This is a genomic window from Pseudomonas sp. microsymbiont 2, from assembly GCF_054788395.1.
Genome location: NZ_CM139112.1, coordinates 3731312 through 3787694, shown reverse-complemented (window position 1 = coordinate 3787694; position 56383 = coordinate 3731312). Strand labels below are relative to the sequence as shown.

Annotated in this window: 48 protein-coding genes, 1 tRNA gene, 1 pseudogene and 1 riboswitch (1 of these 51 only partly in view); of the genes and pseudogenes, 10 read left to right on the top strand and 40 right to left on the bottom strand. The window is 63.6% G+C overall.

The window, feature by feature from the left end; all coding sequences use genetic code 11:
* The 9 genes from ACYUME_RS16965 to ACYUME_RS16925 all read right to left on the bottom strand — a co-directional run.
* Positions 1 to 875 carry the 5' portion of an alginate O-acetyltransferase AlgX-related protein gene (locus tag ACYUME_RS16965; RefSeq protein ID WP_460415900.1) on the bottom strand. It extends 529 nt beyond the left edge of the window, so the window shows 875 of its 1404 coding nt (coding positions 1-875); the start codon lies at positions 873 to 875; its stop codon lies beyond the left edge, outside the window.
* Between the two features lie 31 nt (positions 876 to 906).
* Positions 907 to 1536: an alginate O-acetyltransferase AlgF gene (locus ACYUME_RS16960; protein WP_279886348.1), complete on the bottom strand. Its 630-nt coding sequence runs from the start codon at positions 1534 to 1536 to the stop codon at positions 907 to 909.
* 18 nt (positions 1537 to 1554) lie between these two features.
* The gene (locus ACYUME_RS16955) at positions 1555 to 2649 is read right to left on the bottom strand and encodes an alginate O-acetyltransferase (protein WP_460415898.1); all 1095 of its coding nucleotides are present in this window, start codon (positions 2647 to 2649) and stop codon (positions 1555 to 1557) included.
* Between the two features lie 48 nt (positions 2650 to 2697).
* Positions 2698 to 4125, bottom strand: a complete 1428-nt coding sequence (locus ACYUME_RS16950; protein WP_279886343.1) for an MBOAT family O-acyltransferase — start codon at positions 4123 to 4125, stop codon at positions 2698 to 2700.
* A 12-nt stretch (positions 4126 to 4137) separates the two neighbouring features.
* Positions 4138 to 5586 carry an alginate export family protein gene (locus ACYUME_RS16945; RefSeq protein ID WP_460415896.1) on the bottom strand — a complete coding sequence of 483 codons (1449 nt, stop codon included), beginning with the start codon at positions 5584 to 5586 and terminating at the stop codon, positions 4138 to 4140.
* A complete protein-coding gene (locus tag ACYUME_RS16940) occupies positions 5583 to 7031 on the bottom strand; it encodes an SEL1-like repeat protein (protein ID WP_460415894.1) in 1449 nt (482 codons plus the stop codon). The genes ACYUME_RS16945 and ACYUME_RS16940 overlap by 4 nt, the downstream gene beginning before the upstream one ends.
* Before the next feature lie 9 nt (positions 7032 to 7040).
* Positions 7041 to 8204, bottom strand: coding sequence for a PilZ domain-containing protein (locus ACYUME_RS16935; RefSeq protein ID WP_460415892.1), 1164 nt, complete (start codon positions 8202 to 8204; stop codon positions 7041 to 7043).
* Between the two features lie 16 nt (positions 8205 to 8220).
* Positions 8221 to 9678, bottom strand: coding sequence for a glycosyltransferase (locus ACYUME_RS16930; protein WP_460419381.1), 1458 nt, complete (start codon positions 9676 to 9678; stop codon positions 8221 to 8223).
* A 130-nt stretch (positions 9679 to 9808) separates the two neighbouring features.
* Positions 9809 to 11116, bottom strand: a complete 1308-nt coding sequence (locus ACYUME_RS16925) for a nucleotide sugar dehydrogenase (RefSeq protein WP_279886329.1) — start codon at positions 11114 to 11116, stop codon at positions 9809 to 9811.
* Between the two features lie 637 nt (positions 11117 to 11753).
* Here ACYUME_RS16925 and ACYUME_RS16920 point away from each other — a divergent pair.
* From ACYUME_RS16920 to ACYUME_RS16900, 5 genes are all read left to right on the top strand, one after another.
* Positions 11754 to 12143: a helix-turn-helix domain-containing protein gene (locus tag ACYUME_RS16920; protein ID WP_279886327.1), complete on the top strand. Its 390-nt coding sequence runs from the start codon at positions 11754 to 11756 to the stop codon at positions 12141 to 12143.
* A 63-nt stretch (positions 12144 to 12206) separates the two neighbouring features.
* A complete protein-coding gene (gene gacA / locus ACYUME_RS16915) occupies positions 12207 to 12845 on the top strand; it encodes a response regulator transcription factor GacA (protein WP_023631421.1) in 639 nt (212 codons plus the stop codon).
* A gap of 9 nt (positions 12846 to 12854) precedes the next feature.
* The gene (gene uvrC / locus ACYUME_RS16910; protein ID WP_279886324.1) at positions 12855 to 14678 is read left to right on the top strand and encodes an excinuclease ABC subunit UvrC; all 1824 of its coding nucleotides are present in this window, start codon (positions 12855 to 12857) and stop codon (positions 14676 to 14678) included.
* 33 nt (positions 14679 to 14711) lie between these two features.
* Complete coding sequence (gene pgsA / locus ACYUME_RS16905; RefSeq protein ID WP_194791160.1) at positions 14712 to 15272, top strand: CDP-diacylglycerol--glycerol-3-phosphate 3-phosphatidyltransferase; 561 nt, start codon at positions 14712 to 14714, stop codon at positions 15270 to 15272.
* Between the two features lie 64 nt (positions 15273 to 15336).
* A tRNA-Gly gene (locus ACYUME_RS16900) sits at positions 15337 to 15412 on the top strand.
* 134 nt (positions 15413 to 15546) lie between these two features.
* Here ACYUME_RS16900 and ACYUME_RS16895 read toward each other — a convergent pair.
* The 21 genes and pseudogenes from ACYUME_RS16895 to tssB form a co-directional block, all read right to left on the bottom strand.
* Positions 15547 to 15804, bottom strand: coding sequence for a PAAR domain-containing protein (locus ACYUME_RS16895; RefSeq protein ID WP_279886321.1), 258 nt, complete (start codon positions 15802 to 15804; stop codon positions 15547 to 15549).
* Positions 15801 to 16694: a DUF6708 domain-containing protein gene (locus ACYUME_RS16890; protein ID WP_460415888.1), complete on the bottom strand. Its 894-nt coding sequence runs from the start codon at positions 16692 to 16694 to the stop codon at positions 15801 to 15803. Before ACYUME_RS16890 ends, ACYUME_RS16895 begins: the two co-directional genes overlap by 4 nt.
* Positions 16621 to 17007: a hypothetical protein gene (locus ACYUME_RS16885; protein WP_460415886.1), complete on the bottom strand. Its 387-nt coding sequence runs from the start codon at positions 17005 to 17007 to the stop codon at positions 16621 to 16623. Before ACYUME_RS16885 ends, ACYUME_RS16890 begins: the two co-directional genes overlap by 74 nt.
* Entirely contained in the window at positions 16992 to 17249 is a 258-nt protein-coding gene (locus ACYUME_RS16880; protein WP_460415884.1) for a PAAR domain-containing protein, read from the bottom strand. The genes ACYUME_RS16885 and ACYUME_RS16880 overlap by 16 nt, the downstream gene beginning before the upstream one ends.
* Positions 17246 to 18046, bottom strand: coding sequence for a DUF6708 domain-containing protein (locus ACYUME_RS16875; protein WP_460415882.1), 801 nt, complete (start codon positions 18044 to 18046; stop codon positions 17246 to 17248). The genes ACYUME_RS16880 and ACYUME_RS16875 overlap by 4 nt, the downstream gene beginning before the upstream one ends.
* A gap of 247 nt (positions 18047 to 18293) precedes the next feature.
* Positions 18294 to 18476, bottom strand: a pseudogene (locus ACYUME_RS16870) (hypothetical protein); the annotation flags it as partial.
* A gap of 20 nt (positions 18477 to 18496) precedes the next feature.
* Positions 18497 to 18754, bottom strand: coding sequence for a PAAR domain-containing protein (locus tag ACYUME_RS16865; RefSeq protein ID WP_279886319.1), 258 nt, complete (start codon positions 18752 to 18754; stop codon positions 18497 to 18499).
* Positions 18751 to 19374: a DUF6708 domain-containing protein gene (locus ACYUME_RS16860; protein WP_279911587.1), complete on the bottom strand. Its 624-nt coding sequence runs from the start codon at positions 19372 to 19374 to the stop codon at positions 18751 to 18753. The genes ACYUME_RS16865 and ACYUME_RS16860 overlap by 4 nt, the downstream gene beginning before the upstream one ends.
* 188 nt (positions 19375 to 19562) lie before the next feature.
* Positions 19563 to 22811, bottom strand: coding sequence for a T6SS effector BTH_I2691 family protein (locus ACYUME_RS16855; protein WP_460415879.1), 3249 nt, complete (start codon positions 22809 to 22811; stop codon positions 19563 to 19565).
* The gene (locus ACYUME_RS16850) at positions 22808 to 23725 is read right to left on the bottom strand and encodes a hypothetical protein (protein ID WP_460415878.1); all 918 of its coding nucleotides are present in this window, start codon (positions 23723 to 23725) and stop codon (positions 22808 to 22810) included. The genes ACYUME_RS16855 and ACYUME_RS16850 overlap by 4 nt, the downstream gene beginning before the upstream one ends.
* On the bottom strand, positions 23722 to 25797 hold the full coding sequence (locus tag ACYUME_RS16845) for a type VI secretion system Vgr family protein (protein ID WP_460415877.1): 2076 nt from the start codon (positions 25795 to 25797) through the stop codon (positions 23722 to 23724). Before ACYUME_RS16845 ends, ACYUME_RS16850 begins: the two co-directional genes overlap by 4 nt.
* A 75-nt stretch (positions 25798 to 25872) precedes the next feature.
* Positions 25873 to 26388 (bottom strand): Hcp family type VI secretion system effector, encoded by a 516-nt coding sequence (locus ACYUME_RS16840; protein WP_279889032.1) that lies wholly within the window; start codon positions 26386 to 26388, stop codon positions 25873 to 25875.
* Positions 26389 to 26522: 134 nt separating this feature from the next.
* Positions 26523 to 27371 carry a type IVB secretion system protein IcmH/DotU gene (gene icmH, locus ACYUME_RS16835; RefSeq protein ID WP_460415876.1) on the bottom strand — a complete coding sequence of 283 codons (849 nt, stop codon included), beginning with the start codon at positions 27369 to 27371 and terminating at the stop codon, positions 26523 to 26525.
* Positions 27368 to 28711 (bottom strand): type VI secretion system baseplate subunit TssK, encoded by a 1344-nt coding sequence (tssK, locus tag ACYUME_RS16830; protein WP_279888061.1) that lies wholly within the window; start codon positions 28709 to 28711, stop codon positions 27368 to 27370. The genes icmH and tssK overlap by 4 nt, the downstream gene beginning before the upstream one ends.
* A gap of 51 nt (positions 28712 to 28762) precedes the next feature.
* On the bottom strand, positions 28763 to 29527 hold the full coding sequence (tssJ, locus tag ACYUME_RS16825; protein WP_279888062.1) for a type VI secretion system lipoprotein TssJ: 765 nt from the start codon (positions 29525 to 29527) through the stop codon (positions 28763 to 28765).
* Positions 29524 to 30087, bottom strand: a complete 564-nt coding sequence (locus tag ACYUME_RS16820) for a type VI secretion system-associated FHA domain protein (protein WP_460415874.1) — start codon at positions 30085 to 30087, stop codon at positions 29524 to 29526. Before ACYUME_RS16820 ends, tssJ begins: the two co-directional genes overlap by 4 nt.
* Positions 30084 to 31115 carry a type VI secretion system baseplate subunit TssG gene (gene tssG / locus ACYUME_RS16815; RefSeq protein ID WP_279888064.1) on the bottom strand — a complete coding sequence of 344 codons (1032 nt, stop codon included), beginning with the start codon at positions 31113 to 31115 and terminating at the stop codon, positions 30084 to 30086. Before tssG ends, ACYUME_RS16820 begins: the two co-directional genes overlap by 4 nt.
* Positions 31079 to 32845 carry a type VI secretion system baseplate subunit TssF gene (tssF, locus tag ACYUME_RS16810; protein WP_279888065.1) on the bottom strand — a complete coding sequence of 589 codons (1767 nt, stop codon included), beginning with the start codon at positions 32843 to 32845 and terminating at the stop codon, positions 31079 to 31081. Before tssF ends, tssG begins: the two co-directional genes overlap by 37 nt.
* Positions 32846 to 32848: 3 nt before the next feature.
* Complete coding sequence (gene tssE / locus ACYUME_RS16805) at positions 32849 to 33259, bottom strand: type VI secretion system baseplate subunit TssE (RefSeq protein WP_460415872.1); 411 nt, start codon at positions 33257 to 33259, stop codon at positions 32849 to 32851.
* Positions 33256 to 34746 (bottom strand): type VI secretion system contractile sheath large subunit, encoded by a 1491-nt coding sequence (gene tssC, locus ACYUME_RS16800; protein WP_460415870.1) that lies wholly within the window; start codon positions 34744 to 34746, stop codon positions 33256 to 33258. The genes tssE and tssC overlap by 4 nt, the downstream gene beginning before the upstream one ends.
* 17 nt (positions 34747 to 34763) lie before the next feature.
* The gene (tssB, locus tag ACYUME_RS16795; RefSeq protein WP_279888070.1) at positions 34764 to 35267 is read right to left on the bottom strand and encodes a type VI secretion system contractile sheath small subunit; all 504 of its coding nucleotides are present in this window, start codon (positions 35265 to 35267) and stop codon (positions 34764 to 34766) included.
* A 358-nt stretch (positions 35268 to 35625) separates the two neighbouring features.
* Between tssB and vasI the strand changes: the two genes are divergently transcribed.
* The 3 genes from vasI to tssM are packed head-to-tail and all read left to right on the top strand — an operon-like array spanning position 35626 to position 41290.
* The gene (vasI, locus tag ACYUME_RS16790) at positions 35626 to 36246 is read left to right on the top strand and encodes a type VI secretion system-associated protein VasI (RefSeq protein WP_460415868.1); all 621 of its coding nucleotides are present in this window, start codon (positions 35626 to 35628) and stop codon (positions 36244 to 36246) included.
* Positions 36234 to 37685, top strand: a complete 1452-nt coding sequence (gene tssA / locus ACYUME_RS16785) for a type VI secretion system protein TssA (RefSeq protein ID WP_460415866.1) — start codon at positions 36234 to 36236, stop codon at positions 37683 to 37685. The genes vasI and tssA overlap by 13 nt, the downstream gene beginning before the upstream one ends.
* Positions 37686 to 37693: 8 nt before the next feature.
* A complete protein-coding gene (tssM, locus tag ACYUME_RS16780) occupies positions 37694 to 41290 on the top strand; it encodes a type VI secretion system membrane subunit TssM (RefSeq protein WP_460415865.1) in 3597 nt (1198 codons plus the stop codon).
* Positions 41291 to 41332: 42 nt separating this feature from the next.
* Here tssM and nhaA read toward each other — a convergent pair whose 3' ends face one another.
* Positions 41333 to 42532 carry a Na+/H+ antiporter NhaA gene (gene nhaA / locus ACYUME_RS16775; protein WP_460415863.1) on the bottom strand — a complete coding sequence of 400 codons (1200 nt, stop codon included), beginning with the start codon at positions 42530 to 42532 and terminating at the stop codon, positions 41333 to 41335.
* 359 nt (positions 42533 to 42891) lie between these two features.
* Positions 42892 to 42953, top strand: a riboswitch (Fluoride riboswitch).
* A 72-nt stretch (positions 42954 to 43025) separates the two neighbouring features.
* Here nhaA and crcB point away from each other — a divergent pair.
* On the top strand, positions 43026 to 43403 hold the full coding sequence (gene crcB, locus ACYUME_RS16770; protein WP_460415861.1) for a fluoride efflux transporter CrcB: 378 nt from the start codon (positions 43026 to 43028) through the stop codon (positions 43401 to 43403).
* Here crcB and ACYUME_RS16765 read toward each other — a convergent pair.
* The 4 genes from ACYUME_RS16765 to ACYUME_RS16750 form a co-directional block, all read right to left on the bottom strand.
* Complete coding sequence (locus ACYUME_RS16765) at positions 43353 to 44927, bottom strand: GH25 family lysozyme (RefSeq protein ID WP_460415859.1); 1575 nt, start codon at positions 44925 to 44927, stop codon at positions 43353 to 43355. The genes crcB and ACYUME_RS16765 overlap by 51 nt on opposite strands.
* Positions 44928 to 44997: 70 nt before the next feature.
* Positions 44998 to 45690, bottom strand: coding sequence for a putative adhesin (locus ACYUME_RS16760; protein WP_279911537.1), 693 nt, complete (start codon positions 45688 to 45690; stop codon positions 44998 to 45000).
* 92 nt (positions 45691 to 45782) lie between these two features.
* On the bottom strand, positions 45783 to 47306 hold the full coding sequence (locus tag ACYUME_RS16755; protein WP_460415857.1) for a hypothetical protein: 1524 nt from the start codon (positions 47304 to 47306) through the stop codon (positions 45783 to 45785).
* A 51-nt stretch (positions 47307 to 47357) separates the two neighbouring features.
* On the bottom strand, positions 47358 to 47882 hold the full coding sequence (locus ACYUME_RS16750; protein ID WP_460415855.1) for a hypothetical protein: 525 nt from the start codon (positions 47880 to 47882) through the stop codon (positions 47358 to 47360).
* 266 nt (positions 47883 to 48148) lie between these two features.
* Here ACYUME_RS16750 and ACYUME_RS16745 point away from each other — a divergent pair, with 266 nt between their 5' ends.
* Positions 48149 to 48916, top strand: a complete 768-nt coding sequence (locus ACYUME_RS16745; RefSeq protein ID WP_460415853.1) for a hypothetical protein — start codon at positions 48149 to 48151, stop codon at positions 48914 to 48916.
* Positions 48917 to 48952: 36 nt separating this feature from the next.
* Here the strand turns inward: ACYUME_RS16745 and ACYUME_RS16740 are convergent, their stop codons facing one another.
* The 5 genes from ACYUME_RS16740 to ACYUME_RS16720 form a co-directional block, all read right to left on the bottom strand.
* Positions 48953 to 49738 (bottom strand): ABC transporter ATP-binding protein, encoded by a 786-nt coding sequence (locus ACYUME_RS16740; RefSeq protein ID WP_460415851.1) that lies wholly within the window; start codon positions 49736 to 49738, stop codon positions 48953 to 48955.
* A gap of 11 nt (positions 49739 to 49749) precedes the next feature.
* Positions 49750 to 50496 (bottom strand): ABC transporter permease, encoded by a 747-nt coding sequence (locus ACYUME_RS16735; RefSeq protein WP_460415849.1) that lies wholly within the window; start codon positions 50494 to 50496, stop codon positions 49750 to 49752.
* Complete coding sequence (locus ACYUME_RS16730) at positions 50496 to 51257, bottom strand: ABC transporter permease (protein ID WP_460415847.1); 762 nt, start codon at positions 51255 to 51257, stop codon at positions 50496 to 50498. The genes ACYUME_RS16735 and ACYUME_RS16730 overlap by 1 nt, the downstream gene beginning before the upstream one ends.
* 161 nt (positions 51258 to 51418) lie before the next feature.
* On the bottom strand, positions 51419 to 53860 hold the full coding sequence (locus ACYUME_RS16725; RefSeq protein ID WP_460415845.1) for a TonB-dependent receptor plug domain-containing protein: 2442 nt from the start codon (positions 53858 to 53860) through the stop codon (positions 51419 to 51421).
* A gap of 133 nt (positions 53861 to 53993) precedes the next feature.
* A complete protein-coding gene (locus ACYUME_RS16720; RefSeq protein WP_460415843.1) occupies positions 53994 to 56234 on the bottom strand; it encodes a TonB-dependent receptor in 2241 nt (746 codons plus the stop codon).
* Positions 56235 to 56383 lie beyond the last annotated feature (149 nt).

Genomic DNA, 56383 nt, shown 5'->3' with positions numbered 1-56383 from the left:
TAGTTGAGGATGTCCACGTCCAGGTACTGCTTCAGGTAGCCGTCGAAGTTGAACTGCTTGCTTTCGTCCTCGCGGGCCGCGGCGTTGCTGTCGCCAACCAGGATCACCTGCGGATCGGGCGCTTCGTCGAACAGCGCGTCGCTGCTGTCGGCCACCGGGATGGTCTGGTAGCCGCGCACGTACTGGAAACCATAGTTGTTGCCGCAGATGTAGCTCAGCGCCAGGTTCAGGGTGCCATCCTTGGGCACCATCACGCCGGGCTCGGTGCGGTACTGCTTCTTGGTCAGCTCGCCATAGAAGGGCTGGCGGCGGATCTCCTCGGCCAGCAGCTTGGCCGTCGCCTCGGCGCCGGCCGGGGTCCAGTGGTGGTCGCGGCGGAAGAAGTATTCGCCCTTGGGAGGCTGGCGCACCAGTTGCATCATCGGCGCCACCACCGCGCCGCCCTGGCGCAGCTGCCCCAGGTAGGCCTCGAGGTTGCGGCTGGCGCGCGCGTAGTCGAAACCGTGCAACTGGTCGGGGTAGAGCTTGTCGCGATGCATCAGGCCACGGGTCGGCTGGATCGCCATGGCCACCTGGATGCCCTGCCGGTGAAAGGCGTCCATCAGCCGGGCGAACTCCGGGCGCATGGGCGCGGGGATGCCGAAATCGTTGGTCAGGTCGACCATCGAACGGAACAGCCAGCGCTCCTTGCCGGGAACGATCTGGCGCATCAGCTTCATGCGCCCTTCGGCATAGTGCTGCGGTTCGGCCAGGGCCGGGCAGACCATGCACTGCAGGCTGTCGCAGCCGGGCTGGGTGCCGGCCTGCGCCGCCTGGCCGGGCAGGCTCAGCAGGGCCAGGGTGGCCGCCAGGCCGAAGGGGAGGAGGGTGTTCATCGGGCCGGTCATCCTTGCTGGTGGCGCTGCGTCACTCGGTGGGGTCGATGCTGTTGGCCAGGCTCAGGCTGCGGTTGCCTGGCAGCAGCACGTAGCTGTAGGAGCGGCCCTTCTTGAGGAACAGCTCGTCGAAGCTGGCCACTTCACGATCCCCGACATAGGCGGCGAAATCGATCTTGATTTCGTTGACCATGCGCGTGCCGGTCTGGCCGTTGGCCAGAGGCTTGACCACTTCGTGCTTGCCGTCGGCGGTGCGCAGCATCGCTTGGGCGGGGGTGAGGTTGTAGAAGGCCACCTGCGCCTTCTTGGGCTCGTTGACGTACTGGTCGGCGATCAGCTTCAGCTGTTGGCCGTCGTACACCACGGTGCTGGCGGCGTTGGCCACCAGGCTCGGCTCGATGGCCTTGGCGCCGATGCCGATCTTGTGCTTGCCGGCCGGTACGAAGCGATAGCCGCTGAGCTGGCCGGGAGCGACCTTCTGCGGGTTGACCTTGCCGCTGAGGGTCACGTCGATGTTGCTACCTGACAGGTTGAGCACGCGCACGAACGCGGAGTCCGCCGGCGCCACGGCGTCGTACAGGTCGGCGTTGCCCTCGGCGGCGAGCGCGGCATGGCTGGCGGCGGCCAGGGCGAGGGCGGTGAACAGGGACGAAAGCTTCATCGGGATCTCCTTGAAACGTCAGAAATGAGCAGGCTGGGTGCTGCGCGCCAGCGCGCCGGGACGGTGGGCAAGCAGGGTGCGCAGGGGGAACTCCCAGACCACCGTGGTGATCTGCGGGTTGTGCAGCTGGTCGCTGGCGAGGAACTGGCCCATCGCCTCGAACGGCCCGCGGGCCTCCACGGCGATGGACAGCAGGTCGCGGTTGAGCGCCTCCTTGAGAAAGCCGACGAAATTCCAGTCGTCGATCTTGCTGTAGCTGGTGCCGACCAGCAGCAGGCTCTGCGCCTGCTCGGCGAACAGGTCGTCGCTGCTCTGTTCGGCGCGCAGGGTCTCGTACAGTGCGATCGGGCTGGGGCCGAACTGCGGCGCGAGGCGCGTATGGTCGAACTGCAGGTAGTTCATCAGGTCGCCCTTGACCTCTTTGTCGCCGGTCTTGCGCGAGACGTACACCTGATCACCCAGCAGTCGCGGACGCTGGCGCGCCAGCTCGTAGGCCGACAGGCGCGCGCCGTCGGGGCTCCAGTGGGTGTCGGACTTGAGGAACAGCCGCGGCCCGGCCAGGTTGCGCAGGTAGGCTTCGCGCAGCGGCACCACGTCCAGCTGGCGTGCTTGCAGGTCGGCGACGAAGCGGTCGTAGAGGCTGATCACGCGCGGGTCGAAGGTATGCTCGGCATGCTCGGCATAGATATCCAGCTTCATCGGCAGCGGCAGTAGCACCAGCTGCTTGCCGTGCTCGGCCAACTGCCGCTCGACCTTGGCGATCTGCTCCAGTTGGCTCGCCAGGTTGGCCTCCAGGTCATTGGGCACGCGGTATTCCTGGTTGGTGTAGAGCCAGCCGTCCTTGCCCAGCACCACGCCCTTGGTGCCCTCGCCGAACAGCTGGAACTGGGCGTCAGCCCACAGCTCGACCGAAGGGTCGCGCAGGAAGAAGCGCTTGTCGTAAGCCTGCTCGAACTTGCGCAGCAACTTGCCGTCGACGAACAGGTTCCAGCTGTCGGTCTGGGTGCGGGCAAAGCTCAGCACCGGTGGCAGCGAATAGACGAACATCGCCGCCAGCACCAGGGCGAAGATCACACCGTTGGCCTTGCTGGCCGAATTCATCACTGGGTACATGGCATTTCCACGGAACGGTAAGTTGGAGGGGGCATCTCAAGCCTTGCCCTAGAACTGGAAATACAGGAACGGCGAGAACGAGTTGGCCGCCAGGCTGCTCAGCGCCAGCAGGAAGCCCCCCCACAGCAACACGCTGTGCAGCACGCCGACGTGGCGCATGAAGTAGCCTTCCTTGTTGCCGGCGTAGAAACGCACGTTGTTGATCCCGGCCAGGAGCAGCCAGGCGAACGCCACCAGGGCGAAGGCCATGGCCATCTTCGAGGCGCCGAGCACGTACAGCTCCAGCGAACCGAAACCGTTGAAACCCAGCAGCGCCTGGTAGATCTGCAGGCTGTGGCGCAGGTCCATGGTGAAGAACAGCGGCATGCTCAGCACGATCAGCAGGCCGGTGCGCAGGTTGCGGCCCAGGTGGTAGGGCGTGGTGACCTTGGTCGCGAGGTTGAACTTGCGCTCCAGCACCATGCCGATGCCGAAGAACAGCCCCCAGCAGATGAAGGCGAAGCTCGCCCCATGCCACAGGCCCGACAGCAGCATGGTCCACACCAGCGCCGGCAGCGCGCCGGCCACGCGCTTGCGCACCAACGGCATGTACACGTAGTCGCGCAGGAAGTGCGCCAGGGTCATGTGCCAGCGCGACCAGAACTCGGTGATGCTTTGCGACACATAAGGCTGGTTGAAGTTTTCCGGGAAGCGGAACCCCATCATCAGCGCCAGGCCCAGGGCCATGTGGCTGTAACCGGCGAAGTCGAAGTACAGCTGCAGTGTCGACACCACCAGGCCGAACCAGGCATCGCTGAACTGCAGGGTGCCCTCGCCGATGAACAGCACGTTGATCGGCGCCAGGCGGTCGGCGATCAGCACCTTCATGATGAAACCGAGCATGAAGCGGCACACGCCCAGCGAGAACAGCTCCAGCGAGTGGCTGCGCTGGCGCAGCTGTGGCGCCAGCTGGCTGTAGCGCAGGATCGGCCCCGCCACCAGGTGCGGGAACAGCGCGACGAAGGCGGCGAAGTCGATGAAGCTGCGGGTGGGCGTGGCGTCCTTGCGATAGATGTCGACGATGTAGCTCAGGGCGTGGAACACGTAGAACGAGATGCCCAGCGGCAGGAAGATGTTCTCCAGCGTCCAGGTATTGATGCCCAGCGGTGCCAGCAACAGGGCCAGGACCTCGGCGCCGAAGTTGGCGTACTTGAAGTAGCCCAGCGTGGCCAGGTTGCCGGCCACGCCGATCCACAGCAGGCGCAGGGCCCAGCGCTTGTCCCCGGCATCCAGGCGCGCCTTGATGCGCAGGCCGAACGCGTAGTTCCACCAGGTGATGGCGACGAACAGCAACAGGAAGTCCGGGCGCCACCAGGCGTAGAAGATGTAGCTGGCGGCGACGATCACCAGCGAGCGCCACTGTGGCCTGGCCAGGTAGTAGACGGCCAGGAACAGCGGCAGGTAGAGGAACAGGAACACGTTGGAGGCGAAGATCATGCGGGTCCGTCCTTAGTAGCTGATCACCACGCCGACACTCAGCTGGTAGTCGTCACCGGTGTCCAGCGCGCTGCCGGCGGCGAGGTAGCTGGCGCTGACCAGGGTGTTGATGTCCAGGTGCTTGCCGTCGAGGGCTACCGGGAACATCTTCCAGTAGTAGTTGAGGTCGATCATCTGGCCGACGTTGTCGCCCTTGCCGTTGCGGCCCGCGTTGATCTCGCTCTGGCGTCGCGAGCGAGCATCGGCGGCCATGCGGATCGGCAGCGCGCCGTCCTCGTCGCGCAGGTTGAGCTGGGTCACGCGCAGGTCCAGGGCGCTGCGCGCGGTGGGGCGGGTCTCCACGGCCAGGCCGTAGTAGCTCAGGTTGCGCAGGTCGAGGGCGACGAACGAGCTGGTCAGGCGCGTGCTGTAGGAGCCCTGGCGGGTGATGCGGTCGGACTGGATCGGGTTCAGGCGAAAGCCGTCGTTGTCGTCGTCTGGCTTGTCGGTCAGACCGCCGCGCAGGGCCAGGCGCGGGGTCCAGGGCAGGTTGTCGAAACGCTTGCCGACCTCGCCCAGTGCCGCCCAGCCCCGGCTGGCATGGCCAGTGCTGGTGACACCGTTGGCGGCGGTGTTGTCCATCTTGCCGTCCAGCGCCGCCAGCTCCAGGTGGTAGTCACTGTCGAGTGGCAGGTTGTCGCCCTTGAAGAACACGCCGTAGCGCAGGCCTTTGAAGTCGTAGCGGTCGTCGATGTCGTGGTCGCTGCGGTCGTTCTCGTGCATCAGGCGCACGCCGACCTGGTTGTTCGGGTTCCAGCGGTAGGCGTACTGGCCCATCAGATACAGCGTGCGCTCCTCGCTGGCGGCCAGTGAGTTGACGTCGGTGTTGTAGTTGTGGAACTTCTGCCCGACCGCGACGAAGGCGTCGGAGAAGGTGTCCTGGTAGTTGAAGCGCACCGACTCCAGGCTGTCGTCCCACCAGATGCCGTAGTCGTCGTAGAAGCGCTGGCGGCCGAACGACAGCGAGAAGCGCGGGTCGTCGCCGATCAGGTTGCGCTTGACGTACAGCTCGCGCAGCTCGGCGTACCAGCCTTCGGGCTGCTCGCGCTCATTGTTGTTGGTCGATTCGTTGGCCAGGTTGCTCGACTGGCTGGAGTCGTAGTTCAGCCAAAGGCGGCCATAGACCATCCACTTGGCCCAGCGCTTTTCCGGCGAATACCAGGCGAACGAAGGCTCGTAGCGCAGGCTGTAGAAGGCTTCGCGGTCTCGGCCGACCTGGGAGTCTTCCGGCCCGTAGCCGGTCTGCACGGTGAGCTTGTTGAAGAGCTCCGAGGTGATCACCGGCTCGCTGCCATCGAGGCTGGCCACGCGCACCGGGGCGCTGTTGTCCGCTTCCGGGCCGGTGACTTCCTCCGCCGCCAAGGCCGCTGACAGTGGTGCCAGGGCGAGCAGGGCGCCGAACAGGGATTGATGCGCTTTCACAGGGTGGCCTCCTTCAACAGATCGCCGCGCGCGGCCAGGGCGCGCTCGATGTCATCCTTGGGCAGGGTCTTGTCCAGCCGTTTGAGCAGGCCGCGGGCCCGGGTGTCGCCCAGGTCCAGGGCGATGCGCGCATAGGTGTAGGCCTTGACCGGGTCATGGCAGATGGCGCGGCCGCGCAGGTAAACCGTGGCCATGCGGTACCAGGCGGCGATCGAGCCCTGCTCGGCCTGCGCTTGCCATACGGCGAGGGCGCGCTCCTGGTCGGGTTGGTCGAGGCCACCCTTGCTGTACAGGTCACCGAGCAGCAGCTGGGCGTCCGGGTAGCGGGCGGCAATCAGCTCGTCGATCAGCGCCTGGGACTTTTCCGGATCCAGGGTCAGCCAGTTGTTGACCATGTAGAACGCGGCATCCAGGGCCTTGGCCCGAGTCGGATCCTTGGTTCGTACCTGCTCGATCAGTACCTGGGCCTGCTCGGCGTTGTGCTCGGTGGGGTTGGAGATCATGAAGTTGGCCTTGGACACCAGCGCCGGCAGGTAGCCGCGGGCGACGGCGTGGTCCAGCCAGCGCTGGTATTCGGCGATGCCGTCGGCGCGCAGCTTGGCGTTGGCCTGGTCGCGGGCCTGCTGTTCGGGCGTGGGCTCGACCTTGGGCCCCATGGCGATGCCCTGGCTCTGCTCGCGCTCGGCGTCCAGCTCGGCGCGGGTGATGCCATGGATGCTGTCGATCAGCGCGCCGATGCGCTGCACCACCTCCACCGGCAGGCTGGCCATCTCCGGCTCCAGGCTGCGGGCGAAGGCGAGGAACGCCGGGTCCTGGCGCTCGCCGAGGAAGCGGTAGTAGCGTTCGATGCCGCGCGGGTCGATGCGCGCGGCCTGCCGGTACCAGTGCTCGGCCTCGTCACGCCGGCCCTGGCGCTCGGCCACCACGGCGCGATACAGCTCGGGGCGGCAGTTGAGCAGGCAGCTTTGTTCGTACAGGGCCAGCAGTTCGGCGGCGCGCTGACCGGGAAACAATTGCGGGTAGACCAGGAACACTTCCAGGCTGGTGCTGGTGCTGCGCGGATCGCGGTCGTTGGGGTAGCGGGTCAGTGCCTCGCGTACCCAGCCCTCCTGGCTGCGTTGCAGGCGCGGGGTGCGGTCGAGCAGGCGCGCCAGCGAAGCCAGCGCGGGGATCTGGCCCTTGCCGTCGGCGAAGGCGTCCCGGTACAGGCGGATGATCTCCTGGCGGCTGGCCCCTTCCTGGGTGGCCAGCACATCACCGAGCAGCTGCTTGGAGGCCAGGTCGCCGCGCGCGGCGAGCTCACGCAGGTCAGCGGTGACGTTGGCGCTCGGATCCTTGTACAGCGCATAGCGGATCTGCTCCAGGCTCTGCCCGGCGCAGGTTGCTCCCGCCCAGGCCAGGCCCAGGCCGGCCAGCACCAGCCGAGGGGCGTTCTTGGCGTTCATGGCCCGTCCTCAGTTGGCGTTGCCGAACGGCAGGCCCAGGTACAGGTCGACCGCCACCGCCTTCTGGTAGGCGGTCGCCGGCAGCGGGCTGTCGGGCTGGATGGTCAGGGCCAGGTTGCGGTTCGCCTCGTCGGAGCGGGCATCGACCACCTTGCCGCTGAAGTGCTCGTCGAGGCCGAACACCTGCATGTCCACCGCACGCACGCGGCTGACATCGGCGAGCTTGTCGAACGGCACGTTGGCGCGCACGAACAGGCCTTCGTTCTTCGGCAGCAAGTGCATCATCGGCGCGGCCTTGTAGCCGTAGCCATCCAGCGGCGGCGCGGGGTAGTACACCTGGCAGTCGCATGGGCTGTTGATCACCGTCTCGATGGTGGCGCGGCCGAGCAGCGCCTGCAGATCGCCCGGTGCCAGGTCGGCCAGGGCCTTCATGTCGGCCGGGCTGGTGAAACTGGTGGCCAGCTGGGTCGAGATGCTCGCCAGAGGCTGGCCGGCCTGGACCTCGGTGGCCCCCGCCGGCAGCAGGTATTTCACGTAGCCGTTGTCCGGCATGCTGATCACCTGGGCATTGGTCGCCACCGTGGCCTGCACGGCTGGGACGCGGAAGAACAGCAGGTAGCCCTTGTAGCCGACGAAGGCCAGCGCCGCCAGGCCGGCGGCGCTGTACAGCGCGGTGCCGGCCACGGCCCGCAGGCGCTCGCCCGGGCTGCGGGCGACGGCCTGCTTGTGCTTGCGCTCCTTGATGTAGTTCTCGCGCTGCATCACGTTGAACAGGCCATTGATGTCGGCGATCTCGCCCGACAGGTAGGCGCTGATCAGGTAGCGCAGGATGTCGCGCTTCTGCGTGTCGAGGTCGACGAACTGGGCGCCGACTTCCTTGCCGCGCTGGGAGACGATGCGCACCTTGCCGTCGATCGACAGGTCGACCTGGTTCAGGCGCAGCTGGATCGAGGCGTCATACAGCGCGCCGACGGTCAGCGGCGTCTCATGCAGCAGGCCGATGCCCCCCAGCGAGATATCCGCAAGGTCCGCCTCGAAGGGCTCGCGGCCGGCGCCGGCCATGCGCACCCGCGCATTCATCCGGGTGCGCACGTACTGCCGCTCGTCGATAGCTTCGTGGACGATGTTGGCCGCCGTCTTGCCCGGGGCGGCGGGGGTATTCGAAGTACTCATGTGCAGGCGCCTTTCCTTAACGTTGCGTGAGTTCCAGAAGAACGGTGATGACCCCGAAGAAAATGGCGATCGAGGAGCACAGCATCGCCTTCGAGGACCAGCGGTTGAGGCTGGCGTCGAAGTCGACGCTGCCGTTGGCCAGGGTGGTCTGCTGCCGTGTCCAGCGTTGCTGGTCCATGTGGAACAGGGCGTAGACCTTCATCAGCGAACCGACGATCTGGTTGTAATAGAGAACGAACGGGTACATCGGGCTGACCGGGTGCCCGGCGAAGACGAACAGCACCGTCACCAGGCTGCGTGAAATCAGCACCCAGAACAGGTACACCAGCAGGTACTGGATGCCGAACACCAGGCCGGCCACCACCGAGGCGCTCAGGCCCATCAGGCAGGTCCACATCGACACGCGCTGGTCGAGCAGCACGTAGAGGGTGAACAACCCCAGGCGGGCGCGGCCGAGCAGGGCGGTGGCGCGGAAGTTCTGCCGCAGCGAGTTGCCGTACCAGCGGAACATCAGCTGGCGGGTGGCGACCCAGAAACTGTCGCTGGGCGGGTGTTCCACGGTCAGGGTGTGGCTGTCGGGCACGTAGAAGGTGTCCCAGCCGGCGCGCATCAGGCTCAGCCAGCTCGACTTGTCGTCACCGGTGAGGAACTGGAAACGGCCCAGGCGCCAGTGCTGGAGGAAGTCGGCTTCGACGTCGCGGATGAAGTCCGGGTCGGTCATCACCCCGGCGCGGAAGAACGACAGCCGTCCGGTGAGGGTCAGCACCCGGTGCGACAGGGCCATCGAGCACATGTTGATGTGCCGCTGGACGAAGCGCATCGAGTGCCACTGACGCATCCAGCGGCTGCCTTCGACCTCGCAGAATTCATTGGTGGTCAGGCCGCCCACGTTCGGCAGCAGGGCGAACAGTTTGACCGCGCGCTCGACGCAACCCGGCAGCATCATGGTGTCGCCATCGACCACGCCGACCACCGCGTCGTCCAGTGGCATCTGCCGCGACAGGGCACGGAAGGCGTGGGCCAGGCCATCGCGCTTGCCGGTGCCGCGGGCGCGAACGATCACCAGGCCGATGTCGTCACGCTCCTGGACCTCGTTGCGCATGATGTCCTTGATGAACTGCTCGTCGCCTTTCTCGACGATCGAGGCGATCACCGTGCATGGCACCTTGAGCCGTTGCACCTCCTGGAATACCGACTGGTACACCTTGAAGGTGGTGTGGGTGGGGATGCGAAAGCTGGTCACCACCATGAACATGTGCGATGGCAGCGCCGCGTCGCCCAGCCGCTCGACCTGGCGGCGCAGGCGCGGGAAGCGCCAGTGCAGGAAGTACATGCCGCGCAGGTAATGGACGATGGCGTTGCCGTAGCGCCACATGCCCAGGGTGCCGATGATGAAGATGAACAGGTGGTGGTTCGGGTCCAGGTATTGCGGTGCGACCATCTGCGCGGCCAGCGCGATCAGCCCTGCGAGCATCGCCCAGGCGCAGAAGCTGGCGGCCGCGCGCAGGTAGCCCGGGGCCACGCAAGGGCGCTGTTGTCGTCGTTCCATGTCACTGTAGCTCCTGTGTTCGGGGGGGCCGCCGCTGCCACGTGGGTGGCGTGGATTACCAGCAGATACCCTGGCGATGGGTGTCGCTGGCGCCGGCCATGAACCCGACCAGATCGATCACCTGCTTGTCGGCGCCGACCTTCAGGGCCTGGACGAAGCGTTCGTCGTTGTTGCCCAGCACGATCACTTCGGCCTCGTCGATCACTTGTTGCAGATCACTGCGCAGCAGGGCGCTGACGTGCGGAATCTGCTGCTCGATGTAGTGGCGGTTGGCGCCGAACTGGCGGGCGTGGTCGACGTTGGCGTCGTAGATGCGCAGGTCGTAGCCCTTGCCGGTCAACTGCTCGGCCAGGGTCACCAGCGGGCTTTCGCGCAAATCGTCACTGCCGGCCTTGAACGCCAGGCCGAGCAGGGCAATCTTGCGCTTGCCGGACTGGGTGACCAGGTCGAGGGCGTTCTGCACCTGGTTGCGGTTGCTGGCCATGATCGACGCCAGCAGCGGATGCGCGACGTCCAGCTGGCCGGCGCGGTAGGTGAGGGCGCGCACGTCCTTGGGCAGGCAGGAGCCACCGAAGGCGAAGCCTGGGCGCAGGTAGTAGCGCGAGAGGTTGAGCTTGTGATCCTGGCAGACCACATCCATCACCTCGCGACCATCGACGCCCGAGGCCTTGGCGATGTTGCCGATCTCGTTGGCGAAGCTGACCTTGGTGGCATGCCAGACGTTGCAGGTGTACTTGATCAGCTCGGCCACTTCGACCGACTTGCGGATCACCGGTGCGTCGAGGTCCTGATACAGCGACTCGAGCAGGTCGCCCGACCGTTGGTCGAGTTCGCCGATCACGGTCATGGCCGGGAAGTCGTAATCCTGGATCGCCGTGCTTTCGCGCAGGAACTCAGGATTGACCGCCACGCCGAAGTCGACACCGGCCTTCTTGCCCGAGGCTTTTTCCAGAATGGGAATGACCACGTTGTTCAGCGTGCCGGGCAGTACCGTGCTGCGCACCACCACGGTGTGGCGGCTGGCCTTGTCATGCAGGGCCGCGCCGATCTCGCGGCACACCGCCTCCATGTAGACCAGGTCCAGGTCGCCGTTCTTCTTGCTCGGCGTGCCCACGCACAGCAGTGACAGGTCGCTGGCCAGAATCGCGGCCTGGACGTCGGTGGTGCCGCGCAGACGGCCCTGGCGCACGCCGTCGAGCAGCAGTTGCTCAAGGCCCGGCTCGACGATCGGCGAGCGGCCCTGGTTGATCATGTCGACCTTCGCCTGGTCGACGTCCACCCCCACCACCAGATGCCCACGCGCCGACAGGCACCCGGCGCACACCGCGCCCACATAGCCAAGTCCAAAGATACTGATGTTCATAGATCCCTCTCCCCAGGCTGAGCGCAAGGCCCGCCGAGATACACCGTTCAATAAGTTGTTTACGTGACAGACGCGCAGAATAAGGCCGCGCTTGGAAGGTGGCGCCGCTGGCTGTTTCTTGGTGGTCTTTTTACATCCTAAGGAGTTTTTTATTTGTTCGGCAACCCTTGTTGTTTGGTGTTTGTGAAAATATTTTAAATTCGATACTGCAAGTTAAAAAATCTTTGAAAATCAAATGGATAAAGTTTGTTGTAAGTTAGGCGTCAAAAAAATGATTTACCTTTACCTGTCGACAAAATGACGTCAAAACGGCGTTTTCGAGCGCGATTTTCCGTTTGCTGGCCTTTCGGCATCTCTTTTTTGCTATTTGCCTTGGTGTTAAGTTTTATTTGGCTGGGCGGCGGGCAGAGTTCAGCGGACGTTATTGATGGTCGTACTCTTGAGTGCTGTTTATGCGGGGTGCGATGTCCCTGTCGACTTCGCAATATTGACCATCGGTCCGGTGCGCTGGCGCGGCCATGGCGCAATGATGGCTTGCAAGGATTGGATCCAATTGGCATAGTGCCGTGCGAATGCGCACGCATTCACTCGGGTGCCGGACGCACCCGTTTCCACTCATGCAAAGGAGGCAAGGCAGATGCACGGATTCGGCCCGCGACTCAGAGAGGAGCGCGAGCGCCTGGGGCTCACCCAGCGCATTTTTGGTGACATCGGGGGGGTGGAACCCAACGCCCAGGGCAAATATGAAAGCGGCGAACGTACGCCGCGCATGGACTACCTCGCCGCCGTGGCGGCTCGAGGGGTCGATGCGCTGTATGTGTTGAGCGGGGTGCATACGCCCGCGCCGCTGGACAGCCTGAGTGCCGACGAGGACCGCCTGCTGGGCGCATTCCGGCGTCTGCCCACCGCCGACCAGGCCGCCGTCTGGCACCTGCTCAACCGCTTGGCGGGCGAGGTGGGAGACGCGCCAACCCTGCGCATGCGTCGCCCTGACCGGCAGGCATATTTCCATGACGCTTTGCGCTAGGTTGCTTGTGAAAAATTTTGTTAAGGTGGCGGGATCCAATCGCCCCACTGACGAGGTGTCTGCTTGATTAGGGTCCTGGTGGTCGATGATCACGATCTGGTGCGTACGGGTATCACGCGCATGCTGGCCGATATCGATGGCCTGCAAGTGGTGGGGGAGGCGGATTCGGGAGAATCCGCCCTCAAGCTTGCCCGTGAGCTCAAGCCCGACGTGGTCCTGATGGACGTGAAGATGCCAGGGATCGGTGGTCTGGAAGCGACACGCAAATTGCTGCGCAGCCACCCGGACACGAAAGTGGTCGCGGTGACTGTGTGCGAAGAGGATCCGTTCCCGACCCGGCTGCTGCAGGCCGGGGCCGCCGGCTACCTGACCAAGGGCGCCGGGCTCGACGAAATGGTCCAGGCGATTCGCCTGGCGTTTGCCGGGCAGCGCTACATCAGCCCACAGATCGCCCAGCAACTGGCGCTCAAGTCGTTCCAGCCGCAAGGCTCGCCGTTCGATGCGCTGTCGGAGCGGGAAATCCAGATCGCGCTGATGATCGTCGGCTGTCAGAAGGTGCAGATCATCTCCGACAAGTTGTGTCTGTCCCCCAAGACCGTCAATACTTACCGTTATCGAATCTTCGAAAAACTCTCGGTCACCAGCGACGTCGAACTGACCTTGCTGGCCGTCCGCCACGGTATGGTCGACGCAAGTCTGTAAACACACCTCATGTCACAAACCTTTGATGCAAGTGCGTTCCTGGCGACCTGCAGCGGTCGCCCGGGCGTATACCGGATGTTCGACGCCGAGGCTCGCCTGCTCTATGTGGGCAAGGCCAAGAACCTCAAGAAACGCCTGGCCAGCTATTTTCGCAAGACCGGCCTGGCGCCGAAGACGGCTGCCCTGGTAGGGCGCATCGCCCAGGTCGAAACCACCATCACCGCCAACGAGACCGAAGCGCTGCTGCTGGAGCAGACGCTGATCAAGGAGTGGCGGCCGCCCTACAACATCCTGCTGCGCGACGATAAGTCCTACCCTTACGTATTTTTGTCTGACGGGGATTTTCCGCGTCTGGGCATTCACCGTGGCGCCAAGAAAGCCAAGGGCCGCTACTTTGGCCCGTACCCCAGCGCCGGTGCCATTCGCGAGAGTCTGAGCCTGTTGCAGAAGGCGTTCTCGGTGCGCCAGTGCGAAGACAGTTACTACGCCAATCGCACCCGTCCTTGCCTGCAGTACCAGATCAAGCGCTGCAAGGGGCCCTGTGTCGGGCTGGTGGCAGCCGAGGAATACGCCGAGGACGTGCGCCACTCGGTGATGTTCCTCGAAGGCCGCAGCCAGCAGTTGGGCAATGAGCTCAACGTCGAGATGGAAAAGGCCGCCATGGCCCTGAACTTCGAGAAGGCCGCCGAGTTGCGTGACCAGATCGCCTTGCTGCGTCGGGTGCAGGACCAGCAATACATGGAGGGCGGCTCCGGCGACGTCGACGTGGTGGCGGCCTTCGTCAACCCCGGTGGCGCCTGTGTGCACCTGATCAGCGTGCGCGGCGGACGGGTCCTGGGCAGCAAGCATTTCTTCCCCCAGGTCGGGATCGAGGAGGAGGTGGCCGAGGTGATGGCCGCGTTCCTTTCCCAGTACTACCTGGGTAACGCCGAACGCGAGCTGCCGGGCGAGCTGATCGTCAACGTGGTGCACGAGGACTTCGACGCGATCACCCAGGCGGTGCAGGTCCTGCGCGGCCGTGAGCTGACCATCAGCCATCGGGTGCGCGGCACCCGGGCGCGCTGGCAGCAGCTGGCGGTGACCAACGCCGAGCAGGCCCTCAACGCCCGCCTGGCCAACCGCCAGCATATGGCCGCGCGTTTCGAGGCGCTGGCCCAGGTGCTGGGCCTGGACGAGGTGCCGCAGCGCCTGGAGTGCTACGACATCAGCCACTCCAGTGGCGAGGCCACCGTGGCCAGCTGCGTGGTGTTCGGCCCCGAGGGCCCGCTCAAGTCCGACTACCGCCGCTTCAATATCGAAGGCGTCACCGCCGGCGACGACTATGCCGCCATGCACCAGGCGCTGATGCGTCGCTATGGGCGGATCAAGGACGGCGAAGGCAAGCTGCCCGATGTGCTGCTGGTGGATGGCGGCAAGGGCCAGCTGAACATGGCCCGCGAGGTGATGCAGGAGCTCGGCCTGAGCGACCTGACCCTGCTCGGCGTGGCCAAGGGCGTGACCCGCAAGGCCGGCTTCGAGACCCTGTACCTGAACGATGTGGCCCACGAGTTCACCCTCAAGGGCGACTCGCCGGCGCTGCACCTGATCCAGCAGATCCGCGACGAAGCCCACCGCTTCGCCATCACCGGCCACCGCGCCCGACGCGGCAAGGCCCGCCGCACCTCGAGCCTGGAGGATGTGGCCGGTGTCGGACCCAAGCGCCGGCGCGACCTGCTGAAACATTTCGGCGGCCTGCAGGAGCTCAACCGCGCCAGTGTCGACGAGATCGCCAAAGCCCCCGGCATCAGTAAAAAGCTTGCCGAGTCGATTTATGCCAGCCTGCATAGCGAGTAGAATGCCGGGTTCAACTCGCAGCCAGTCGTACCGATGAATATTCCAAACCTGCTCACCGTTCTACGCGTCCTGCTCATCCCGATCTTCATCCTGCTGTTCTATGTGCCCTATCACTGGAGCTACATGGCCGCCAGCACGGTGTTCGCCATCGCCGCCGCCACCGACTGGCTGGACGGCTACCTGGCGCGTCGCTTGCAGCAGAGCACGCCGTTCGGCGCTTTCCTCGACCCGGTGGCCGACAAGCTGATGGTGGCCGTGGCCTTGGTGTTGCTGGTGCAGGTGCATGCCAACTTCTGGCTGACGCTGCCGGCGGCGGTGATCATCGGACGCGAGATCGTTGTCTCGGCCCTGCGTGAGTGGATGGCCGAGCTGGGGGCGAGGGCGCACGTGGCGGTATCGAACCTCGGCAAGTGGAAGACCGCCGCGCAGATGCTGGCGCTGGTGATCCTGCTGGCCAATCCGCCGCTACTGACCTTCTGGGTGGTGCTCGGCTATGGCTTGCTGCTGGTGGCGGCGGGCCTGACCCTGGTGTCGATGGTGCATTACCTGCTGGCCGCCTGGCCGCACCTGCGCGAAGGTTCGGAGCAGAAGTAAAAGTTTTTTTGAATCAAGGGGTTGACGCCGTTCTGTAACAGGTTAGAATGGCGCCCATCACGACGCGGGAATAGCTCAGTTGGTAGAGCACGACCTTGCCAAGGTCGGGGTCGCGAGTTCGAGTCTCGTTTCCCGCTCCAAATTCGATCCACAGTGCGTCGCTGGGATCACGAAGAAGAGGCCGAAAGGCCTCTTTTTTTATGCCTGGGATTTGAGCTTTTCGTCCTCGAGCGCCTGGGCGGGGCGACCTGTGTCCCAAACGCCCCCGCCTGTTTCACGCTATCAGCCAGCCAGGGTCGCCTTCGGCCAGGGTGCCGCCATGGCTGGTCGTATCTCCCTCTCTCGCCGCCGGTTGACCTTCGATGATCGTACAGTGCGCACCGGTCTCGATGACCGCGCCGCAACTGATCTGGTCACCCACGCGCGCGACTGCCTTGCCGTCGACGAAGGTGGCGCTGGCGCCGGTTTCCACCGTGCCTTCGCCGTGGAGCGGGCAGCTGTGGCGATGGCCGACCAGGACGATGGGTTTCATTTGCGCTTTCTCCTGACGGGCTTGGCAGGTGCCTCTTCGAAGGCTTCGGCTGGCGCAGGGGCGGCGCGGACGTTGAACAGGCGGCAGATGACGTACCAGCAAACGGCGAGGGTGAAGTTGTAGGGGAACAGCACGGCCCAGAACGGTAGTTGCCAGTTCTTTTTGCCTTGCATTTCGCCGGGTTCGCCAGTGCGCCAGGGGGCGTAATGGCGCCAGGCTTCTGCTGGGGCCAGGCAGATGGCGTGGAGTGGCCTGTGCCACCAGTTGGGTTCCTCTGGGGGAGGGAGTTTGTCTGGACCGTGGTCCATGAAGTGGCGCAGGTATTCCCAGACTTCGGCGACAGACTGGATATCCGACTCGGTTGGCTTGTTGCTGTCGATCCAGAGGCAGTCCATTTTATGCAGACTGCCGTCTTCCCTGCGGGGGGCGAAGGCGAGTGCGTAGCTGGTTGTGAAGGAGACACCGCCAAATTCGGTACGTGTGAAAATGCCGCCGCCGGTGTTGTTCCAGTCAAAGGAAATAAGCCTTCCAAAACGTTGGTGGTATATTTTTTTGGTGCTTCTGTTTAAGTAAATTTTGGTTATTTTTTTTATAAGTAAAATCCTGTAAGCGAGAAATGGGGTGAAGGTGAAAGGCACGAGTATCTCAAGTGCAAGCAGGTAGTAGGATATTTTAGGTGTGATATTTTCCTCTGTTGTGAATGATATCGGGTAAGCGAACATGGCGATGCATACCGTCATTGCGGTATACATTTTTCCCGTGAATACCGAGTCTGTTACCCATGGGTTGTGTAAGCTAATAAAATTTTTGGATATTTCATATGTTTGGTCGAAAATTCTTGGGGCTATATGGTTTGTATTTTTTTGGTTGAACATCCATTGTATTGACATATTGTTTTCTCAAGATGAACTGGGGAAGAGGTGGATTTATTTGTTCTGCTCGAGTCCCTGCTGTTGTGTTATTGAGGTCGCGGTGAGGTGAGGTGCCGCCTCCAGCTGTCAGTACCCCGGCGAAGTTCGGTTTCACGCGCACGGTTGTGGTCAACTCCACCGCTACCGTGCGATTTCCGGTGACGCGCAACTGTTTCATTTCCTCCATCTGCGCCATGCTGTTTTTCAGATAGCACTCCACTTCCTGGTTGAATGGATTCTCCCGCACGGCCTGTTTCTGGTCGCACCATCCCGTATTCACTCGACCAGCCAACCGGAATCACCTTCGACCAATACTCCTCCATGATCTGTCTGATCGCCTTGCCCGGCGACATGTCGGCCATCGATTCGAAAACTAGCGCTGCCGCTCACGATCAGTGCTCCGCAACTGATGCGGTCGCCAACTCTGGCAACCGCTCTACCGTTGAATTGATAGGTAGGGCTGCCACTCTCGACAGTTCCTTTGCCATGGACAGGGCAATCATGCTGGTGCCCCACTAGAACCACTGGCCTCATGGCGTTTCTCCGGCCGCGGGAGCCGTACGGGACTCCAGATCGATCGCCTCGGGCCATTTCACCTTGGGTGCCAGGCGACGGATGAAGCTGATTTCGGCGTCGTTGTTCCAATCGCGGGGAGGGTGAACGAATTTTGGGAGCGCTTCAGGCCCTTGCTGCATGAACAGTTGGGCAATTGCCCAATACTGCTTGCCCAGTTCAATGTCGTGGGTGAAGAAAAGACGATCGATGATTTCATCGGTACCTGGTTTGCGTACCGCTATCGTGACGTTTTCGATCAGGCCTCCGTTACCCATTGGGGCATAGACGCTGCAGGCTTCGGCGATCAGGTCGTCCCAGTCATAAGCAACCGGTTTGACGCCCCAGCGACTGCGGCTGAAGATTCGAATACGGTCATATCTATATTGGTAGAAGTAGACCTTGCGCCGTAGTCGGTTGAAACGAATGGGCTCGTCGCGTGGTAGTTTAAAATCTAAGCGCATGACTGGAATTATTAGCCAGAGTATTATGATTATCCCGGACAAACTTGCTGTCATGACTGTTGTGTCGTAGCGCTCCCCTAAGATGAGGGCGTCATATACGATGAATGCGAGTAGTAGAATGTTCATTGTGAATATTAGGAGTCCTCCTAACAGGCCGAACCCTCTGATCCTAAATGAAGATCTAGGAAACTCTAAAGTCTCTGTGCTGATGTGATTGGGTGAGGGGGTGTCGTGTAATGCATTCAGGGGCTGTGGCGCACTATTAGGGGAAGATAGATTGTATTTCCATCCTGGTGCGCGCTGTTCAATACTCATTCGTTTTCCAGTTCGAGATTGATGTTGGCGTAAAGGTCGAGGGCTTCAGCGTTGGGCCACAGAGTCACCGACAGGCTTGCGGCCAGTATGCTGTGCTTACCTATACTGGGGATGAGTTCGAGGCTTCCGGATAACTCTTGAATATCTATTGATCTTCCTAGGCCGTCATTGGAGGGGAAAAGGGTGGATTTATTTGTTCTGCCCTAGTTTCTGCTGTTGTGTTATTGAGGTGGCGGTGAGGTGAAACGCCGCCTCCAGCAGTCAGTACCCCGGCGAAGTTCGGTTTCACGCGCACGGTGGTGGTCAACTCCACCGCCACCGTGCGATTTCCGGTGACGCGCAACTGTTTCATTTCCTCTATCTGCGCCATGCCGTTTTTCAGATAGCACTCCACTTCCTGGCTGAATGGATTCTCCCGCACGGCCTGTTTCTGGTCGCACCATCCCGTATTCACTCGACCAGCCAACCGGAATCACCTTCGACCAATACTCCTCCATGATCTGTCTGATCGCCTTGCCCGGCGACATGTCGGCCATCGATTCGAAAACTAGCGCTGCCGCTCACGATCAGTGCTCCGCAACTGATGCGGTCGCCAACTCTGGCAACCGCCCTACCGTTGAATTGATAGGTAGGGCTGCCAGTCTCGACAGTTCCTTTGCCATGGACAGGGCAATCATGCTGGTGCCCCACTAGAACCACTGGCCTCATGGCGTTTCTCCGGCCGCGGGAGCCGTACGGGACTCCAGATCGATCGCCTCGGGCCATTTCACCTTGGGTGCCAGGCGACGGATGAAGCTGATTTCGGCGTCGTTGTTCCAATCGCGGGGAGGGTGAACGAATTTTGGGAGCGCTTCAGGCCCTTGCTGCATGAACAGTTGGGCAATTGCCCAATACTGCTTGCCCAGTTCAATGTCGTGGGTGAAGAAAAGACGATCGATGATTTCATCGGTACCTGGTTTGCGTACCGCTATCGTGACATTTTCGATCAGGCCTCCGTTACCCATTGGGGCATAGACGCTGGAGGCTTCTGCGATCAGGTTGTCCCAGTCATAGGCAACCGGTTTGACGCCCCAGCGGCTGCGGCTGAAGATTCGAATGCGGTCATATCTATATTGGTAGAAGTAGACCTTGCGCCGTAGTCGGTTGAAACGGATGGGCTCGTTGCGGGGTAATTCAAAGTCTAAGCGAATAGTTGGGATTATCAGCCAAAATATTATGATTGCACTAGCCAGGCTTATGGCGATTATTGTTGTGTCGTAAGGCTCGCTTGGGAACAATAAAAAATATATTAGTGACGCTAGGTGGAGTGCGTTTGTAATGCAGATCAAGCTCCCTCCATATATCCCGAGACCCCTGACTTTCATCGAGGATCTTGAGAACTCCAGAAAGTTTTTATCTGCATAAAATGATGGGCAAGGTCCATGAGATGGCTGTAGCGGCTGCGGTGAACTGTTCGGAGGGGGGAGGTCGTATTTCCACCCTGTGGCACGTCGGGAAAGTATTGTCGACTCGATATTCATTCGCTTTCCTGTTCGATGCTGATTCTGGCGTATGCTTCAGGGATCCCAACGTCTGGCCATAGAGTTACTGATAAGCTGGCCGCCAGAATGCTGTGCTTACCTATGCAAGGGATAAGCTCTACACTTCCAGTAAGCACTTGGAATTTTATGAGTTTTTCTGGCTTATTGTTGACTGTCTGATAGGTTGTTCTCTCGTTTAGTGAATCTTTTTTGTAATCAGGAAATCTTGGGGGTGTGGACGATTTTAGTGACGTCCACTCCGATCCGTCGGTATTCAAACGACCGCTAGCAACTATTTCTCCTTTTGTGTAATTGTAGGCACGGCCGTCGCCATTACGATGCACTGCCAGTACCCAATGGTATGCCAGGCTTTTTTCCTCGAATTGAGGAAAAGATATCCTGTATCGTAGATGTTGTCTGGTTTCGAGATTGGCTAGGCCACCAATTTTTGCGCTTGTTGCTGGGTCCGCTCTGGTTGTTTTGAAGTCGAGCGTGGCTGTTAGCTCTAAGGTGGCGGCATTGAGCTCGGCAAACGCAATGTCTGAATGTTTCGGAGTGTTCCAGTGTACTCGAGGGTTTTCATTGGCCCTTCCAAAATAGCATCGCTTCGCCCAGCGCTCCAAAGGGGTGGATTCACTATTTTTAGCTAGTTTTATAATACCGTACGCTGTCATGCTAAAAACAATGGCGACACCTAGCGGCCCAAGTAACGTAGGTGTCGATATCGCTAAGAAGGAGAAGTAGGTTCCAGCTGCAGAGGTAAATAGTGCAGTCGAGTATGCGCGATATGAATCCCTGTCCGAATTCCTAAAGGTGCGTTTTGCAGCCATACCCGCATTAGCTGTATCGAATATTCCGGCCACAGCCCCAACGACCGCACCGATCTTGATCAAAGCCCGACCTACACCTATCGAGTTCTGTACCCTCGCCGCACCTGCGCCCCCCATCGGCACATGAGCCGCGATCTGACTTGAACTGGCGCGAATGATCAGCCCCAGCGCCTCGATGCCCCCGCCCAACAGCGCCATCCGCGCCCCGTGCAAGGCCAGCAGGGCTTCCGTGGACTTCGCGCCAATCTCCGCTTCGGCGCGCTGCAGGTTTTTCTCCAGGCTGTCGTTCATCAGGTACAAGCCGCCCAGGGCCAGCAGCAGCTCCCAGCTGCCCGCCACGCCGCGCAGGCCGGTGAAGCTGGTCCGCACCAGCTGGGCGGCCTGGGCCGAGCTGACCCTGACGCCCTGCAGCAGCTTGCGGGCATTGGCATCCAGCGTGCCGACGGCGACCGAGATATCGACCAGTCCCGCCTGCGCGGCGTGGCCCAATCCATCGACACCCGCCCGTGCCTCGCTGAACAGCCGCTCCTGCAAGGCATCGGCCGTGCCTTCGACCCAGATGCTCACCGGAACCATCAGGTTGGCCACCTTGGGATCGAGCACCGCCAGGCTCAGCAACCCGTTCTGGATGATCGGCCGCACCTTGCCGATGCCGGCCTGTGTGCGGCTCTGCAGGTCTGCGATATCACGGTGCATCCGGTCGCGGGCCTGGGCGATGGCGGCATTGGCCTTGTGCTGCAGCTCACGCAGATGAGCACTCTGCAGGGCGTAGTACTCGCTGAGCTTCATGCGTACCTGCAGCTCGATCAGTTGCACGCCGTTGTAGAGCCATTGGCTGGAGCAGTTCAGGCGCATGACGGCGCGCGCCACGCTGGCGGGCAACAGTGGCCGCAGGCGCAGGCTGGCGGCGTTCAGCGCGCCTTGGGTGTCGGCGATCGCTTGCTTGAGGGTTTCGCGCAGGCGCAGCCCGGCATCGTCGCTGCCGATCACCTTGTTCAGGGCCGCATAGAGTTTCTCGCTGTCGTTCCAGTCGGTCGGGTCGGTTGCGGAAAAACTGGGCAGCCACGCCGCCAGCAGAGCGCGGTCGCGCAGCAATAGCGCGCGATAGGGAGGACTGTGCGGATCCTGTAGCCATTTCAGCCAGAGCGCCTCGCTGCTGCCGGGGGCGGGCACATGGGTGTCGGGATCCTTGGGTGGCGCTTCGCTCACGCCACCGGCCAGGCAGCGGGCCATGGTCTTGCTGTAGGCGATGCCCGACTCCCGGTCGTCGCCGTCGTAGTCGTGACGCTCGATGAAGATGAACCCTGGGGTGTCGCACAAGGCCGCATAGGCCTGGGCATTGAGGTCTATGTAGTGCTGGAACTCGGCTTCCTGACGCTCGTACTCGGCCTGGAACGCGGCGCGCATGGGTTCGTGATAGCGCTGTTCCAGGCGTTCGTCGCTGTTGCGTGTCCTGTGCTCCACCACCCGCTGGCGCTCGATGGCCGGGTCGACGAACACCGGTGGGCCATCGCCGGTGAGCGGCTCGAAGGAGGGGGTCTGCTGCTCGGCCCATTGCCGATGCGTGGCGCGAATGGCCAGGAGGATCTGCGAGGTCTGCAACTGGTAGGCGCGCATCGGGTCCTCGCGCCAGCGTTGCCGTGCGGCGATCCAGTTCAGGCGCTGATGGTTGTATTCCTGCACCAGGCCCAGGGTGTCGTCGAGCACCAGGGCGAGCACACCGTGCTCCAGGCGATGGCGGGCGATGGCGTTGGTGATGTAGCCACGCAGGGCGGTCTGGCGCAGGTAGCGGCTGTGGAAGCCATGGGCACTGTCGAAGGCGCCTGGCTGGAGCTGGGCGTATTCGAAGACCTGCTGGTCTACCTGCAGCGCGCCGAGGGTCATGGCCAGGCCGGTTTCGGCGGGGTTGGCGCGGGCCGCGGCGAGGTCCAGCCATTGAAAGCGCTCGGGCAGGGTTTCGGCCTGGCGGTAGGTCTCCAGCACGCTGAGTGGCCAGGCGTCACTGGAGAAGGCGATCCAGGCGGTGCTGTGCGCATCGGTATCGAGGGTCAGGAAGCTCGAAGGGATGTCATGGTTTTCGCCGAGGCATTTTTCCGCCAGTGGGGCCGGCGGCCCCGGTGGTGGCTCGAGAGGATTGAAGCGGCGTAGATGACCGTGCTCGGTGACTTCATAGGCGTGCCAGAGACGGTGATCGAGCAACACGTACAGGTAGCCCATGCGCAGGGTACGTAGCCCCATCAGGGTTTCCACCCGGTTGCCGCCGACCAGCGGGGCGACGTAGGCGGGGCGTGTGTCGGGTACCAGGGCCTTGCGCAGGGGCAGGATGGGCAGGCCTTTGCGCTCGCAGGCCTGGCACTGGCCGATCGGCAGGATGGATTCGGCCATGGCGTGGGCGATGTGCTGGCTGATGCTCATGGGTGGCCCTCGGGTCGAGAAAGGCTGGAAGTGATCTGATGCCAGTGACTGTCGGTGTAGCGGGCGAACAGTTGGGAGAGCGGTCGCTGCTCCTGAATCGCGGTGCCGATCATGTTTTTTACTGCGCCATGGGCATGCAATCGCGGGTGCAGGCACAGGTGATGGAGCACAAAACTGATCAAGTCGTCCTGTGCATGCAGGCCCAAGGTACGGGCAGCCCGCAGGTGTTCGGCTGCCTGTGCTGCGACGATGATGGAAGTCGGCAGCAGCTGTTGGGAGGGTGAAAGCCTACCGACTGCTCTCAGGGCAGCGAGCACACCTTCGATCAACACCACATCATCCTGCATGGCCCGGGCGAGTGGCGGTGTCGCGTCCGCAACGGCCCGTTCGCCGGTCAGACGAACATGGCCGCCGCCACTGGTTGCGAATATCCAGCATTGAATTGGCCACAGTGGCCACTGGTCTTCGCGCGACAGTGCGCTGACCAGCAGTTCCAGGCGGACTGGCTCGTAGACCGGACAGGATTGCTCTGTGAGTGAGGGTAACTGGCAGAGCGATGTCAGGTGCGGGCCAAGCACCGACGCGGGTACTTCGCTGAATAACCAACCGCACATCTGCCGTTTGCGTCGCTGAGCATCTGTCATGGCAGCTTGCACGGTCAGCTCCAGCAGCGTCCGACAGGGCGCTTCACCGGGGGAGGACAGACGCACCAGCAGTGGGTGGGCCTTGGGAGCCTGCGGGAGGTCGGCGCGGATCACTTGCGTCAACGCGTGTTCGCCCAATGTCTGGCGTAGGTGAGGCAGCAGAGATTGATCGCAGTTTTCCCGGATTGCCAAGGGGTCGAGCAATACATGGCAATAGCGTTCGGGACGCAATTGGTCCGTGAGGCGTTCGAGCAGGGTGTCCGTGTTCATCGGCACTGCTCCTCGCACGTATCGCCGTTGTCCGGGCTGAGTGTCAGCGTCATTGAATCGCCACTCCCGGTAGCACTGGCTTGCGTCGGCCCCATGAAGGTCAGTGCCAGGCCGTTCAACGTGATTCCCTGTTGATCCAGAATGATGCTTCCACCAGGGCTCTTGAGCTCGATGCGCTCGCTCACCTCCAGTCGAAAGTGGGTGGTCTGCTGGTCTACGCCCGCGCCAGCACTGATGCGCTGTTGTCCTTTGATCAGCAGTGCGCTATCGCCGCCTACCGTTGTGCTGTGGTTGGCTCGAGTGGACTCCGTTCGGTCATTGTCGACGTGCGCTATCAAATCGTGGCCGATCTCCAGGCGACAGGTTCGACCTATCTTGTGAGTGTGATCCCGTCCCGTTTCCTGGCGTAGATCATTGCCAACACTGAGTTGCTCATCATTGGCGACCTGTTCGATGCGGTTGTGCCCGATAAGGGTCGTCTCATCGTTGCCTACCACATTGTTCTGGTCCCGCTGGGCATGAATGAACACTTCCTCCTTGCCCAGCTCATCCTCGAACCTCAGCTCGTTGAAGCCATCGCCCTTGTGGGTCTGGCTCTTGATGGTCATGCGGGTCTTGTGCTCGGGCAGGTCGTACGGCGGCAGTTGGTTGCCGCAGTAGGTGCGCCCGGTGATCATCGGCTGGTCGGGGTCGGCGTTGACGTACTGGATGACCACGTCCTGGCCTATCCGTGGAATGGCCATCGCGCCCCAGCTGCCGCCGGCCCAGCCTTGGGAAACGCGCACCCAGCAGGAGCTGAACTCGTTGTCGCGGCTTTCCCGGTCCCAGGGGAAGCTGACCTTGACCCGGCCCCACTGGTCGCAATAGATCTCCTCGCCGGGCGGGCCGACCACGGTGGCCATGTGCGGGCCGTCGATGCGTGGCTTGGGCAGCGGCTCGGGGCGCCACTCGGCCATGCCGGGCACCAGCTGCGCGTGCTGCACGTAGTGGCTGCCACGGCTGGCGTCGGCGGCGTCTTCCTGCAGGCTGGTGAACTGGCTGCCCTCGTGGCGGATCGTGGCCACCCGCCAATGCACATTGAGGTCGGCCCGCGGGTGGCCGACCAGGGTGAAACTCAGGCCGGGCTGCAGACGCGGGTCGTCGCCCTCGACGTCGGCGATGCGCGCGTCATGGCGCAGGGTGGCGAGGCGGGTCGCGGTGAACGGCTTGCCGACCACGTCGCGCTTGTAGCGGCCGGGGTAGTCGAAGCGCTCGTACTCGTTGGCCCCGGGCGGCACCTCGTGGCTGACGGCGGTGTGCTCCTGGCGGTAGGCGGGGTTGGTGAAGGTGTAGTCGCGCTGCACCTGGCGGGTGCTGCGCACCTGCTCGCTGTAGCGCAGGCGGCGCAGGCACGGGCGCGGTTGGTCGCCGCCGCCGTTGGCGTGGTACAGCACGCTGTGCGGGGCGAGGGCCGGCTCGCCGATGAGGCGGGCGGGGTCTTGATCGTCGTCGCCCCGCGCGATCAGGCCGAACGCCAGCAGGCGGTCGGTGATCAGCAGCTTGTGGTGCTTTTCGCTGTGCTCGAAGCGGTAGACGAAGCCTTCCTCGGCGGCGAGGCGGGCGATGAAGGCGAGGTCGGTCTCGCCGGCCTGGACGCAGAACTCGCGGACCTGGTGGTCGAAGCTGGTGCCCAGTTCGAACTGCACGATGCCCTGGCGGGCGAGCATGAGTTCGAGGATCTGCGGCACGCTCTTGTGCTGGAAGATGCGCCAGTTCGAGCGCAGGGCGGCGCGGGCCAGCTGCGGTTCGACCAGGGCGTGGTAGCGGGTGCGGTGAAAGCCGCTGTCGCCCTGGCTGAAGCGGCTGACCAGGCCGTGGACATGGCGCAGCGGGTGCTGGCCGCGCCAGAGGGTGAAGAGCACGGGCTGGTCGAGCAGTTGGCCGAAATCGATGTCGTCCTGGTGGCTGACGAGTTCCAGGTGCAACTGGAAGGGCGTGCTCAGCGCTTCTTCGAGCTTGAACGACACCACTTCGAATGCGGCGCGGCCCACCAGGGGCTGGAAGGTGTAGCGCAGGTCGGATTGGCTAGGCATGAGGGATCCTTGTCAGCCGTCTGAGGGAGCGCGAAGTCCAGGCAGGACACGCCTGCCTGGTGCATTTCGGCTAGGTCAGACGATCGGCTTGCGCCAGTCGTCCGAACCCTCGGTGCCTGCGGTGGTGTGGGTCCAGGTGATCTTGCGGTACGACATCGACACTTCGATCAGTTGGGTGAAGTCGGCGTTCTGCTTGTTCTGGGCATGGGGCAGCACGGTGTTGATGTCGACGATGGTGGCGTCCTCCAGCTTGGTGGTGAAGAAGTGCTCCTGCTTGCCCTCCACCGAGGTGCGGTACCAGTTCACTTCCACGCTCGGCAGCATCTCGCCGCTGGCCAGGGCCTGGTACATCAGGGGCGTGGCCTTGTTCAGCGAACTGGTGAAAATGAACGGCTTGTGCACCCGTTGGCCGGCCGGCTGGCCGCTCTGCGGGTCGGTGGGCACGGTGACCTGGTGCTTGATTTCCTGCACCAGGATCTCGTCTTCATGTCCTTCGACGAACACGTTGCCGACGGAGTCGGAGGTGAAGGCACCTGCGGTGATGTTGCCCTGGGTCTGGCCTTCGATCTTGATGTAAGCGGGTGTTGGCATGGCAGTTTCTCCTGCGTCCATGTGGATTAAGCACGCCGACTGTGGGCTGGCGTGGCCATCGGAGACGATGGGCTTGCTAGCAAGGCGTGGGCCTCGCCAATTCGTCGAGTTCGGTGGTGGCTGCGCTGGGGCGGTCACTGCTGCAAGATGGCGTTGAGCGACTCCAGCACCTCGGTGGTGAGCAGGTGCAGGCGGTAGCTGTACACGCCATAGATGATGGCGATGATCACCGCGCTGAGCGCCAGCGGGCTCCACCACGGCAACTGGCGGCGTACCCGGTACTTGCGCTCCAGCACATTGCTGTAGGGGTCGCACAGCTCGGTGGGTACCGGGTCGCGCTGCTCGAGGACCACGCGCTGCAGCTGCTCGATCAGGGCCTGGTGGGCTTCGTCGCCCCTGGGCGCCAAGGCGTACTTGCCTTTCAGGCCGAGGCACAGGCACAGGTACATGAACTCCAGCACGTCCTTGTAGCGCTGCGGTTCCTGCATCATGCGCGTGAGCACGGTGAAGACCTTCTCGCCGCCCCAGGTCTCGTGGTGAAAGATGCTCAGCAGCGGTTCCTGGCTCCAGCAGGAGTTGCGGCCCCAGGGCCGGGACATGACGGCCTCGTCCAGATGCAGGCACAGGGCGTAGGAGTAGGCCAGCAGTTGCGCGGACTCGTAGTCGTGCTGGCGCATTTCTTCCTGGATGGCGCTGATCTGCTCGCGCACCTTGGCGTGCACCTTGTCGATGTTGGGCAACTCGTCGAGGGTGCGCAGGCGCATCACCAGGCCGAACAGCGGCATGGCGGCATCGACCATCGGGTTGGCGTAGTTGCCGCGCAGCCGGAAGTCGGGGTCGGCGGCATAGCCGCCGGTCGCTTGTTTGGTGCGCGAGGGGCCGGTAGTGGCGGCATCGTGGGGCGCGTTCGTGCTCGGCACGGCCAGCGTCGACAGGATGCTGACACGGTCTGCGCCGGGCGCCGTCTTTTGGTTGATGGTCACTGCTGCTCACTCCTGATCGCCCAGAACTGCAACTCGAGCCCTGGAAAATCGCCCGCGATATGGAAGCCGAACCCGTTGCTGTCGGCCATGGCCGCCCAGGCCGGGCTGCGGCGATCCAGTTCGAAATAGCTGAAGCCTGCGTGGAAGGGCAGTTCTCGCGGTGCCACCGGCTGGGGCAGCAGCGGAATGCCGGGCAGCTGCAGGGGGATGAGGTCATCCAGCGCCGCCAGCGAGGTGACCTTGGCTTTTTGCAGGAACTGTTGGCGCAGGGTCTCCGGCGGCAGGCTGGCGCGCACGGCGAGGATGAACTCCGCGGTGTCGATCAAGCGTCGATCCTCCAGGGTCACGGTCATCACGCCGTACGGCTGAGGCTCCAGCGGCAGGGAGATGGCGCGCGGTTGCAGCACCGTGCTCAAGGCGCGGCGCAGGGTGTCCTCCAACGGCTTGAAGGAGTTGCGCAAGGCCGTGTGGCGATACGCGGGATACTCTTGCGGCAGCCGGCTGGCATCGGTGAAGGTCACCAGCTCGCCGCAAGCCTGGCTCATGACCAGATAGAGCTGTTCAGGGTGAACCTGCGACTGGCGCGACAGGTGCTGGAAACAGGGCCACCAGCGGTTCATGGCCTGCAGCAGGTTGAAATCGCGGATGTCGGCGATACCGGACTGGCCCGCCGAGCCGATGCGTGCCGCCAGGTTGCGCGCGCGCTCGCGCAGGGCATTGCTGATCTCGTCGAGAAAGCGCTGGAGTGCCGGCACGGCACGCACGCTGACACTGGTGGGGTAGAACCCTTCGTCCAGTTGCAGGCTGCCGTCGGGGCGTCGTTCGAGGATCCGGGCCAGGGCGAGGCGGGTATAGGCACTGCTGTCCTGCGCTTCGCGCCGCAGTTGCAGGTTGGGCACCGCCAGGTCGATCTGCACCAGGTCGCCGTCGGCGGTATGGGTGTCCTTGATCTCCTGTGGCTGGGCCAGGTAGCGAAAGTTCGCGGGACTATCCGGCCAGCTCACCTCGCGTCCGCCGTCGGTGCGCAGCGGCAGGCATAGGTAGACCTCGCTGTTGCGCGACACATCGTCGTTGATTTCCAGCGGTGGAGGCGGCGCCAGGTCCGCCGGGATGTCGAAGACCGTGCCGTCGGGCATGATGCCGCGCGCGCGGGTGATGGCGACCTTGCCCAGACTCAGGTACTCGTCGTTCAACTGCAGTTCGCTGAAACCGAAGAATGCGGCGTTCAGGCTGCCCAGGCGCTGGTGCAAGGCGGCGTCGCTGGCCCGGGCCGCCTGCTGGAAGTGCTGAGGCTTGACGAACAGGCCCTCGGGCCAAAGAACGGGATTACGTGAGCTCATGGTTGCTCCGAAACTGAAGAGAGAAGGCGTGGGGGTGGCGGGCGCAGAGCATCAGTTCTCCTCCCTGAGCAGAACCTGGCGATCCTCGACCAGCACGGAAAGCACGAGCTGACGACCACGTGGCGCGATGCGCAGCACTTGCTGCCAGATGGCGTCGTCCTGGTTGCGGTAGTCGGCGATCACCGCGATGAAGCGGGTGTCCGCGTGGATGGGCTCGAACGGCACGAACTTGAACTGACCAGGGGACAACAGGTAGTCATCGTCGCGGATGTAGGTGCTGCGCAGTGCCTTCGCCGGGTCCTGGTCCAGCAACTGATAGGCGCTGTTGCGCAGCAGCGAGTCGTCGCGCAGCTGCAGGATCTTGATGGCGACGGGCGTGGCGATCTGCTCGGCGGCTACCGGCGCCGGGGGAGGCAGCTCCAGTACCACGCTCGGGTCTTCGTAGCTGCCAGGTGTGCCGTCGTCGTCCTCGTCGATCGCTATCGCCAAGGCCGGGAATTGTGACTGCAGGTACGTCAGCAGGTGCTCGACCTTTTCGGTCAGTGCCAGCGGGTCTTCGGCGCTGAGGCTCACCGCGTAGGGGCTCGGCGCCAGGGCATCTTGCTGCCCGGCTGGCACATCGAGGCTGTTGGGGTTGCCATTGAGGGTGATGCCGGCGTTGAGGCTGAAAGCCACCTCCGTTGGTTGGTCCTTGAGGGCCCCGACGGGCACGGAGGGGTCCATGACTACCTGGCCCACCTTGCCCAGCAGCGTGCACCCGGAGCCGCCCAGGAGTGCCGACAGCAAGGGTAGGGCCAGCAATGCGCGACGCTTCATGGCCGTTCCCCCTTGATAAGAAGCCGCAGGGCGTTGTCCTGGCCGGGGGCCGCAGCAAGGTGTGTGTCCAGCGCGGCCAGCGGGTCGTGGCCGATGACTGGGGGAAACGCTTCGCAGATATCGGTGATGGCTGGCGAACGGGGTTCGTCGAGGGTGGTGGTCGAGGTATTGGCCAGCAACGCATCGAGCGCCCGCTGCCCTGGCGTGAGCAGTGATTCCAGCGAGCGTTCATCTTGCTGGCCGGCCTGGTAGCTGACCTGCAGCTGGTAGGCCCCGACCCGCAGCCGATCGCCATCGCGCAGCCTTACCGGCGCATGCGCACCCAGGCTTTGCGTACTCTGGTTGAGATAGGTCCGATGGCTGCGATCGATGACGCAGAAGCTGCCTTCCTTCCAGCGAATTTCGCAGTGAATCGGCTCGATGCGCCGCTCACGGTCGACGATCAGCCAGTCAGCGCCTTGGCGACCGATGGTGCCGCCATTGCGCCCGAACCGATGTCGAGTGGCTACGCCCTGCGCCAGGTTTTCGAGGTTGACGATGGTCAAGGTCAGGCCCTTCATGCGCGCCCCCGGATACGTACGACCGGGCTTCCCGAGCCGTGCCGGTCGTCGACGAAGCTGGTCCAGCCCAGGTGGGCACCCTGGCTTCGGTGCAGGCGGAAGGGGGAAAGGGCGTTCTGCTTGAGGCGCAGTTCCAGGTCGTAGGCCATGCCATCGCGCAGCAGAAAATCGATCAGGGCACGCAGTCGGCCGAAGTTGGCGCCGCTGGGCAACAGGGCACGCAGCTGCGCCTGGTCCAGCTCTGCGATCAGGATGGTGAACTTGCTGCTGCGGGTTCGCGTGCGGTTGCCGACCACGAAGTTGTGACCGAGGCTGCCGTTGACCTTGCCAAGGCTCAGGGTCTGTTCGATGGCCGTGGGAACCGAGCGAGTCTCGAACTCACGGATCCGTACATGCCGCAGGTCGAAGCAGTGAGCGATGATGCCGGCTACCGTGCCCGGCGCGCGGCTGCGACTGGCGATCACACCGGCAAAGCTGAGCAGGCGGCTCCAGGGCAGTGCCGTGTTGCCTCGCAGTTGCTGGTTGTTCAGGCCGATCAGGGCGAATACGTACTGCGAGAACTGATCACCCGCGCCGGCCTGGAAGCGGATGTAGTAGCGGTACTTGCGCCAGATGCGGTGCAGCAGGCTGAGCAGGTAGTGATTGAAAAAGTCCAGGAATGCCGGGCGCACGCCCAGTCCCTGGACGTGTTCATAGGCCAACTGTTCCAGGTAGTAGGTCGGCAGCGGCGAGTCAGTGCCATGCAGGCCCAGGAACGTGCAGCGGACCTGGTAGCGGGCCTGCGCGCCGGTGTCGGCCGCAGCCGTCAGGCGCGCCGCGTTCAGCACGTCTGAAGCGGGGAAGTTCAACCGTGGGTCGTTGGCCAATCGCACCCGTTGGCGCGTGGCGGCATCCGGCCAGCGAGGCTCCAGGTCATCGCCGTGCAGGGCGTGCAACCGCTCCAGCAGTTGGAAGTAGTTGTGGCGGCGCGCCTCGGCAAGCAGCCTGTCGGCTAGATCAGCGGTTGTCTGCCGGTCAGCAATGGCCATGTGTAGTGCTCGTTGTTGGTGGTGTTGATCACTTCCAGGCGATGGAAGGAGTTGATGCTGGCGTACAGGGCGAAGAAGTGCGAAAGCACGCAGCTGAACAGGTACAGATCGCCTTCGCAGAGAAAGGCCTTCTGATCGAGTTTCAGGCGGGTGCGCAGGCCGCGAATGGGCAGGCCCTTGATCAGCCAGTCCAGGGGTTCGGTGTGTGCCTCGCCGATGCCGTCAAGGCGCTTGCCCGTGGCGCGTGCTTGCTGAATGTCGTGCAAGGCGGCGAAATCGTAGGCGCCGATCACCGCCTTGAGCGGTTGCGCCGACAACAGCGACAGGTAGTTGAGCGACAGGTTGGAAATCAGCGACCACTGCAACTGGCCGTCGAGCACCGGCCGATAGGCGCGGGTAGGGCGGCGGATGTTGCGGTAGCTGGCCAGCGGCGGCGTGGCTTCGGTGTTCACGCAGATGTCGCCGATCCCCAGGGCCAGTGGCAGGTCCCGATTGCTGCAGGTCAGATCGATGGACGCAGTTTCCAGTTCGCCGATGTAGGCGCTTTCATCGCCGCGGACGAAGCCGATGCGGTGAATGACGCCGTCACCGCGCAGCGACTCTTCGATCTTGCAGCGGTAGTACAGCGCGGTGCGACCCTGGACATGCTCGATCTCGTGGGCGAACGACTCGAAGGGGCGAAAGGTCCGCAGGGTTTCCCCGGTGCCACCTTGCGCGGTGGTGCGGGTGCTGATGACCCGATCGATGCTGAAGATCTCATAGGCATTTGGCGTTCGGCCGCTTGGGGTCAAGGCCACCGGGCCGGCATGACCGGACAGGTCGATGGGCTCGGCGCTGTGCCGGAACAGGTTGACCGCAGGCGTGCAGAACAGGCTGAAGTCGCTGGTGCCCACGCGCACGGTGTCGGGCAACTGCCGGTTGAAGTGGAACTCGATGCGCACATTCTCGGTGTCGTGCCCGGGCCAGAGCTTGTCCAGCCCGGTCAGGCGGAAAAAGTGGAAGCGTTGCGGGAATACGAAGTACTCCTGCAGGATCCGGTAGCCGTCGAAGACGTTTCTTGGATAGGGCAGCAGGGCTTCGTCAGGGCTGAAACCGGGAAACGTGACACTGCTGGCCGGTAATCGGCGTACCTCGCCGTCGATGGTCACGCTGATGTGTTGCAGATACTGCGAGAGCCACAGGTAAAGCGTTCGCGCGCAACGGTCTTCGCCACTCAGATGGAACGTCAGGCTGTCGCAATCCAGTGCATTCAATGGGCGCTGGACCAGCGGGCTGAGGTCGATGCACAGAATCGAGCTGTCGAGGGTCTGGGTGGCATTCACCTCGGCGATGGCGAACGGGTGCAGCTGCACGTCGGTACAGGTGCGGTACTCGCAGGCGATGCCGTCCACCGGCAGGGAAAACAGGCGTGAGCCCTTGGGCACGGTGTGCGACTGACTGAGCGACTGCTTCAATGGTGCGAACTGAATGATCGTGGCGCTTGGCAGTGGTCGCAGGTAATTGGGCCAGAGCATCTGCAGCATGGCGTGCGTCAGCTCCGGCAGGTCATCTTCGAGCTTGAGGCGTAGCTTGGCGGTCAGGAAGGCGAAACCCTCCAGCAGCCGCTCGACATCGGGGTCGCAACTGTCCTTGCCAAGGTAATGGGCAAGCTGCGGATTGTCCTGGGCAAAGTCCCTGCCCAGCTCGCGCAGGTAGCGAAGCTCTTCGCTGAAACGGTCCTTCAACGACATGGGTCATCTCACTTGGGTGTAGCGGTTGTGGCCGTTGACCAGCAACTCGATTTCAAGCTGTTCGGTGTGGTTGTCCACCTGCACCTGGCAGTCCAGGTGAAAGTGCAGTTCCAGCGGTGCATTGCTGTCTGGCACGGCCTTCAAGGCGTACACCCGGATCCGTGGTTCGAAGCGTTCGATGGTGTGCCGGATGTCGGCGCTCACTTGCTGGAGCAGGTCGCCGTTGCTCAGGTCATGCCCGTTGAAGTCGCGCAAGCCAAGGTCGGGGCTGCTCTGCGAGCAACCCTGACGGGTGTTGAGCAGGGTTTCGAGGTGACGCTTGATCACCTCGAAGCCCTGCCCGGCCATGACCTGCCGCGAGGGCGCGCGGCGTATCGGCGTCGCCGCGATCAGGCGTTCGAACAGACCGCTCATTGCGTGTCGAGCCGGCCGACCAGGGAAATTTCGAAGTTCGCGCCCATGTATTTGAAGTGTGGGCGTACCGCGAGCGAGACCTGGTACCAGCCTGGATCACCCGGCACATCCGCGACTTCGACCCGGGCGGCGCGCAGTGGCCGACGGCTGCGCACATCGGCCGAGGGGTTCTCCTGGTCGGCGACGTATTGCTTGATCCATTTGTTGAGCTCGGACTCCAGGTCGCGGCGTTCCTTCCAGCTGCCGATCTGCTCGCGTTGCAGCACCTTGATGTAGTGGGCCAGGCGATTGACGATGAACAGGTACGGCAGCTGGGTGCCGAGCTTGTAGTTGGTCTGCGCCTGCTGGCCCTCGGGGGTCTTGGGGAAGGTCTTGGGCCTTTGCACCGAGTTGGCGGAGAAGAACGCCGCGTTGTCGCTGTCCTTGCGCATGGTCAGGGCGATGAAGCCTTCCTCGGCCAGCTCGAACTCCTTGCGGTCGGAAATCAGCACCTCGGTCGGGATCTTGGCCTGCAACTGCCCAAGGGACTCGTACAGGTGCACGGGCAGGTCCTCGACGGCCCCGCCGGATTGTGGGCCGATGATGTTCGGGCACCAGCGATAGCGGGCGAAACTGTCGTTGATGCAGCTGGCCAACAGGAACGCCGAGTTGCCCCACAGGTAGTTCTGGTGCTGCCCGTCGATGTTCTCGTCGTAGTGGAAACTCTCGACGGGCTGCTCCTGATGGTGGTAGGCCGAGCGCAGCATGAAGCGTGGCCCGACCAGCGCGGTATGGCGAGCATCCTCGCTGTCACGGAAGGAGCGCCACTTGGCGTGGCGTGGGCCGGCGAAGATGTCCTTGATCTCCTTCAGGTTCGGCAGTTCTTCGAAGCTGCTCAGATTGAAGAATTCCGGAGCGGGGGCGGTAATGAACGGCGCATGGGACATCGCTCCCACCGAGGCCATGTAGCTGAGGAGTTTGATATCGGGCGAGGCGGGGCCGAAACTGTAGTTGCCGACCATGGCCGCCACCGGTTCACCGCCGAACTGGCCATAGCCTGCGGTGTAGACATGCTTGTAGAGTCCACTGCAGGTGATGTCGGCGGCATTCTCGAAGTCATCGAGCAGATCATCCTTGCTGGCATGTAGGACTTCGAGCTTTATGTTCTCGCGAAAGTCCGTGCGGTCCACCAGAAGCTTCAGACCACGCCAGGCCGATTCCAGCTGCTGGAAATCGGGGTGGTGAAGGATCTCATCCATTTGCTTGCCGAGCACGCGATCAACTTCGGCGATCATCTGGTCGACACGATGTTTGTTGATTAGTTGATCTGGGTCATTGCTTTTCAGGATCTCGGAAATGAAAGCCGCCACGCCCTGTTTGGCGACTTGATAGCCTTCCTGGGTGGGTACCAGCATGGTCTCGGCCATTATCTGATCGAGCAGAACGGTGTTGCTCGCTATTTCGGCTGAAACTTCGGCGGTGGGGGTCGTGCGGTTGCGGGTCGGCATGGGGACGCTCCGATGTCTTAGTCATGTTCAGGCGCGTCGAGCACCTGCTCCAGTTCTTGCGCGAGTTGCTTGCGCGCCTGCCCGTCACTGAGCAGCTGTTGCAACTGCTTGCGGAAGGCGGGGACATTGCCCAGCGGCCCTTTCAGGGCCACCAGTGCCTCGCGCAGTTCCAGCAGCTTGCGGAGCTCCGGGACTTGCCGCGCCACCTGGTCCGGTCCGAAGTCGTTGATCGTGCTGAACCGCAGGTTCAGCGCCAGCTCTGCGTCCGGGGCGTTACCGAGCCTGGAGGGAACGGCAAGAGCCAGGGAGACATCGGCATCCCTCAACACGTTGTTGAAGCTGTGCTTGTCGATGCGCATGACCTGGCGATCCTCCAGGGCGCGAGTGTCATCCAGACCGAAATCCCCCATCACCAGCATCTTGTGTGGCAGCTCGATTTCTGCCTGCTCGTCACCGGTTGCAGGCACATATTTGATGTTGATGCGCTCTTTGGGCGCAACGGAACTCGTACTTTTCGACACTGGTGCGTAACTCCCTTTCGCATTGATGGATGTGACTTTAATAGCAAGTGGATTTGCGGATTAATGTTGTAGGAAGTTTCCTAGCTTGCATGTGTGTTGTTTAATCGCTTAGTTGTTTGTTGGTCGGCGTCTATTTAAAAAATGCGCAGGGAAATGTTTGTCGGTCGAGCCTGAAAGTGTAAACAAATATTTATTTGTGCGAGGTAATTTGGCTGTACTAGTCTCTCGTTCGGTTTCTTGTTTTGTTTGTCCGCTTTCCGGCCTCGCTGCGTTGTTTTATTGAAGTGCACCGTACGGTCAGGGAAACTTCGAAAAAGGTGAAGTTACAGTGATTACCCGCTGTGCATATGGCGCTGGTTTGTCGTTGCTGTTGTATTCGGGCATGGCTTTGGCCAACCCACCACGGGATTGCCCACGGATCGTGTCCAACCTCGAGCGCCTGGCGTGTTTCGACGAAGCGGCAGGCACGCCAGCTCCCGTACGAAGGCAGCAATGGTCCGCTGCCGAGCAGGACGCACCCACTCTGCGCGGCGTCATGATCAACGAAGCCCGGCGCGCTCCCGATGACCTGGCCTTTCGTATCAGCGACCAGAGTGATGGTTCCGCTGGGCGCACGCGCCTGGTGATTTCCGCCCCGGCGATCGCCGCGGCGCAGCCAGGTTCGTACCTGGCCATCAGTTGTATCGAGAACATCTCCAGACTGCAGTTGATCACCGGTCGACCGGTCGAGGCGCGGCGGGTGACCGTCCAGCTGCGTACGGAGCGCCTGGCGACGCCGGCAGTACCGTGGCAGGTAATGGAAAACGGCCAGGTGCTCGATGCCGGTCGGGGCCTGCCGGCCATCGAGAAGATCAGGGCATTGATCGGCGCTCACCGTATCCATGTGGTCAGTGACGATTCCGAGCTCGATGGGCTGAGCTTCGATGCCGAGGGGCTGGATCCGCTGATCGCTCAGGCGCGCGAAGCATGTCGCTGGTAGCGCGCGTCTCGGCGGAGGAAATCGCTCACCTGCTCGCGCCCATTGCCCCGGAGGCTCCGGCGGGGTTGTTCGATGTCGAAGACGAAACCTACCAGGCGATCGACCAGGAAATGGTCAAGCTCGGTGGCCTGCAGGAGGCGTCGATCGATTGGCTCTACATCGAGGAGGCTTCTCGTCACTATCTGAGCCAGCAGTGCAAGCAGTTGCGGATCGTCGGGCACCTGAGCGTCGCCTGGCTACGCGGTGGTAGCTGGGAGTACTGGTGCTTCACCCTGCAACTGCTGGTCGGCATGGTCGAGCGTTATTGGGAAACCGCACACCCCAAGCCCGGTCCGAAGGGTTATCTGGGCAAGCGCAAGCTCATCGACCTGGTGCTCAAACGCCTCTGTGACGCGCTACCCAGGCTCGATCGCTTCAGTGTCAGTCCTGCCATCGTCGCGAATGCGCGGCAAGCGCTCGGGTGCCTGCAGCAACAGGCCGGCGCGGCAAAACTGGAGCCGGCGTCGATGGCGGAGCTGGAGCGCTTGCTGCGCAAGCATTCGGAAGACGCCATGGGTGGCGCGCCGGCGCCCGCGGCTGGAGCCGTGGCGCCCAAGGTGACCGCGGCGCCGTTGGCCGAGGTATTTCTCAGCAGGCCTGGTGTGTCCCTTGGCAACGAGCGAGAAACGCGCCGCGCGGTCCTGGGCATGGCCGAGCTCATCAACCAGCAAGACCTTTACGATCCCACCGGTTATCAGTTGCGGCGTTTCGGCCTGTGGGCACATATCCAGACGGCACCTGTTGCCAGGCAGGACCTGCGCACGGAACTGATGGCGGTTCCGGTCGATATCGCGGCAGGGTACGAAGAAGCGGTAGCCGGTACGGTCATCGACCCGGCCTTGTTGCTGCGGGTGGAGAAGAGCGTGACGGCGTCCCCTTACTGGATTCGTGGCAGCTTCCTCGCCGCGAGCATTGCCACGCGCCTGGCGATGGCGGAGGTCGCCGAGGCGATCCGTAGCGCGAGCGCCCGCTTCGTGTTGCGTCTGCCGGCATTGCAACAGCTGTGTTTCAGCGATGGCACGGCGTTCGTCGACGAGCAATGCCTGGCCTGGCTCAAAGGGGACGAGGCGCGACCCGTTCAGCAGGCGCAAGCCCAGGAGTTTCGCAACCTGGGCGAGGAGCTGGCCAATCAACTGGAGGCAGAGGGCATCGAGCCGGTGCTGCTGACCCTGCAGCGGTTGCAGGCGGACCACCGCTCCCCCCGCGAGCACTGTCACACCACACTGCTTGCCGCCGACCTGCTCGCCAGGCGGGGTGTGTCCTGGCTGGCGCAGGACCTGTGCGCCGGTGTCGCTCGGAGCATGCGGCAAACGACGGCGGATACCTGGGAGCCCGACACATTTCAACGGCTGCGGCAGTACGGGGCCACCTCGGCACTGGCGGACCAGAACAAGGACTAGGAGCCTTCATGAGCCAATTTCTGAAATTACTGAAGCGCTGGGGCCTACCCCTGGCCCGGGGCGCCGGCGCTGCCTTGCCCTTGTTGCTTGGCCTGGTGACGTTGCTGTTGTTGGTTGCCATCTGGTGGCTGGGACCGCACTGGCACTGGCGCGATCAGCAGCCCTTGGCGGGCGTGGCTCATCGAAGCGTCGCCACGCTGCTGCTGATTCTGCTGCCGCTGTCGTGCTGGTTGCTCGTACTGCGCAAGCGCTTTCACCGGCTGCAGGCCGAGCGTCGCCAGCAGGCCGCTGTCGAGGCGGACCCTTGCTTGTCGTTTGTCCTGGCCCAGGAGAAGGCACTCGACAGCGCGTTTGCCAGCTACCTGGACAATGCCGGAGGGCGCCGTGCGCGTTATCGCTTGCCCTGGTATCTGGTGCTGGGGGAGCAGGGCGCTGGCAAGAGCAGTTTCATCGACCATTCGAACCAGTGCTTTTCCCTGACCCGCATTGCCAGCAGCCAGGCCCGGTTGCGCCAGAGTGACCTGGGCGCCTACCCCATTGGCTGGTGGGTGGGCAACGATGCCGTCATCATCGATCCGCCTGGTGCGTTCACCCAGCAGGAGGCCACGGCGGAGGTACCTCACGATGATGCCCGCGTACCGGACGGCCTGCAGTCACGGTTATGGAACCATCTGCTTGACTGGCTGGAGCGCAATCGCAGTCGTCGGGCGCTGGATGGGGTGCTGCTGGTTGTCGATCTGCCCGCGCTGATCAACGCCACCCCTGAGCAGCGTATGGTACTTGCCCATGGCCTGCGGACCCGCGTGCACGAAGTAAGCAGCCAGCTGGGTTGTCGCTTGCCGCTGTACGTCGTGCTGAGCAAGTTCGACCTGCTGCAGGGATTCGATCAATGTTTTGCGCGCCTGAGCCATGAGCAGCGCGAACGGATGCTGGGGTTTACCTTCAAGCAGGAGGCCGTCGACACATTCGATGCCTGGCTGGACGAGTTCGCTGAGCACCATGATCGACTGACGCATGCCCTGTACGAGCAAACACTGGCGAGCCTGGGCTCTCCGAGCCAGGCGCGCCAGCGTGAGCGCCTGATCGCCTTGCATGGGCAACTGGTTGGGTTGCGCCCGGTACTGACGGGCTTTCTGCGTGAAACCCTGGCGAGCGATCGTTACACGACACCTGCTTTGGTACGCGGGGTGTACTGGTGCTCGGTTCTCCAGCAGGGGGAAATCGACAATGCCTTCGTTCGCGAGGCGGCACAGCCCTATGTCGAGGAATTCCCGGTGAGGGAGGGCAGGGCGCCAGGCAAGCATTCGGTCTACTTCGCCCAGCAGGTTTTCCAGCGGGTTCTCTATCGAGAAGCCGGACTGGCCGGTGACAACGCCAGGGTGGCGCGGCAGAAGCGCCAGATGGCATGGGCGGGCGCAGGGCTGGGTGTGCTGACGATCGCGGTCTGCGCCGCTACTTGGCAGCGCTACTTCGATATCAACCAAGCCAAGGCGGTGAATGTGTTGGCCAAGAGTCGGGAGTTCAGGCATCAGGAGGTGGACTCGAGGCTGGACCCTACCGCGCGCAACCTGTTGCAGCCGCTGGACCAGATTCGTGACGCCGTTTCCGTGTTTGGCGACTACCGTAACGTCTGGCCGTTGGTGGCGGATCTCGGCCTCTATCAGGGGCGGGTCATCGGGCCGATGGTCGATGAGGCGTATTTGCGCTTGCTGTCCCGGCGTTTCCTGCCGGCACTGGCCAGCGGCGTCGTCGACGCGATGCGCACCGCTCCGGTAGGCAGCGAGCAACAGATGGCCGCGCTCAGGGTGTATCGCATGATCGAGGACCGCAAGAGCCGCCGCCCGGCATGGGTCGAGGACTGGATGGCTCGGCAATGGCAAATGGCCTATCCCGGGCAGGGCCAACTGCAGCGCGACCTCATGCGGCACCTGGAGTATGCGCTGGCCTATGCCGATGCCGACCTTTCGCCGTACCGTCGGCAAGCCAGCGAGGTCCAGCAGGCGCTGCGGGCGATGCCGATGCCGCAGCGGGTTTATGCCAGCCTCAAGCAGCAGGCTCATGAGCAACTGCACGCCGGTCTGGACATCCGCAGCCAAGTGGGTCCTGCGTTCGACATGGTCTACCAGCCCGTCGCCGGAGCGACCCAGGACGACGACGCGACTTGGCTGGCGCCCTTGCTCACGGCCAGGGGCTTCAAGGAGTTTTTCGAGCCCCGCAGCCAGCACCTCGCCGAAATGGCGATGATCGACCAGTGGGCGTTGGGCGAGCGTGCCCAGCTGGATTACTCGGACGCCGACCGCCAAGTGCTGACGGAGCGAGTCCGTACACTGTACGGCGCAGACTATATCGCCAGTTGGCGGCGTGCCCTGAATGCATTCACGGTCGCCGATTTCCAGGACCTGAACCATGCAGTCTCGATCCTGGAGCAACTGACCGGACCTGCTGCGCCCCTGCACAGGCTGCTGGAGACCGTTCGGGAAAACACCGCGATCCATCCCGCGCCGAGCGCCGATCTGGCGCTCGACGTCAGCGCCCAGGCGCAGTCGGCTGTTGGCACGCCGGAGCAGCAGCAGGCGGCAGGCATCCACCGGGCCTTTGCCGGGTTGAATGGAATGCTCGATGCCAAGGGCGACAAGCCGAGCTACTACGATGAAACGCTGGGCGCCATCAGCGCCGTTCACGATTACGCCAAGGGCGTACAGGACAGCCCTGAGCGCGGCAAAGCCGCATTGCACACGGTGCTGCAGCGTTTCGCGATGACTGGCGCCGATCCGATAGGTACCTTGCAGCGTGTCGCCGGCGGGCTGCCCGAACCCGTTCGACAGCAGGTCAGGAAGGTCGCCGACCAGACCGCGCAGGTGCTCAATGTCGAGGCCTTGCGCGAGCTGGAACGGCGTTGGGACACAGAGGTCTACAGCTTCTTCCAGCAGCGCCTGGCCGGGCGCTATCCCTTCGTCGCGCGGGGGGCGGATGCGTCTTTGGATGATTTCGAGGCGTTCTTCGGACCCAAGGGACGGCTGCAGCAGTTCCAGGACCAGTACCTGAAAATCTTCCTCAAGGACAACCTGGATGCTTTGCGCTCCGAGCAACACGGTGGCTCGCTGATTCGGCCCGAGGTGATCGAGCAATTGGCAGCGGCAGAACGTATCCGCGAGACCTTCTTCGACCAACGCGGCAACCTGAGCGTGCAATTGAGCATCGAGCCGCTTGGCCTGAGCGCGAATCAGCGCACCAGCCTGCTGGACCTGGATGGCCAGTTGATTTCATATACCCATGGCCCACGTCAGATCATCGGCATTGTCTGGCCCAATACCCTGGGGCAGCAGGTACGCAGCAACCTGACCTTGCTCAAGCTCAATGGCAACAGCAGTAGCCTGGAGTACCGCGGGCCCTGGTCGATGTTCCGTCTGCTCAGCCGCGGTGCGCTCAATGGCCGGACGGCGACCAGCGTCGACCTGAGCTTCAGGACCGGGGAAGGGGTGATGCGTTACCGGTTGAACTCGGAAAAGGCCTTCAATCCCATCACCCAGCAGCCCTTCAAGGGCTTCAGCCTGCCGCGTGGGTTGTTGCGCCCGCTCGTTGCGAGCGGCGAGCAGGCCATCTAGATAAAAGAAAGGGGCCGCATGGCGGCCCCTCTATCATTCGTTTCAGTCCGCCGGTTTTGGCGCGAAGCGCAGAATCACGCAAGCGATCACCGCCGACAACAGCGAGCCCAGCAAGATGCCGATCTTCGCCGCTTCGATCTTCTCGGGCTGGTCCGGGAAGGCCAGCCCGCCGATGAACAGGCTCATGGTGAAGCCGATGCCGCACAGCATCGCCACGCCATAGATCTGCAGCCAGCTGGCACCTTGCGGCTTGCTGGCCAGGCCGGTCTTGACCGCCAGCAGCACGCCGCCGAACACGCCGATCTGCTTGCCCAGCAACAGGCCCAGGCCGATGGCCAGCGGCAGAGGCGCGAAGACATCGCTCCAGCCCAGGTTGCCGAACGACACACCGGCGTTGGCGAAGCCGAAGGCCGGGACGATGAGGAAACCGACCCAAGGCGCCAGGCCGTGCTCCAGGCGTAGCAGCGGGCTGGCTTCGCGCTCCTGGCTGTTGCCGGTGCTGTAGGGGATCAGCAGCGCGGCGACCACGCCTGCAATGGTCGCGTGCACCCCGGACAGCAGGGTGAAGTACCACAAGGCCGCGGCACCGAGCAGGTAGGGCCACAGCGCGACCACGCGCAGGCGGTTGAAGGCGAACATGAGTGCGGCGATGCCGGCGGCGCCGGCCAGGGCGAGCAGGTTGATCGACGAGGTGTAGAACACCGCGATGATCGCCACCGCGCCCATGTCGTCGATGATCGCCACCGACACCAGCATCACTTTCAGCGACAGCGGCGCATGCCGCCCCAGCAGCGCCAGGGCGCCGACGGCGAAGGCGATGTCGGTGGCGGCCGGGATCGCCCAGCCAGCGGCCAGCCCGGGCTCGCCGCGGGACACTGCCAGGTAGATCAGCGCCGGAACGGCCATGCCCATCAGCGCCGGCAGGGCCGGCAGGCGCCGTTGCTCCCAGCTGGCCAGGCGACCGTCGACCAGCTCGCGCTTGATCTCAAGGCCCACCAGCAGGAAGAAGATCGCCATCAGGCCGTCGTTGATCCACATGTGCACGGTCATCGGGCCGAGCTTGTCGGTCAGCGTCGGGCCGACGGGCAGGTGCAGCAGGTGCTGGTAGGCGCTGGCCGCGGGGCTGTTGGCGATGACGATGGCCAGGGCGGCGGTGAGCATCAGCAGCACGCCACCAGCCGCTTCGGTGGCCAGTAGCTGGCGCAGCATCGAGGGCTGCTTGTGGGTAAGGGGTGCATTCATGGAGCGGTCCTCGTTCATGACGTCGCCCTCGTGGTGGCAGTGACGCGGCGTACGGCGGGCACGGCGAGACGGTGGCGGCGAAGACGACGGGCCACTGCGACGAAAGGCGAGAAGAAGGATAGGTAAAGCGGCGCGGCAAGCCAAACCGTGAGCACACGGGATGGAAAGCGCCAGGAAGAATGGAGGCATGCGTGCAACATGGACGGATCTCACGGAAAACAAATGAATGTTCTCCGTATTCGGGAAGGCTCCCGGGCGCACGCAGCACACGCCAGTCGCGCATTCTAGCGGCCTGATCGCAGGTCGGCTTCCTATATTTGCTTCGAAATGTTGCGGGGCTGTGGTCGGCGCCGTAACATCCGCCAACAGGAGATGGCATTCCTCCTCGAATCGCCTCAGTGCTGATGATGCCTACGCAACCCCCGTTGGAGGGTGCGTAGGCGTGTGCCTGCCTCTCCATGGGGGTCTTTCGGACCTTCAATGGAGCTTGTCGATGTACCTGTCCTTTATTTGCGTCGTTGTCGGTGGCAGTGCGGGTTGCGTGCTGCGCTGGCTAGTGGGCCTGCGCCTGAATTCGCTGTTCCCCGGCATGCCGCTCGGCACCTTGCTGGTGAATCTGCTGGGGGGCTTCGTCATCGGCGGCTCGATGGCGTTTTTCCTGCGTTTCCCCAACCTCGACCCCACCTGGCGCCTGCTGATCACCACAGGTTTCTGCGGTGGGCTGACGACGTTCTCGACATTTTCGGCCGAGGTCCTGTCGATGCTCATGCACGGCCGCGCCGGCTGGGCGATGGCCACGGTGCTCGCCCATGTGCTCGGCTCACTGCTGATGACCTTCGCGGGTTTCGCCCTGGTGCGCGGGCTCGCTTGACGTTGGCGCATGCGCATTGCGTTCCTGCCTGGCCAGACCATCGAGCGCGGTGAGGCTGCCATTGAACAGATCGAAGTCCGCAGGCTGTGGGCTCCCGCGGAACTGGCTGGCCCGTTGCCAGAAGGTGAATTGCGACCAGCCGGGCGGCAGACGGGGCGTCTGCGCGCCTGTCCAGTCGGCGATCCACAATGGGTAGCGGGTGAAACGCGGGTCATTCAGATAGCGGTTGCCCATGTTCCAATTGGTGTAGAGCAACGGCGTGCATCGCATCTGTTCTTCGACCCGGACCAGGGCCCTGGAAAGTATCTGCTGCACCTGTACCGGATCGGGAGATGGCGCGCGTGAAGGCAGACTCTGTTCTTCGAAGTCCAGGGTCAGGCAAAGGTCGCGGGGCCGTGCTTCGCCGATCGCCCGCACTGCGGCATCGACCTGTGCCACTGGGTCCTGGTCGATGCGCAGGAACAGGTACGCGCCGCGGTACAGGCCATGCTGGCCCATGAGCCGCCAATTGATGGCGAACTCAGGGTCTTGGCGGATGCCGAACGCCACGCGGGCAAATGCGAAGTCGATATTCGGAGCGATCTCAAGTACGGCCTCGGCGCCACTCCTGCCTGCACCGGACCATTGCGATACATCCAGGCCGCGGGGCAGGTCACGTAGCGGGGATGCGAGTGTTGCGCCCACGGGTGCTGGCGACGTGTCGACGGCAGGTGGCGTCGTGCTGCCCGATGTTGCCGCCTGGCGTAGGCGGTCGTTGGCGTAGATGCCCAGCGCCGCGGCGAGGCAGGCGATCAACAGGCCGCTGGTGGCGAGTATCAGGGTACGTTCGCGTGCCCAGTGTGGCTGCCGCGAGTCGATGGCTGGTGTGCCGCCGGGCGCTACGGGCTTCGCACGGTCTGCGGGGCGTCGTGATTCGGGAGGAGCGGGGCGGTTGGCAGGCCTGGGCAACGCCAGCCTGGCCAACAGCGCTGCGCGGGCCGCAGGGCGGATCATCAGCAGGCCTTGGGTGACGCCCTGCATGAGTTCATAAGCTTCCGCAGGCAGGGCAACGCTGCGGTACAGCACCTGGCCTTCGCGATTGTGGATCGTGGCAGGGTCATCGGTGTAGTCGCCGCTGTCGTTGATGACGATGCGAGGTTTGTCGGCCACCATCTCGACCTTGGGCGTGCCGAACGCGGCGCCGATGCAATGCAGTTCGGGGTCGGGGCGGGTAGCGGGCCGGGGTCGATGAACCTGGGCCAGGCCTGACGTGATGAGGTGCTCCAGGAACATGGCGATTTCCAGCGTACGCGCCAGGGCCTTGGTCGCCTCGGCAAATACCTTGTCAGGGACGTAGAGGAACGCGCAGCCATGGGATGGCTGCAGAATGAGCGCGCGTTGTGAAGCCTCGTCGAACCAGCTGTCGCGCCAGAGATCGCGCAGGGGCGTCGGACCGTCGCCGGTCAGCATGAGCAACGTTGCGAGCCAGGCCCGTTCCTGATGGCTCAGGGGCCCGGGAAATTCTTGGTTACGGTCGGGTTTCATGGTGCGGGCCTATCCCATAGGGCGGACGGAACCGATGGCGGGTGGGCGCCCACCCGCCATCGGTGGAGGGTTACAGCGCCTTGAGCAGGTTGGCGACGGTCGTGTTGAATTTCGCCGCTGCCGCGATGGTCCCTTGCGAATCCAGGTAGTGCGCCTGGGCATAGGTATTCGCGGCCTGGGCGGCCTGCTCCGCGGTCTTGTCGGTGGGGGTTGCAGCAGCGTGGCTCAACGCCGCATTGGCCACTGCCAGACCGTTGAACCAGACCACGGGCGCAGCGTCAGGGTTCTGTTCCAGCGCAGTACAGGCCGCCCAGTAGACCTTCAGCACTTTCTTGGCCTGTACGGCGGCGGCGATCAACGGCTTGACAGTTGGATCCTTGGCGAGCACATCGGCCAGCAGCGTATCCGCACCGACGTAGACCACATGGCTGGCGCCTTGAGTTGCCAGTTTCTGGAGGGCAGGCTTGAGGGTACCGAGGTCGTGCAGGAGCAGGTTCGGTGCTCGCTCGCCGGGCTTGTACACCGTGCCGCTGCCAAGGCCCAGGGTGGCGAAGTCGTCGAACTGCTTGGACGGCTGCACAAGCACCGCTCGGTCGACGGCCTTGTTGGCCAGCAGTACGCCGGCCGCGCCGACTGTCAGTGCCGAGCCGACTGGCTGGGTGATGTGCAATTCGACACCCGCGGGCAGGACGAAGGTATCCGCCCCTCCCAGATAGGTGCCATGGCCAACGAGGATGAGATCATCTTTGCTGGTGGTGATCATGTCGTAACTCCCTGTTTGATGGATGAGTCCGGCGCCGCCCATAAGGGCCAGTGCGGGTGCTAGGCGCCGGGGTGCCGCCACGGCCGCGGGCATCAGTTGCCGCTGCCGTCCCCGCCACTGTCGCTGTTGCCCGAAGCCGTGCCGGTACCGCCACTGGCACCGCCCGAGCCACCTGATCCGGAGTCATCTGCGGAAATGCTGATGTACTTGTTGGGGTAGTACTTGGCCATCCACGCCTGTGCCAGCTGCGAGGCCGTGATGCGCTTGAGGTAGTAGGTGATGGGGGCGCCGATGTTGCCGGCCAGGCACTTCTGGATGTAGTCGTCGAGGGCGTCCATCATCGAGTTGGTGTCGATGATCTTGTTGGCCCCGTCGTCGATGTCCGATAGCGCCGACAGAGCGCTTTCCATCTGGTTCGACTTCATGGCCATGAACTCCTGGCCAGTACGTGCCCGGTCGGCGGCCGACGACACCGACTCCTGGTCGGTCTGGGTGACGCCCTGCAGCTTGAGCAATGCGGTCATCGACGAAGCACCGTCGAAGTCGGTGAACTGCTTGACGCCCATCTTCACTTGGTTGGATTTGATCGATGGAATCGAACCCACCGTGGTCAAGGTGCAATGAGAGGTGACGTTCTGTGACGACAGCAATGCCTTGGCGTCATTGCTGAACGAGCTGTTGACGCCGAACCCGCCGGAGACGCTTTCGAACCACCCGGCCACCTTGAACTGAGTCTGCAGCGAGGAGGCGACGCTCTCCATGGTTTCGCTGCTGCGGGTGTCGGTGGTGTTGAGGATATGCACCATGCCGATGAAGCACGATCCCATGGTCGCACCCGATAACAGCGTGAGGGCCTTTTCGTCCTTGGTGTTGGCCTGCTGTGCGACCTTCTGCATCGAAGCAATGGAGTCGGTCTTGATCATGCTGTCAGGGAAGTAGGCGTTGAACGCGCGGATGCCCTTGTCGACGTCGAGGATGAACGGCGCCAGCAGCACGGCATCCTTGTGGGTACAGGTGACGCTGATCACCAGCGTGCCAGAGATACTGTGGTTCTGGACCTGGCTGTTGACCTGGCTGGCCGATGAGCCAGCGGCCTGGGAGGCGAACTCGTCGCCGAAGATACCGACCTGACCACTGATGAACGAGGCGATCTTCGATGCATGGGTGCCGGATTGCTGGCTGTTCTGGTCCAGGCTGAAGTACTGCACGTTCATCCGCAAGCCATCCGCCGACAGCGGCATCTGCTTGATCTGCGTACGGTTGTAGTCGACCGGACTTTCCACCGAGTCACTGATACCGGCGATCTTCGCTTTCAGCGGTTGCGCGGCCTTGATCGAGGCGACCTTGGCCTTGGCGAACGCCTCGGCGGCAGTGGCGACATCCTTGCCAACGGCTGTCGACTCGGAGTCGACTTCGCTGGTGTCGATACCCATACCGGCAAGTTCCTGAGAGGTCATGTCCAGCGAGCGCTTGGCGGCGATCAATGAGTTGAGGGTGTCTTCGGCCGCATCGGCCGGGGCTTGGGCGGCGGCGATCTGTTCTAGGACGTCGAGCCGTTCCAGGCTGACCAGATTTCCCAGCGCCAGGGCTGGATCGTAGGGGATGGTGGAAGGCATGGGGTTGTGCTCCTGCGTGAGAGGTTGAGGTCCGAGTTGAAGCGGTTACGACTACAAGCGGCTGGCCGATGGGCCAGCAGGGTCCGCCGGAGGGCGGAAAGCTCTCAGCTGTCGGCGCGAGACGCCGAACGTGGTGTGCAAGGCCTCGGGCGTCCAGTCATGGGTCAGTGCCAGGCGAATGGCCGCGCGACGCAGTGCGAGGAACAGCCCCCAGACACTGGGAATGTCGATCTGGCCGTTGACGTCGGCCAGGTCCCGCCACTGGGCGTAGGTGTGTGCGGACACCTGCAGCCCGGTCTGTTCGCAAAAACGTTGTATCCGGGTAGGAAGATAGAGACGCCGTCCGCCGTATCGGCAGATCAGATCGAGGATCACGACGAAATCGGTGTCGCCGGCGATTCCGCTCAACGAGCCGGGCAGGCAGGAGATCACCAGCTCTCGATTCTGTTTGCAGAATTCCAGGCACATCTGCCGCGAGTCACCGCTGAGCAATGCTCCGCCGCCGAGCAGATAGAGAAAGCACTCCGTAGTCGGCGCCGGTGCATCCAGCAAATGTTCGTGTGTGTAGTGGTCCATGCGGTTCGCCTCGCGGATGAGTCCTTGTGATCCGACGAGTTCACGCTAGCGATTGGCCATCTTGCAAAGTAGGGGAACAAAGCCCCCTCCCCGAACCGTGATGTCGGGGGAGATGAGCACCGAGATGGCGCAGGGAACATCGTTCACCTACTGATGGGTTCGACGGGGCTTCACGCTAGTGGCAGCTCCCCGACATCGGTTGCGCTGCCGGGGGGTGGTGGCGACCGATGAGCGGGCGCCGAGATGAACGTCAAGAGGACCGCACCATGCTACGCATCCTGGAAAAAGACTATGCCAATGCGCTGTACGAGGCATACCGGCAGAAATACAAGTACGTCGCAGGCAGCGACGGCAACTTCGACGCGGTGGTGATTCAGGCTGTTGCCGATGTCTTGCGCAAGTATCCACCCACGGCCATTCCTGTCCTGGGTGATGACCAGCGGGCAACCACGCCAGTGACTGCATTGGCGGCCGGCACATCGGTGACGGATTTGCGGGGGGGCATGGCCAAGCCCGGCACACCGTCCTACAGCGTGGTTCTGCTCAAGGAGGATCATGGCAGCGCCACCGATATCGCCCGAGGCAACAACGTGCTGGCGGCGTTATCGGCGCACCCTGCGACCTTGTCCGCGAGCATGGTAGTGTTCGAGCGCGCCATGGGTTATCCGACACCCTCGGCGGATGTCATCACCAGCGTGAGAGAAGAGGTGATCTGCAAGCCGGACAATGTGCCTGTCACGGCGTTCGTTCCGCCTCCGAGCGCGCCTGGCGGGCCTCCACGCAATACGCGCCCATGCGATGTGTCGCAGTTCTGCCTGAGCCTCAGCGATGCGCAGCGCTCCATGGTCATCGCGGGTTACATGGCGGCGTGCGCGGGTGCTGGTCCTCAGTCTGGCAGGACCAGCTTCCTGGTGCTGTTCGGCGCCAACCACCAGGACATCCTCACGTACTTCGACAAGTTCGTCAGTCAGTGCGGTGTGACGCACATGAAGAAAGTACCGCGGACCTTCGTCTGCGTGCAGTCGAACGTGTAGCGCAGGTGTGCCCAGGCCGCACCGCCTGGGCATCCTTCATCGGTCTAGGAGTTTCGCCAGCAGGCACCGCTTGTATTCATGCAATGAGCCATCGTCGCGCACGCGCGGATGGGGCAGGTCCAGCCGCAACGCGTCGTCGATGCGTCCAGGATTGGCCGCCATCACAATCACCCGGTCCCCGAGAAAGAGCGCCTCCTCGATGTCGTGGGTGACCATCACCACGGTGCAGCGCTCGTGCATCCAGATGCGCTGCAACTCTTGCTGCAGGCGTATGCGAGTCAGGGCATCGAGGGCGCCGAACGGCTCGTCGAGCAGCAGCACCCGCGGCTTGTTCACCAGCGCCCGGGCGATCGCCGCGCGTTGCGCCATGCCGCCGGAGAGCTGGTGTGGATACGCCTGTTCATAGCCTTGCAGGCCCACCAGCTCGATGTGCTCCTGCACCCGCACTGCCTTCTGCGCGCTCGGCAGGTCGTGGTTCTCCAGCGCCAGGGCGATGTTCTGGCGCAGGGTCATCCACGGGAACAGACGGTGGTCCTGGAACACGATGCCGCGTTCCAGGCCCGGACCGCGCACGGGCTGGCCATCGAGCAGGACCTGGCCTTGATAGTCCCGGTCGAGCCCGACGATCAGGCGCAACAGGGTGGATTTGCCGCAGCCACTGGCGCCAAGGATGCTGACGAACTCGCCCGGCTGGATGTCCAGGTCGATGCCTTGCAGCACGGGGGCGGGCCGCCCCTCCAAGGGGTAGGCCTTGCTCAGGTTGCGGATGCTCAATGCACCTGTCTGCACAGGGGTGGGGAGGGTATGGGCGATGGCGTTCATGGTCGGGCCTTTCAACGGGTTGGGCGCCAGCGCAGCAGGCGGCGGGCGAGCAGGGTGGACAGCCAGGTCATCAGGTAGCCGCACAGGCCGATGCACAGCACGCAGATCACGATGATCTCCATGCGCGCGCCGGCCTCGGCGTTCATCATCAGGTTGCCCAGGCCGGCGCCGGAGGCGAGGAACAGCTCGCTGCCCACCGCCGTGACCCAGGCGAAGGCCAGGGCCTGCAGCACGCCGGTGACGATGCTCGGCAGGGCGGCGGGCAGCAGCACCCGGTGCAGTTGTTGCCAACGGTCGAGCACCAGCACCTGGCCGACCTCGCGGTGACGGGGGTCGACCTGGCGCAGGCCTTCGAAGGTGTTGAGCACCATCGGATAGAACGCCGCCAGGCTGACAATGAGCAGTTTGGATGCTTCACCATTGCCCAGCCACAGCGCGATCAGCGGAATCCAGCCGAGCATCGGCACCTGGCGCAGGGCGTGGAACAATGGGGCGATCAGGCGGTTGGCCAGCGGTGAAAGCGCCATCAGCGCACCCAGGCTGACGCCGCCGAGGATCCCCAGCAGCAAACCGATGCTGGTGCGTGCCAGGCTCGCCAGCAGGTTCACCAGCAACTCGCCGTTGCCCAGCAGTTCGACGAAGGCGCCACCGATCAGCGCCAGCGGGACGAAGGCGTAGGCGCCCGCGGCATCCTGGCGCGAGGCGTATTCCCAGGCTGCGATCAACAGCAGCGGCAGCAACAGACCGCGCAGCTTCATCATGACCTCCCGACCGTTTGCCAGCCAGACAGGCGCCGCTCCAGGCAACGCAAGGTGAAGTCCAGGGCAAAGCCGATCACGCCGGTGAGTACCACGCCGACCATCACCACATCGATGCGCAGCATCTGTCGGCCCATTTCGATCATCTGCCCCAGGCCGCTGTCTGCGGCCAACAGCTCGCAGGCCACCAGCACCACCCAGGCTCTCGTCAGGGCGACCCGGATGCCGGTGACGATGGCCGGTACGGCCGCGGGCAGGGCGATGCGCCCGACCAAGGTCGGCCAGGGCAGACGGTACACGGCGGCCACCTCGAAATGGCTGCGCGCGATGGCGCGGATGCCTTCGACAGTGGCCAGGGCCACGGGGAAGAACGCGGTCTTGGCAACAATGACGACCTTGAATGTCTCGTCGATGCCCAGTAGCAGGACGAGCATCGGGATCAGGGCGATGCTGGGGACTTGGCGCAAGGTGTGGAACAGCGGTGAGCAGTAGGCCTCGACCGTGCGCGACAGGGCCATGGCGGTGCCGAACGCCAGGCCTGCCAGGGTGCCAGCGGCAAAGCCCAGGCCCAGGCGCGACAGGCTGCCGATGAGGTGCTCCTGCAGCTCACCCGTGTCGAGCAGCGCCGTGAAGCTGCGCCACACGTCCATTGGCGAAACCAGCAGGTTGCTCGGGAACAGTCCGGCGGCGGCGACGGCTGCCCACAAGGCAAGCACGGTCAGCGGGGAAATCAGCCAGGTAAGGGCGTTGAGTCGGCGCATGGCGAGCCTTGGTGATGAGTGTTGACGGGGATATCGCAAGAGCTGTGCCATGACCGCAGGCCCTGATTCATGGCAGGGCCGGGCATGACTGCTGGCTGAGCAGCAGTGGGCTGCTGCAAGGGCAGCAGTCCACCAGCACCTGGCGGCGTGTTGGCGGGTGCTCAGAAGTCGTAGCTCAGGCTGGTGTAGTAGAACGCCCCCTGCGCCCCTTCGGGGCTGGTGATCGAGTATTTCGGCACGCCGTACAGCTGCGCGCCCTCGAGCTTGTCGGGGTGGCTGTCGAACAGGTTGATCGCACCCACCGCCAAGGTCAGCCCCAGCCCGAAACGGTAGGCCACGTCCAGGTCGGTCACCCACTGCGCGCCGAAGGTCTGGTCCAGCGCCGGGTTGGCGGCGTTGCGGTTCTGCCACTGGCCGTAGCGGCGCTGGGCCACGGTCACGTTCCAGCCCTGGTACTGCCAGTTGGCGCTCAGGGTCAGCTTGTCCTTGGGCGTGCCGTCCTCGATCAGCCCCTGGGTGTTGCGGCCGATGATCTGGTTGCCGGCAATGCCACCGACATCGTCCAGCCCGGTGATGCGGGTGTTGGTGCGCGCATAGCCGCCGTTGAGGTCCAGTCGGCCCCAGGCGCCGAGGTCGAGCTGGTAGTGCCCGGCCAGTTCGATGCCGTCGGTGCGGGTGTCGGCGATATTGCTGTAGAACGCCGCGCTCTGGATATTGGCGTACGGCGTGCCGGCGAAGATCGGCCCGACCACCGACGCCGGCAGTTGGTCCGACAGGGTGATGCGGTTGTCGATGTCGATGCGATAGGCATCGACGGTCAGCGACGCGTTGGCCAACGGACGCCACACCAGGCCTACCGAGAAGTTGGTCGACTCTTCGGGCTTGAGCGCCTTGCCGCCCAGCAGCTGCGCCTCGGGGCTGTCGGCGCGCAGGGTGCGCTGTTGCACCTCGACCCAGTTGCCGCTGCCCGGCGGCTGCTCGACCACCTGCACGCTGAACGACGACAGCCCCGACTGCACCAGCGACGGCGCGCGGTAGCCGGTGCTGGCGCTGGCCCGGGCGGCGATCTGTGGGGTGAAGTCGTAGCGCAGCGACAGCTTGCCGTTGGTGGTGTCGCCGAAGTCGGAGTAGTGCTCGCTGCGCAGGGCGAAGCCGGCCTGGAGTTGCTCGGTGATCTGTCCTTCGAGGTCGAAGTAGGCGCCGATCACCCGGCGGTCGAGGGAGGCGGCGTCGACCTGGGTGATGCCCGAGTAGTAGCCGGGGATGCGCCGCCCGGTCAGCGGGTCGACGCTGTTGAACAGCGGCCCGTTCTGCCAGCCCTGGGCGTCGCCGGCGCTGAGCTCGTAGTTTTCCTCGCGCCAGGCCAGGCCGGCGGACACCGTCAGTGGCTTGAACAGCAGGTCGGTGGCGAAGTCGCGGGTCCAGTCCAGGGTCAGGTTGGTCTGGTCGGCCTCGCGCCGGCCGGTGTAGATGGTCGAGGCGCTGGCCGTGCCCCAGCTGGGGTTGATGGCATCGCGGTCGGTGGAATCGACGCGGTTGTTGCCATGGTTCAGGGCGAGGTCGAAGTGGCCGAGGGTCTCGTCCTCGTAGCGCAGGCCACCGGTGACGGCATAGTCCTCCAGGCCGTAGCGGGTGATCGGCAGGCGCCCGTCCGGATAGCGCGCCAGGGCCACGCTGCCGTAGTTGCTGCGCAGGGTGGTGGGCGGGTCGAAGAAGTTCTCGGCGTCGGTGTTCTTGTGCGCATAGGTGGCCAGGCCGTAGGCGCTCAGGCCATCGCCCAGGCCCATTTCGCCGTTGGCGGTGAAGTTGTATTGGTCCGAGACATTGCCCGAGCCCCAGCGCCAGTTGCGGTAGCGGTTGTTCTGCTCGCGCGGGGTCGTGGTGCTGGTGGAGCCGGGGTAGAAGATCCGGTTGTCGTCGCGGGTGTCGCTGGCCGGGTCCTGGCTGCCGGCGTCGAAGGCCAGGGTGAGGAAGCCGTCGTTGGGCAGGGCGAAGCCTTTCCAACCGCTGAGCTTGCGCTGCAGGCCGTCGCCCTTGTCGTAGCCACCGAAGCGGTAACCCAGGTTGCCGCCTTCGTCGCGCTCCTTGAGCACGATGTTGATCACCCCGGCGATGGCGTCCGAGCCGTATTGGGCAGCGGCGCCGTCGCGCAGGATCTCCACCCGCTCGACCGCTGCCAGCGGGATCAGGCTCAGGTCCACCGCCGCCGCGCCACGGCCGTTGGCCAGGCCCTGGCGGGTGATGTTGGCGCTGGTGTGGCGGCGCTTGCCGTTGACCAGCACCAGCACCTGGTCGGAGGCCAGGCCGCGCAGCGAGGCGCCCTGGGCGATGGAGCCGGCGAAGGCGCCCTGGGGCGACTGCGGGTAGTTGAACGAGGGCGACAGGGCGGTGAGGGCGCCGGACAGGTCGCGGGCGCCGGTTTGCTGGAGCTTTTCGCCGCTGAGCACGTCCACCGGGGCGGCGCTTTGCAGGGCGGTGAGGTCGCTGCGGTGAGTGCCGACCACGACTACGGTGTCGAGGCGGTCGGTGGATTCGGCGGCCAGCGCGGGCACGGCGAGGCTGCCGATGGCCAGGCTCAGGGCCAAGGGGGTGTGGTGGGGCATGGGGATTCCTGCTGAAAAGAAGTGTGGGCTGTGTCGGCCCTATCGCGGGGCAAGCCCGCTCCCACGCCAGACCTGCAACGGCAGCGTTGGCGTGGGAGCGGGCTTGCCCCGCGATAGGGCCGCAAAGGGCGACCTAGAATCGGCTGGTAACGCTCATCCCTACGGTGCGCGGATCGCCGTAGGTGATCACATACTGCCCGGCACCGCCGTTGGGCCGGCCATGCACCTGGTAGCGGCGGTCGGTGAGGTTGTTGACGAAGCCGGTGACGCTGAGCTTGTCGTCGGCGCTGAACCAGCTCAGGCGCGCATTGGCCAGGGTGTAGTGCGGCTGGCTGAGGGTTTGGTCGGCGCTGCTCTGGCGGTCGGCGAGGAAGTACTCCTTGTCGCGGAAGCTCACGTCGCCCCCGGCCACCACGCGCCCAGGCACGTCCAGTGGCAAGGTGTAGTCGGCACCCAGCGACACCACGTTGCGCGGCGAGCGCACGAAGCTGTTGCCGCTGTAGTCACCGGTCACCGCGCCGGTGGTGGGGTTGGTGTTCTTGAAGTCGGTGTACTCGGTGTCGAGGAACGACACGGCCGCGCGCAGGTGCAGGCGTTCGGTGGGCTGACCCTCGATCTCAAGCTCGGCGCCCTTGACCTTGCCCTTGGCGCCGTTGGTCAAGGCAGTGGTGAGCACGCCGTTGTTGACCGTCAGCAGGTTCACCTGGATGTCCGAGTAGTCGTAGTAGAAGACGTTGGCGTTGACCGTCAGGCGCCGGTCGAACCACTCGGACTTGAGCCCCAGCTCGTAGGCGTCCAGTTCTTCCGGATCGACCGTGGTCAACTGCGCCAGGCTGGTGGAAAGCCCCGTGTTGAAGCCGCCGGAACGGAAGCCATGGGCATAGCGGAAGAACACCCGCAGGTTGTCGTTGATGCGGTACTCCGGGGTCAGGTCGTAGGTCCAGGCTTCCCAGGTCTTGTCCTGTTGGCGGTTGCCATTGCTGCCGACGCCGGCAATGGGGATCAGCGGGCCGTTGGCGCTGGCGCGGGTCAGCTGCACCAGGTCCAGGTCGATGTCCTTTTTCTCCTGGGTCCAGCGCAGGCCGCCGGTCACGCTGAAGTCGTCGGTGAAGTCATAGGTGACGTTGCCGAACAGCGCGTAGCTGTCGGTGCGGTGGTCGAAGCCCAGGTCGCGAAACGCCGTGGTGCCGACCTGATTGGAGCCGCTGCCATTGGGTGTCGGACCCGGGGTGACGATGCGCTGCGAGGCGCTGTCGAGGTTCTCGTGGAAGTAGTGGGCGCCGAGCAGCCAGTGCAGCGGACGGTCCTCCGGCGAGGCCAGGCGCAGTTCCTGGGACCACTGGCGGTAGCTGTTGTCGGTGATCGAGGCGCCGTTGACCTCGTAGGGGGTGTAGTCGGCGTCGGTGGTGGAGCGGTTGCGGATGTAGTCGTAGGCGCTGATCGAGGTCAGGGTGTAGTCGCCCAGGTACCAGTTGAACGTCAGCGAGGCACCGTCGTGGTCAAGGCGGTAGTCCTCGTTGACGTTGAGCGAGATGTCGCGGCCATTGGGGCGCTGGTAGCCGACGTTGTAGTAGCGGCCCAGCGGCAGCGAGCCGTTGCTGCCGTCGCCCTTGAACTGGCGGCTGTGGATTTTCAGCAGGGCGTCCAGGTCCGGGTTGAGCTGGGCGAGGAACTGCAGACGCACGGCCTTCTTGTTGACGTCGCCGTAGGTGTTGCCGTCGAAGTCGTTGTGCTGGAAGCCGTCGCGTTCCTCGGAATACAGCGATACCCGGCCGGCCAGTTTGTCGTCCACCAGCGTGCCGCCGAGGGCGCCGTTGAGGATGCGCTCGTTCTTGCTGCCGAAGCCGACCGTGCCATAGCCGTCGGTGTCGAAGGTCGGTTTCTTCGAGATCACGTTGACCGCGCCGGCGGTGGTGTTCTTGCCGTACAGGGTGCCTTGCGGGCCGCGCAGGATTTCGATGCGCTCCAGGTCGAACAGCGGCCCGCCACCGGCGATGGGCGCGTTGAGGTAGACGTCGTCGGCGTAGATGCCCACCGGGTAGACCGTCGCCGCGCCGGTGTCGCCGGTGCCCAGGCCACGGATGTACCAGCGCGGGCGGCCGTCGCCATCGGGGTTCTTGGCCGAGGCATTGGGCACGAAGGTGGTGATGTCGCCCATCGAGCGCACGCCGTCGGCGACCAGTTGCGTGCCCTTGATCGCCGACACGGCCACCGGTACTTCCTGCAGGGTCTGTTCGCGGTGCTGGGCGGTGACGGTGACGGTCTCCAGGGCCGCTTCGGTCTTGTTGTCGGCGGCGGCGAAGGTGTGGCTGGCGGTGCTGCCCAGCAGCAGCGCGAGGCTGATCTGGCGGGCTAGTGGATGGCGCTGGTGCATGTGGAATCTCCCCGAGTGAAAGCGTTGTTGGGGAGGACAGAGCAGGGACTGTGCCAGGCTCATAAAGCACTGTTTTTATTGGTATTTATTGGTTGTTTAGGCGATCGATGTGGATGGCGCAGCAGCGGAGTGTTTGGCGGGTGTTGCTG

What these genes read in the sequence shown, in the direction of transcription:
- tssM (WP_460415865.1), top strand. Translation starts at nt 37,694, where the DNA reads ATGAGCCAATTTCTGAAATTACTGAAGCGCTGGGGCCTACCCCTGGCC.
- ACYUME_RS16865 (WP_279886319.1), bottom strand. Translation starts at nt 18,754, where the DNA reads ATGAGGCCAGTGGTTCTAGTGGGGCACCAGCATGATTGCCCTGTCCAT.
- ACYUME_RS16930 (WP_460419381.1), bottom strand. Translation starts at nt 9,678, where the DNA reads ATGCTCGCAGGGCTGATCGCGCTGGCCGCGCAGATGGTCGCACCGCAA.
- ACYUME_RS16720 (WP_460415843.1), bottom strand. Translation starts at nt 56,234, where the DNA reads ATGCACCAGCGCCATCCACTAGCCCGCCAGATCAGCCTCGCGCTGCTG.
- tssK (WP_279888061.1), bottom strand. Translation starts at nt 28,711, where the DNA reads ATGAGCTCACGTAATCCCGTTCTTTGGCCCGAGGGCCTGTTCGTCAAG.
- tssJ (WP_279888062.1), bottom strand. Translation starts at nt 29,527, where the DNA reads ATGAAGCGTCGCGCATTGCTGGCCCTACCCTTGCTGTCGGCACTCCTG.
- ACYUME_RS16725 (WP_460415845.1), bottom strand. Translation starts at nt 53,860, where the DNA reads ATGCCCCACCACACCCCCTTGGCCCTGAGCCTGGCCATCGGCAGCCTC.
- tssC (WP_460415870.1), bottom strand. Translation starts at nt 34,746, where the DNA reads ATGCCGACCCGCAACCGCACGACCCCCACCGCCGAAGTTTCAGCCGAA.
- ACYUME_RS16745 (WP_460415853.1), top strand. Translation starts at nt 48,149, where the DNA reads ATGCTACGCATCCTGGAAAAAGACTATGCCAATGCGCTGTACGAGGCA.
- ACYUME_RS16960 (WP_279886348.1), bottom strand. Translation starts at nt 1,536, where the DNA reads ATGAAGCTTTCGTCCCTGTTCACCGCCCTCGCCCTGGCCGCCGCCAGC.
- uvrC (WP_279886324.1), top strand. Translation starts at nt 12,855, where the DNA reads ATGTCACAAACCTTTGATGCAAGTGCGTTCCTGGCGACCTGCAGCGGT.
- ACYUME_RS16920 (WP_279886327.1), top strand. Translation starts at nt 11,754, where the DNA reads ATGCACGGATTCGGCCCGCGACTCAGAGAGGAGCGCGAGCGCCTGGGG.
- ACYUME_RS16845 (WP_460415877.1), bottom strand. Translation starts at nt 25,797, where the DNA reads ATGCCTAGCCAATCCGACCTGCGCTACACCTTCCAGCCCCTGGTGGGC.
- ACYUME_RS16855 (WP_460415879.1), bottom strand. Translation starts at nt 22,811, where the DNA reads ATGAGCATCAGCCAGCACATCGCCCACGCCATGGCCGAATCCATCCTG.
- tssA (WP_460415866.1), top strand. Translation starts at nt 36,234, where the DNA reads ATGTCGCTGGTAGCGCGCGTCTCGGCGGAGGAAATCGCTCACCTGCTC.
- ACYUME_RS16940 (WP_460415894.1), bottom strand. Translation starts at nt 7,031, where the DNA reads ATGAACGCCAAGAACGCCCCTCGGCTGGTGCTGGCCGGCCTGGGCCTG.
- ACYUME_RS16850 (WP_460415878.1), bottom strand. Translation starts at nt 23,725, where the DNA reads ATGAACACGGACACCCTGCTCGAACGCCTCACGGACCAATTGCGTCCC.
- ACYUME_RS16750 (WP_460415855.1), bottom strand. Translation starts at nt 47,882, where the DNA reads ATGGACCACTACACACACGAACATTTGCTGGATGCACCGGCGCCGACT.
- nhaA (WP_460415863.1), bottom strand. Translation starts at nt 42,532, where the DNA reads ATGAATGCACCCCTTACCCACAAGCAGCCCTCGATGCTGCGCCAGCTA.
- ACYUME_RS16735 (WP_460415849.1), bottom strand. Translation starts at nt 50,496, where the DNA reads ATGAAGCTGCGCGGTCTGTTGCTGCCGCTGCTGTTGATCGCAGCCTGG.
- ACYUME_RS16925 (WP_279886329.1), bottom strand. Translation starts at nt 11,116, where the DNA reads ATGAACATCAGTATCTTTGGACTTGGCTATGTGGGCGCGGTGTGCGCC.
- pgsA (WP_194791160.1), top strand. Translation starts at nt 14,712, where the DNA reads ATGAATATTCCAAACCTGCTCACCGTTCTACGCGTCCTGCTCATCCCG.
- ACYUME_RS16935 (WP_460415892.1), bottom strand. Translation starts at nt 8,204, where the DNA reads ATGAGTACTTCGAATACCCCCGCCGCCCCGGGCAAGACGGCGGCCAAC.
- ACYUME_RS16765 (WP_460415859.1), bottom strand. Translation starts at nt 44,927, where the DNA reads ATGAAACCCGACCGTAACCAAGAATTTCCCGGGCCCCTGAGCCATCAG.
- ACYUME_RS16730 (WP_460415847.1), bottom strand. Translation starts at nt 51,257, where the DNA reads ATGCGCCGACTCAACGCCCTTACCTGGCTGATTTCCCCGCTGACCGTG.
- tssG (WP_279888064.1), bottom strand. Translation starts at nt 31,115, where the DNA reads ATGGCCATTGCTGACCGGCAGACAACCGCTGATCTAGCCGACAGGCTG.
- ACYUME_RS16840 (WP_279889032.1), bottom strand. Translation starts at nt 26,388, where the DNA reads ATGCCAACACCCGCTTACATCAAGATCGAAGGCCAGACCCAGGGCAAC.
- ACYUME_RS16955 (WP_460415898.1), bottom strand. Translation starts at nt 2,649, where the DNA reads ATGTACCCAGTGATGAATTCGGCCAGCAAGGCCAACGGTGTGATCTTC.
- tssE (WP_460415872.1), bottom strand. Translation starts at nt 33,259, where the DNA reads ATGAGCGGTCTGTTCGAACGCCTGATCGCGGCGACGCCGATACGCCGC.
- ACYUME_RS16875 (WP_460415882.1), bottom strand. Translation starts at nt 18,046, where the DNA reads ATGAGTATTGAACAGCGCGCACCAGGATGGAAATACAATCTATCTTCC.
- ACYUME_RS16880 (WP_460415884.1), bottom strand. Translation starts at nt 17,249, where the DNA reads ATGAGGCCAGTGGTTCTAGTGGGGCACCAGCATGATTGCCCTGTCCAT.
- ACYUME_RS16950 (WP_279886343.1), bottom strand. Translation starts at nt 4,125, where the DNA reads ATGATCTTCGCCTCCAACGTGTTCCTGTTCCTCTACCTGCCGCTGTTC.
- ACYUME_RS16820 (WP_460415874.1), bottom strand. Translation starts at nt 30,087, where the DNA reads ATGAAGGGCCTGACCTTGACCATCGTCAACCTCGAAAACCTGGCGCAG.
- ACYUME_RS16760 (WP_279911537.1), bottom strand. Translation starts at nt 45,690, where the DNA reads ATGATCACCACCAGCAAAGATGATCTCATCCTCGTTGGCCATGGCACC.
- ACYUME_RS16755 (WP_460415857.1), bottom strand. Translation starts at nt 47,306, where the DNA reads ATGCCTTCCACCATCCCCTACGATCCAGCCCTGGCGCTGGGAAATCTG.
- ACYUME_RS16740 (WP_460415851.1), bottom strand. Translation starts at nt 49,738, where the DNA reads ATGAACGCCATCGCCCATACCCTCCCCACCCCTGTGCAGACAGGTGCA.
- crcB (WP_460415861.1), top strand. Translation starts at nt 43,026, where the DNA reads ATGTACCTGTCCTTTATTTGCGTCGTTGTCGGTGGCAGTGCGGGTTGC.
- ACYUME_RS16890 (WP_460415888.1), bottom strand. Translation starts at nt 16,694, where the DNA reads ATGTCAATACAATGGATGTTCAACCAAAAAAATACAAACCATATAGCC.
- tssF (WP_279888065.1), bottom strand. Translation starts at nt 32,845, where the DNA reads ATGTCGTTGAAGGACCGTTTCAGCGAAGAGCTTCGCTACCTGCGCGAG.
- ACYUME_RS16895 (WP_279886321.1), bottom strand. Translation starts at nt 15,804, where the DNA reads ATGAAACCCATCGTCCTGGTCGGCCATCGCCACAGCTGCCCGCTCCAC.